At 62.9% G+C, this 57,671-nt stretch carries 45 protein-coding genes (1 of these 45 running past the window's edge); 25 read left to right on the plus strand and 20 right to left on the minus strand.

Translation table 11 applies throughout. The features are described from left to right. Nucleotides 1-317: 317 nt before the first annotated feature. The 5 genes from PLU72_13900 to PLU72_13920 are packed head-to-tail and all read right to left on the minus strand — an operon-like array spanning nucleotide 318 to nucleotide 5,072. Nucleotides 318-1,337, minus strand: coding sequence for an NAD(P)-dependent oxidoreductase (locus tag PLU72_13900; protein ID HOT29275.1), 1,020 nt, complete (start codon nucleotides 1,335-1,337; stop codon nucleotides 318-320). Next, nucleotides 1,334-2,584, minus strand: coding sequence for a pyridoxal phosphate-dependent aminotransferase family protein (locus tag PLU72_13905; protein ID HOT29276.1), 1,251 nt, complete (start codon nucleotides 2,582-2,584; stop codon nucleotides 1,334-1,336). The genes PLU72_13900 and PLU72_13905 overlap by 4 nt, the downstream gene beginning before the upstream one ends. A 54-nt stretch (nucleotides 2,585-2,638) precedes the next feature. Continuing rightward, nucleotides 2,639-3,499, minus strand: coding sequence for a polyketide synthase dehydratase domain-containing protein (locus tag PLU72_13910; GenBank protein HOT29277.1), 861 nt, complete (start codon nucleotides 3,497-3,499; stop codon nucleotides 2,639-2,641). 8 nt (nucleotides 3,500-3,507) lie between these two features. Further along, on the minus strand, nucleotides 3,508-3,765 hold the full coding sequence (locus tag PLU72_13915; GenBank protein ID HOT29278.1) for an acyl carrier protein: 258 nt from the start codon (nucleotides 3,763-3,765) through the stop codon (nucleotides 3,508-3,510). Nucleotides 3,766-3,818: 53 nt separating this feature from the next. Continuing rightward, nucleotides 3,819-5,072: a beta-ketoacyl synthase N-terminal-like domain-containing protein gene (locus tag PLU72_13920; protein HOT29279.1), complete on the minus strand. Its 1,254-nt coding sequence runs from the start codon at nucleotides 5,070-5,072 to the stop codon at nucleotides 3,819-3,821. Between the two features lie 119 nt (nucleotides 5,073-5,191). Here PLU72_13920 and PLU72_13925 point away from each other — a divergent pair, with 119 nt between their 5' ends. The 5 genes from PLU72_13925 to PLU72_13945 all read left to right on the plus strand — a co-directional run bounded on the left by PLU72_13925 (nucleotide 5,192) and on the right by PLU72_13945 (nucleotide 11,497). After that, a complete protein-coding gene (locus PLU72_13925; protein HOT29280.1) occupies nucleotides 5,192-6,421 on the plus strand; it encodes an NADH:flavin oxidoreductase in 1,230 nt (409 codons plus the stop codon). A gap of 6 nt (nucleotides 6,422-6,427) precedes the next feature. After that, nucleotides 6,428-8,707: an MMPL family transporter gene (locus PLU72_13930; GenBank protein ID HOT29281.1), complete on the plus strand. Its 2,280-nt coding sequence runs from the start codon at nucleotides 6,428-6,430 to the stop codon at nucleotides 8,705-8,707. A gap of 36 nt (nucleotides 8,708-8,743) precedes the next feature. Further along, nucleotides 8,744-9,793, plus strand: coding sequence for a thiamine-phosphate kinase (locus tag PLU72_13935; protein ID HOT29282.1), 1,050 nt, complete (start codon nucleotides 8,744-8,746; stop codon nucleotides 9,791-9,793). A 142-nt stretch (nucleotides 9,794-9,935) separates the two neighbouring features. Beyond that, nucleotides 9,936-11,060, plus strand: a complete 1,125-nt coding sequence (locus PLU72_13940; GenBank protein ID HOT29283.1) for an HD domain-containing protein — start codon at nucleotides 9,936-9,938, stop codon at nucleotides 11,058-11,060. A 23-nt stretch (nucleotides 11,061-11,083) separates the two neighbouring features. Beyond that, complete coding sequence (locus PLU72_13945; GenBank protein HOT29284.1) at nucleotides 11,084-11,497, plus strand: hypothetical protein; 414 nt, start codon at nucleotides 11,084-11,086, stop codon at nucleotides 11,495-11,497. A gap of 28 nt (nucleotides 11,498-11,525) precedes the next feature. Here the strand turns inward: PLU72_13945 and PLU72_13950 are convergent, their stop codons facing one another. Then, entirely contained in the window at nucleotides 11,526-12,407 is an 882-nt protein-coding gene (locus tag PLU72_13950) for a hypothetical protein (protein HOT29285.1), read from the minus strand. Between the two features lie 121 nt (nucleotides 12,408-12,528). Further along, nucleotides 12,529-13,221 (minus strand): rubrerythrin family protein, encoded by a 693-nt coding sequence (locus tag PLU72_13955; GenBank protein HOT29286.1) that lies wholly within the window; start codon nucleotides 13,219-13,221, stop codon nucleotides 12,529-12,531. A gap of 239 nt (nucleotides 13,222-13,460) precedes the next feature. Here PLU72_13955 and PLU72_13960 point away from each other — a divergent pair, with 239 nt between their 5' ends. From PLU72_13960 to PLU72_13980, 5 genes are all read left to right on the plus strand, one after another. Beyond that, nucleotides 13,461-13,898, plus strand: coding sequence for an Rrf2 family transcriptional regulator (locus PLU72_13960; protein HOT29287.1), 438 nt, complete (start codon nucleotides 13,461-13,463; stop codon nucleotides 13,896-13,898). Between the two features lie 21 nt (nucleotides 13,899-13,919). After that, nucleotides 13,920-14,678 (plus strand): 4Fe-4S binding protein, encoded by a 759-nt coding sequence (locus PLU72_13965; GenBank protein ID HOT29288.1) that lies wholly within the window; start codon nucleotides 13,920-13,922, stop codon nucleotides 14,676-14,678. 118 nt (nucleotides 14,679-14,796) lie between these two features. Continuing rightward, nucleotides 14,797-16,473 carry a hydroxylamine reductase gene (gene hcp, locus PLU72_13970; GenBank protein HOT29289.1) on the plus strand — a complete coding sequence of 559 codons (1,677 nt, stop codon included), beginning with the start codon at nucleotides 14,797-14,799 and terminating at the stop codon, nucleotides 16,471-16,473. Nucleotides 16,474-16,617: 144 nt separating this feature from the next. After that, complete coding sequence (locus tag PLU72_13975; protein HOT29290.1) at nucleotides 16,618-17,172, plus strand: 4Fe-4S binding protein; 555 nt, start codon at nucleotides 16,618-16,620, stop codon at nucleotides 17,170-17,172. Next, on the plus strand, nucleotides 17,169-18,152 hold the full coding sequence (locus PLU72_13980) for a hypothetical protein (protein HOT29291.1): 984 nt from the start codon (nucleotides 17,169-17,171) through the stop codon (nucleotides 18,150-18,152). The genes PLU72_13975 and PLU72_13980 overlap by 4 nt, the downstream gene beginning before the upstream one ends. Before the next feature lie 9 nt (nucleotides 18,153-18,161). Here PLU72_13980 and PLU72_13985 read toward each other — a convergent pair whose 3' ends face one another. Further along, on the minus strand, nucleotides 18,162-19,238 hold the full coding sequence (locus PLU72_13985; GenBank protein HOT29292.1) for a hypothetical protein: 1,077 nt from the start codon (nucleotides 19,236-19,238) through the stop codon (nucleotides 18,162-18,164). Between the two features lie 12 nt (nucleotides 19,239-19,250). Next, nucleotides 19,251-19,943, minus strand: coding sequence for a hypothetical protein (locus tag PLU72_13990; protein ID HOT29293.1), 693 nt, complete (start codon nucleotides 19,941-19,943; stop codon nucleotides 19,251-19,253). A gap of 443 nt (nucleotides 19,944-20,386) precedes the next feature. On the opposite strand from PLU72_13990, the gene PLU72_13995 reads away from it, so the two are divergent. The 3 genes from PLU72_13995 (at nucleotide 20,387) to PLU72_14005 (ending at nucleotide 24,114) form a co-directional block, all read left to right on the plus strand. Then, nucleotides 20,387-21,436, plus strand: coding sequence for a metallophosphoesterase (locus PLU72_13995; protein HOT29294.1), 1,050 nt, complete (start codon nucleotides 20,387-20,389; stop codon nucleotides 21,434-21,436). Between the two features lie 216 nt (nucleotides 21,437-21,652). Next, on the plus strand, nucleotides 21,653-23,197 hold the full coding sequence (locus PLU72_14000; protein HOT29295.1) for a response regulator: 1,545 nt from the start codon (nucleotides 21,653-21,655) through the stop codon (nucleotides 23,195-23,197). A 5-nt stretch (nucleotides 23,198-23,202) separates the two neighbouring features. Next, nucleotides 23,203-24,114 (plus strand): response regulator, encoded by a 912-nt coding sequence (locus PLU72_14005; protein ID HOT29296.1) that lies wholly within the window; start codon nucleotides 23,203-23,205, stop codon nucleotides 24,112-24,114. Between the two features lie 230 nt (nucleotides 24,115-24,344). Here PLU72_14005 and PLU72_14010 read toward each other — a convergent pair whose 3' ends face one another. Both PLU72_14010 and PLU72_14015 read right to left on the minus strand, forming a co-directional pair. Continuing rightward, on the minus strand, nucleotides 24,345-28,865 hold the full coding sequence (locus PLU72_14010; GenBank protein HOT29297.1) for a PAS domain S-box protein: 4,521 nt from the start codon (nucleotides 28,863-28,865) through the stop codon (nucleotides 24,345-24,347). Nucleotides 28,866-28,913: 48 nt separating this feature from the next. After that, complete coding sequence (locus tag PLU72_14015; protein ID HOT29298.1) at nucleotides 28,914-29,981, minus strand: adenylate/guanylate cyclase domain-containing protein; 1,068 nt, start codon at nucleotides 29,979-29,981, stop codon at nucleotides 28,914-28,916. 223 nt (nucleotides 29,982-30,204) lie between these two features. Between PLU72_14015 and PLU72_14020 the strand changes: the two genes are divergently transcribed. From PLU72_14020 to PLU72_14050, 7 genes are all read left to right on the plus strand, one after another. Beyond that, on the plus strand, nucleotides 30,205-31,056 hold the full coding sequence (locus PLU72_14020) for a substrate-binding domain-containing protein (protein ID HOT29299.1): 852 nt from the start codon (nucleotides 30,205-30,207) through the stop codon (nucleotides 31,054-31,056). A 3-nt stretch (nucleotides 31,057-31,059) separates the two neighbouring features. Beyond that, nucleotides 31,060-31,452, plus strand: a complete 393-nt coding sequence (locus PLU72_14025; protein HOT29300.1) for a hypothetical protein — start codon at nucleotides 31,060-31,062, stop codon at nucleotides 31,450-31,452. Further along, complete coding sequence (locus PLU72_14030; GenBank protein HOT29301.1) at nucleotides 31,449-33,374, plus strand: CHASE2 domain-containing protein; 1,926 nt, start codon at nucleotides 31,449-31,451, stop codon at nucleotides 33,372-33,374. The genes PLU72_14025 and PLU72_14030 overlap by 4 nt, the downstream gene beginning before the upstream one ends. 73 nt (nucleotides 33,375-33,447) lie before the next feature. Further along, nucleotides 33,448-34,080 (plus strand): FecR domain-containing protein, encoded by a 633-nt coding sequence (locus tag PLU72_14035; protein ID HOT29302.1) that lies wholly within the window; start codon nucleotides 33,448-33,450, stop codon nucleotides 34,078-34,080. Nucleotides 34,081-34,097: 17 nt separating this feature from the next. Continuing rightward, a complete protein-coding gene (locus tag PLU72_14040; protein ID HOT29303.1) occupies nucleotides 34,098-35,567 on the plus strand; it encodes a hypothetical protein in 1,470 nt (489 codons plus the stop codon). A gap of 58 nt (nucleotides 35,568-35,625) precedes the next feature. After that, the gene (locus PLU72_14045; GenBank protein HOT29304.1) at nucleotides 35,626-36,132 is read left to right on the plus strand and encodes a hypothetical protein; all 507 of its coding nucleotides are present in this window, start codon (nucleotides 35,626-35,628) and stop codon (nucleotides 36,130-36,132) included. Next, nucleotides 36,129-37,535, plus strand: a complete 1,407-nt coding sequence (locus PLU72_14050; GenBank protein HOT29305.1) for a hypothetical protein — start codon at nucleotides 36,129-36,131, stop codon at nucleotides 37,533-37,535. The genes PLU72_14045 and PLU72_14050 overlap by 4 nt, the downstream gene beginning before the upstream one ends. 69 nt (nucleotides 37,536-37,604) lie before the next feature. On the opposite strand, the gene PLU72_14055 is transcribed toward PLU72_14050, so the two are convergent. Beyond that, nucleotides 37,605-39,104, minus strand: a complete 1,500-nt coding sequence (locus PLU72_14055) for an MFS transporter (GenBank protein ID HOT29306.1) — start codon at nucleotides 39,102-39,104, stop codon at nucleotides 37,605-37,607. A gap of 331 nt (nucleotides 39,105-39,435) precedes the next feature. On the opposite strand from PLU72_14055, the gene PLU72_14060 reads away from it, so the two are divergent. Continuing rightward, complete coding sequence (locus PLU72_14060) at nucleotides 39,436-40,302, plus strand: DMT family transporter (GenBank protein ID HOT29307.1); 867 nt, start codon at nucleotides 39,436-39,438, stop codon at nucleotides 40,300-40,302. Nucleotides 40,303-40,438: 136 nt separating this feature from the next. Here the strand turns inward: PLU72_14060 and PLU72_14065 are convergent, their stop codons facing one another. Beyond that, a complete protein-coding gene (locus PLU72_14065; GenBank protein ID HOT29308.1) occupies nucleotides 40,439-41,083 on the minus strand; it encodes a hypothetical protein in 645 nt (214 codons plus the stop codon). Between the two features lie 203 nt (nucleotides 41,084-41,286). On the opposite strand from PLU72_14065, the gene PLU72_14070 reads away from it, so the two are divergent. Then, a complete protein-coding gene (locus tag PLU72_14070) occupies nucleotides 41,287-42,687 on the plus strand; it encodes a family 1 glycosylhydrolase (GenBank protein ID HOT29309.1) in 1,401 nt (466 codons plus the stop codon). A 254-nt stretch (nucleotides 42,688-42,941) separates the two neighbouring features. On the opposite strand, the gene ptsG is transcribed toward PLU72_14070, so the two are convergent. The 3 genes from ptsG to PLU72_14085 all read right to left on the minus strand — a co-directional run bounded on the left by ptsG (nucleotide 42,942) and on the right by PLU72_14085 (nucleotide 48,836). Continuing rightward, nucleotides 42,942-44,759, minus strand: coding sequence for a PTS glucose transporter subunit IIBC (gene ptsG, locus PLU72_14075; protein ID HOT29310.1), 1,818 nt, complete (start codon nucleotides 44,757-44,759; stop codon nucleotides 42,942-42,944). Between the two features lie 13 nt (nucleotides 44,760-44,772). After that, complete coding sequence (gene ptsP / locus PLU72_14080) at nucleotides 44,773-47,355, minus strand: phosphoenolpyruvate--protein phosphotransferase (protein ID HOT29311.1); 2,583 nt, start codon at nucleotides 47,353-47,355, stop codon at nucleotides 44,773-44,775. A 161-nt stretch (nucleotides 47,356-47,516) separates the two neighbouring features. Next, nucleotides 47,517-48,836 (minus strand): hypothetical protein, encoded by a 1,320-nt coding sequence (locus PLU72_14085; GenBank protein HOT29312.1) that lies wholly within the window; start codon nucleotides 48,834-48,836, stop codon nucleotides 47,517-47,519. A 290-nt stretch (nucleotides 48,837-49,126) separates the two neighbouring features. Between PLU72_14085 and PLU72_14090 the strand changes: the two genes are divergently transcribed. After that, nucleotides 49,127-49,927, plus strand: coding sequence for a hypothetical protein (locus PLU72_14090; GenBank protein ID HOT29313.1), 801 nt, complete (start codon nucleotides 49,127-49,129; stop codon nucleotides 49,925-49,927). Between the two features lie 145 nt (nucleotides 49,928-50,072). On the opposite strand, the gene PLU72_14095 is transcribed toward PLU72_14090, so the two are convergent. Continuing rightward, a complete protein-coding gene (locus PLU72_14095; GenBank protein ID HOT29314.1) occupies nucleotides 50,073-50,999 on the minus strand; it encodes a DMT family transporter in 927 nt (308 codons plus the stop codon). Nucleotides 51,000-51,151: 152 nt separating this feature from the next. Between PLU72_14095 and PLU72_14100 the strand changes: the two genes are divergently transcribed. After that, nucleotides 51,152-53,248 (plus strand): M3 family metallopeptidase, encoded by a 2,097-nt coding sequence (locus PLU72_14100; GenBank protein HOT29315.1) that lies wholly within the window; start codon nucleotides 51,152-51,154, stop codon nucleotides 53,246-53,248. 249 nt (nucleotides 53,249-53,497) lie between these two features. Continuing rightward, on the plus strand, nucleotides 53,498-54,106 hold the full coding sequence (locus PLU72_14105) for a 4Fe-4S single cluster domain-containing protein (protein HOT29316.1): 609 nt from the start codon (nucleotides 53,498-53,500) through the stop codon (nucleotides 54,104-54,106). Here the strand turns inward: PLU72_14105 and PLU72_14110 are convergent. The 3 genes from PLU72_14110 to PLU72_14120 form a co-directional block, all read right to left on the minus strand. Next, a complete protein-coding gene (locus PLU72_14110; protein ID HOT29317.1) occupies nucleotides 54,090-54,311 on the minus strand; it encodes a hypothetical protein in 222 nt (73 codons plus the stop codon). The genes PLU72_14105 and PLU72_14110 overlap by 17 nt on opposite strands. 645 nt (nucleotides 54,312-54,956) lie before the next feature. Next, on the minus strand, nucleotides 54,957-57,314 hold the full coding sequence (locus PLU72_14115) for a VIT domain-containing protein (protein ID HOT29318.1): 2,358 nt from the start codon (nucleotides 57,312-57,314) through the stop codon (nucleotides 54,957-54,959). A gap of 62 nt (nucleotides 57,315-57,376) precedes the next feature. Continuing rightward, nucleotides 57,377-57,671 carry the 3' portion of a MerR family transcriptional regulator gene (locus PLU72_14120; GenBank protein HOT29319.1) on the minus strand. Its footprint extends 122 nt past the window's final position, so 295 of the gene's 417 nt are visible here — the last part of the coding sequence; its start codon lies off the right edge, out of view; the stop codon is at nucleotides 57,377-57,379.

A 57,671-nucleotide genomic window follows, 5' to 3' on the forward strand; every position in this document is an offset into this window, starting at 1 on the left:
CGTGTCCACTTTTTCAAGTTGTCGTGAAAAGTACGCAAGATTCGGATGAACCATATTTTTGAGGGAGCCCCCGGAGCGGAGCCGAGGGCGTAGCGGTGGGGGCGGCGGGCGGGACGCACCGGGGCCGACTTGTAGGGCCGGAAAACTACCCTATTGAGCCCTGCAGAATGAAAACCAACCATTCGCCCTGAGGTATCGAATGGCGAGCATTGGCAGCAATGGTCGATTGCGGGTTCGTACTTCGATACCTCCGCACGAACGAAGCCAACAGCTTGCCCTGGATCAAGCAGCGGGCTCATTTGCGGCGAGGCCCGGCGTTACAGGAACCCGTTCATCCGCCACCAGCGGATCGTCTTGCGAATGCCGCGGTCGAGCGGGGTGAAGGCGATGGGGCCGAGATCGTCGAGCAGGGTCTTCACGTCGTAGACGTTCGAAGCGTAGAACATCTCGACCCGCGCCCGGGTGAACAGCGGCGGGGTGCGGATCCCCAGCAGCGTCCAGAGGGCTTCCAGCGCCAGTCCGAGCGGCATGAGGAGCCGTTTCGGCAGCAGGCGCGGCGCGGGCATTCCGAGATGCCGGCACCAGCGTTCCCAGTAGTCGCGCATGGTCGGCACCTCGGGGTTGCCGGCGTTGTAAACGGCCACCCCGGACGCCTGGTTTTCGGCGATCCGCAGGATGATCCGGGCGAGGTCCTCGACGAAGATGGTCTGGAAGAGGTTGCCGTCCCGCCCGGGCATCGCGGGGGTTCCGGCGAGCACGGTCTTGCAGTATTCCCAGGGGCCGGCGTGGAACTCGCGCGGGCCGTAGACCCAGACCGGGCGCACGACGGTCAGCCCGACCCGCCGGTTCTCGGCCCTCCGGATCAGCAGCTGCTCGGCGATGCATTTCGAGACGCGGTACGAGTTCATCGCCGAGGGGAACACCGTTTCCAGCGGGTACATCAGCCGGGGGCGCCGGGGCGCATCGACGGGCTTTGGGCGATCGCAATCCTCTTCGCCGAGGACGGCGTTGGTGCTGAGATGGATCATGCGGGCCCCGGGCGGCAGGGCTTCCAATACCGCGAGGCTCCCCTCGACATTGGCGCGGTGGAACTCGCGATACTCGCCCCAATCGGCCGCCAGCGCCGCGGCATGGACGACCAGGTCCTGGCCGGTGAGCGCGGCCGCGAGCGCCTCGCCGTCCGACAGTTCACCGCGAACGATGCGGGGGCCGTACCGGTCGATGAAGCGCGTGTTCGAGGTCGGCCGCAGGAAGGCGGTCACGCGATGGCGCTTCGAGAAGACCTTGACCAGATGGCTTCCGATGAACCCCGAGGCGCCGGTGATCAGGATGTTCATGAAAGGGCGTATTTCCGTTTCAGCGCGGCGAGAAGACCGAGCAGCCGGTCGAGGTCTTCCCTCGAGTGCTCCGACGAGACCGAAAGCCTGATCCGGGCGCGGCCGCGGGCGACGGCGGGGAAGGTCACGGGCGTGACGTAGACCCCCTGCTCGTGGAGTTCGCGGCAGATCGCCCGCAGAACATGCTCGTCGGAAATCAGGACCGGCACGATCGCGGTGGTCGAGCCGAGGGTGTCGAACCCGAGCGTTTTCAGCCCGGCGGAAAGATACTCGGTGTTCCGGCGCAGTTTCTCCCGGTGGTGCGATTCGGTCTCGAGAATATCGAAGACCGCGATCAGCCCCGCGACCGTCGGCGCGGGAATGCTGGTCGAGAAGATGTACGAGCGGGCGAAATGGCGGACATACTCGACGACCCGCGCCGAACCCGCGAGATAGCCGCCGATGCCGGCCGGCGCCTTGGACAGCGTGCCGATCGTCAGGTCGATCTGCCCGTCGAGGCCGTACATTTCGGCGGTTCCCCGGCCGTTGGGCCCGATGATCCCGAGCGCGTGGGCCTCGTCGATGAGGAGCCGGGCGCCGTATTTTCTGGCCAGGGCATGGAGCTCGGGCAGGGGGGCGATGTCGCCGTCCATGCTGAAGACGCCGTCGGTGACGATCAGCTTGCCCCTGAAATGCTTTCCGGCACGCTTGAGCAGGGACTCGAGATTCGCCAGGTCGTTGTGGAGGAAATACTTCAGGGTCCCGTCGCTCAGCTGCGCCCCGTCGACGAGCGAGGCATGGGCGTAGAGATCAGCCAGGATCACGTCGCGCGAGGTGACCAGGGCCTGGATGGTTCCGACGTTGGCCTGGTAGCCTGTCGGAAACACGCATGCCGCCTCGCATGTGTAAAACCGGGCGATCTTCTCTTCGAGCTCGAGATGAAGGTCGGTCGTGCCGCTCATCAGCGCGACCGATCCGGTCCCGTAGCCGTATTTTTCGGCGGCCGCGCGGGAGGCCTCGACGACTTTCGGGTGAGTCGAAAGTCCCAGGTAACTGTTGGAAGAAAAGAGCAGCATGTCTCGCGCCGCGCCGGTTTCGGGATCGAGCACGCGGGCGGTGCGTCCGGGCGGGCCGGCCAGGGCGCGGCGGTAGAAATACTGCCCGCCCTCGCGGATGGCCTGCAGTTGCGGGGCGAACCAGTCCGCCTTGGCGAACAGGTCGTCGCTTTCGGGCGGCGGTTCGAAGAGAGCTTCGGTCGTCTGGCTCATAGTATTTCTCACCCTTTAGAATTCAGATGGATACGAGGATCCGTGATCGGGATTTCAGGTTCGGCGGATGTTCGCCAGGAGCGTCCGGGCCTTTTCCGACAACGCCGCCCGGATCGCGCGGAACTCGACATTTCTCCAGAACATGTATGGGGTCGGCTTTTCCCCCGTTTCGACCATCACATCGATGTCGTATCGGCCGTCATCCAGGCGACGGGCCCGGACCAGGAGGCTGTCCCCCGCCCCGACATTCACAAAACGAGCGTACAAGCCGCATCCCCAGGGGACGATCGGTTCCGGCACGAGCGACATGGCATGCAGGGAGGCCGCCTGCAGTGCGAGATCGCCGGCGACGACCGCCCGCCGAGCCGTTGGGGAAAGCCGATCGGGAGCCGAAGGGACGGCTGCGAGCCCGGACAGGCGCACGAGCAGCGAGCCCGGCTCCGCCTTCCCGATCGTGAAATCGGCCTGGAAGGTCGGGCCGTGAAACAACAGGCCCGGGTAGAGGTCGGCACGGGGCAGCTTCAGGGAACCTTCCCCGAAGGCCGGGTTTCCGACATCCGCCCCAGGTTGGGAAATACCGGCGGACGGGCGGGCGGAGGGTTGAAGGAAACGGCCGCGAATGAACGCTGCCCCGACATCGTCGAGCAGTTCCACGATGCGAGCTCCCTCAGCCTCGCGCGAGCCGTCGACAGGACCCGAAACCGGCGCCGAATGCAGACGGGCGGTTTTCGGGCGATCCCGGCGCAGCATGAGCGGCTGTACGAGTTCGATTCGTTCGAGAGTCGCGAAATCCCCCGTTTCTTCAGCATCGAGCAGTTCCTCGACCAGGAGCGCGAAGGGAGCGAAGGGCGTGCCGTCGATCCGGTGGTCGGCGAGCAACGGCACGGCTTCGAGCGAAAACAGCCTGTCGGCCATGGGCCCTCTCAATCGGTGGGCAACGAGTCGAAGAAATCGGTCATCGCCTTGATCGAGGTGAAGGTCTTCAGCTTCGAATCGTCGATCATGAGATCGAGCCGATCCTCGAGCTGGTTCAGCATCTGGATCGCCTTCAGGCTGTCGAGACCGAGGGCGAAGAGGTTCTCCTCGTACTGGTGCGGCGCCACTTTGATCCTGGCCACGTCAAAGAGCGTTTCGGTGATCAGCGCGACCAGCTCCTCACGGGTGATGTCAGGCCGTTTCATCGGTTTCCTCCCTTTCGAACGATTCTCACTCTGTTCACTTCCCTGGCGACGATTTAAGGCGCCCTCCCGATCTCGGGCCGCTCGAAGACGACCGCCATGTGATTCCCGGCAAAGCCCGAATTGATGAAGAGGAAGCGGTTCATCCGCATGCCCGCGTAATCTGCCTTCCTGTAGTAGGCGTTGGCCTTCACCCGCTCGTCGCGCTCGAAGACGTTCCGCACCTCGGGAAGGTAGTGCGAATGCATGCAGCGCAGGCCGAGCACCCCCTCGCTGACCGCCTGGGTGCCGAAGGTCGTGCCGAGAAAACTCTTGAAGGCGAAGAGCGGGATGCGGTCGGCGGCGTCGCCGAAGACATCGCGGATCGCCTCGGTTTCGAAATGGTCGCAGTTCGGCGAGCCCGAGGCGGAACCGGCGATGAAATCGATCTCGCCGGGCTTCACCCCGGCGTCGGCAATGGCTTCCCTGATGGCGATGCGCAGGTCGTCGGGCGTCGGCTTGAGGAAGTCCGGCGAGCCGTTCGACATGCCGTATCCGCACATGCGGGCATACGATGGGCGGCCCGGCACCTCTTTTTCGAGGATGAAACAGGCGGCGGCCTCACCGACGACCATGCCGTCACGGGTCTTGCAGTAGGGCCGGCAGGCGGTGTTGGGCTCGTCGTTGCGGTGCGAGAGGACGCGAAGTTTGTTCCAGAGGTGGTAGGTTCCGGTTTCGAGGCAGACGTCGACGGCGCAGATGATGGCCCGGTCGACGACGCCGCGCTGGATGAGCGACTCCGCCTGAAGAACGGCGTTGAGACCGCTTGTGCACGAGGAACTGATGAGGAAGCACGGTCCCTTGGCGCCGAACAGGCTGGCCAGCCGTGACGGGATGTAACTGTTCATCCCGTGGATCAGCGAGGAGATCTTGTACTTCTCCTTCATGTAGTATTCCTTGACCAGCTCGGCGACGTACAGGAAATTCCCGAGGCTGCTGGCCACGATCACCGCGGTCCGCCACGGTTTCTCGCGGATCGCGTCGCGGATCCCGGCGTCGCGCAGGGCCTCGTCGACGACGTAGATCGCCGCTTTGACATAGTCCTGTTCGAGGTCTTCCTCGGACAGCAGAGGAACGATGTCAGGGGGCAGCCGGTCGGCCGGGATCGGTGAAATCAGGCCGGCAATGCAGGTTTTCACTTTCGGATGCAGGGGAAACCGGGTAATGCGCCGGATGCCGCTCTCGTGCGCCCGAAACTTCTCCTCGTTTTCGGCCGCCCCGATTCCCGCTGCGGAAACCAGGCCCAGGCCGGTGATCACGACTTTTTCCACGGATTGCCCTCTCTTTCCGGTCTCGAAATCACCCGTCTTCTCGATGGATTTTCAGGGCGATATCCGTTTCCAAATATACCAGCAATTTCTTCAAAGGATGGTGGTAGAATTATCCTCTCATGACAACGATCTTCGAGCCCTTCCGGTGCCGCCGCCTGCCCCTTCCCACCCGCATTCTCCGGGCGGCGACCTATGAAAACATGGCCGACCCGGCCGGGCGCGTCGGAGAACGCCACGCCGCGCTCTACGAGCGGCTGGCCCGGGGCGGGGCGGGAACCATCATCACCGGGTTCGCCTACGTCTCCCGGCAGGGACGCGCTCTCCAGCCGTTCCAGGCCGGCATCGCGGGCGAGGAGCATGTCGAGGCCTGGAAACCCGTCATCGAGCGGGTGAAACGGGCCGACCCCACCTGCCGGGTCGTCCTGCAGATCGCCCACACCGGCCGCCAGACCGGAAGCGCCGCGACGGGCCAGGCCGTCGTCGGGGCCGGGCCGGTGCGCTGCACCTATTTTCTGTCGCGGGTCCGCACGCTCACGACCGAGGAGACGGCCGCGCAGGCCCGGGTTTTCGGAGACGCCTGCGAGCGCGCCGCCCGCGCCGGGTTCGACGCCGTGCAGATCCATGCCGCCCACGGCTATCTCATTCACCAGTTTCTTTCGCCGTACACCAATCGTCGACGGGACCGGTACGGCGGCGACCGTTCGCTCTTCCTGAAGGAAGTCCTGTGCGAGGCCCGGTCGCGCACCGACATCCCGATCCTGCTCAAGATGAGCGGCGCCGAGGATCGTCCACGGGCCATCACTCCGGAGTTGACCGCCTCGTATATCCGTGAGATCGAGCCTCTCGGCATCGTCGATGCCATTGAGATCAGCTACGGAACCATGGAGATCGCCTTCAACATCATCCGCGGCGGGCATCCCCTCGAGCCCGTCCTGCGCTACAACAAGCTGTTCACCCGTTTCGGCGAAGTATTCTGCCGGATATTCAAACACCTCATTTTCCCCTGGTACAAACGCCGATTTTTGCCATACTCTCCGGTATACAACCTCGACAACGCGCTTGCCGTCAAGAAACTGGCCCAGTCGTCCATTCCCATTCTCGTGACCGGCGGGATCCGTACCGCCGTCCAGGTACGGGAGATCGTCGAAGAACGCGGTCTCGACGGCGTCACCCTCTGCCGACCGTTCATCCGCGAGCCGGAAATCGTCGCGAAGTTCCGCGCGGACCCGCAGGCCGTCTCGCTCTGCACCAACTGCAACCTCTGCACCGTTCATTGCGACAGCCCGTTTCCCCTGCGCTGTCATGCCGTGCCCGAACGCCGCGGATCGCCTGAAGGGCAGGCTACGTAACCGCTCATGAAGCTCGTCGAACGTCTGGCCGAGATTCTGCTCTGGCTTTCCGAGCGATGCTTCAAACCGCTGGCGGTGGTTTTCTGCCTGGTCTTCGCCTGGTACGGCCCGGCCCTGCTCCCCCTGCGCGTCAACAACACCCTCGCCACCCTGCTCGAAAAGGACACTCCCGAGGAGCGCACCGACCAGGCGATCAAGAAGACCTTCGGCGACCTCGACGAGATCATGATCCTGGCATACCACGACAGGGAGCTGTTCACGCCGGCGAATCTCCGCCTGATCGTCGAAACGACGGAGCGGATTTCCCGGGTGCCGGGCGTGCGGAACTGCTTCTCGCTCTCGAGCACCCCCTTCTTCCGCAACACCATGGAAAACGGCGAACTGGTTCTGCATTGCGCCCCCCTCGTCGAAAACGCGTCCTACACGGCAAGCGAATGCCAGCGGTTGAAGGCCGATGCCGTCAACAACCGGCTCTTCGTCAACAACATCATCTCCCCCGACGGCCGGACCGCCGCGTTCAACATCGTCTTCGAGCCCGATGTGGAGCCCTTCGCCAAGGAAAACATCGTCCGCGCGATCCGCTCGATCTACGAGGACATCGCCCGGGGGGCCACCGGGCGGTTCTATTTCACCGGCATGCACGTCTTCATGGAAACCACGGGGACGATCATGCAGATCGACATCACCGTGTTCGCCATCCTCTCGATGCTGTTCCTGTTCATCGCCCTGCTGGCCATCTTTCGCCGGCCCGCGATGGCCTTCGTCGGCATCGGTTCCGCGATCATCGCCAACGCGCTGCTGTTCCTGACCCTCCACTTCCTGGGCCGCACCCTGTCTATCGCCACGACCCCGGTCCCCGCGATCACCATGGGACTCGCGCTGGCCTATTCCCTGCATATTCTGGCGGCCAAGCACGAGGGCAACCTCGACCACCCCGACGAAACCAGGGAGATCTTCGTCGGATCGATCTTTTCGGCTCTCACCTCGATCATCGGGTTCGGCACTTCGTGTCTCAATGCCATTCCGACCCTGGTCGATTTCGGGATCTACGCCAGCATCGGCACCTTCTACGCATGGCTGACGGCTCTTTTCTTCACCTACCCCGTGATGCGCATGATTCGCCACCGTCCCCATCCCCGCTTCGCCCGCCGTTTCAAGTTCCTTCTCCGCCTGGCGACGGCGCGGTATCGCAGGGCGATCCTCGCGACCGCCGTCCTCTGCTTCTTCGCGGGATTCCTCATCCTGCGCATGGAAGTGCAGACCGACTATTATCAGTATTACCGCCAGTCCTCGCCGATGACCCGGGCGGTCGACTTCGTCAACCGCACCATCGGCGGGCAGTATCCGATCGTCGTCGAGCTGGACACCGGCGCGCCCGACGGGGTCTATCGCAAGGAAGTCCTGCAATGGCTCGAGGGGTTCAAGCGCCAGTGCGAAACCCTGACCGGGGTCAACAAGGTGATCACCTATCTCGATCTGCTCAACGAAGGGTACAAAGCCTACGTCGACGACCTGCCGGCCGGCTGGTACGACGATCCGGCCAAGGTTTCGCAGATCGCCATGATCGTGCAGGACGCCAACGTCGACCTCAACGGCTATTATCGCAGCGATAACGCCGACAAGACGCTGATCTTCGTCCGGACCAGCCACATCAACTCGGCCAATTTTCTCGCCATCGTGAACCGGATCAACGTCCTGGTGGCCGAGGCGCCCCTGCCCAATGCCAGGTTCAGGGTCGGCGGCACCTACCAGCGGTGCGTGAATTCCGCCAACAGCATGGCGCTTTCGCAGTTCCAGGGCACCTTCTGGGAAGTCCTGGTCCTCTTCACCATGGCCTTCTTCATCATCTGGTCGTTCCGGCTGACAGTGATCGCCTTTCTCGCCAACCTGCTGCCGATCTTCGCCGTCTACGGCATCCTGAGCAGCCTCGGCGAGACCCTGAACATGGGAACGACGACCATCGCCTCGATTTCGCTGAGCATCGGGCTGGACGACACGATCCACTTCGTCGTCCGCTACATGAGCGCCTACCAGAAGCTGCAGAACGTCTATCGCAGCACGCGCGAGGTCATCCGGTCCCTCGGCACCAAGATGATGCTGGCCTCGCTGATGATCAGCCTCGCGTTCTGCACCCTGGCCTTCAGCAACATCCTGCCGATCTTCCAGCTCGGCGTCTACACCGTGGTTTCCATGATTCTCTGCTTCCTGGCCAACATGTTCCTGGTTCCGGTCCTCATCACCATGAAAAAGAACCCGTCGTCGGCCGCCCCCACGGCGAACCGCTGACCCGCTCATTCCCGATCCCGCTTCGGAGGAGCCCGCATGCATCATCTCGACTCGATCGCCGAATTCGCCTTCATCAACCGGATGGCGCAGAACCTGACCCATCATCCCGACCAGGTCAACAAGCGCCACGAGGCCGACGCCGAGATCCTGCGGCGCCCGGACGGCACCTTCTTGGCCGCCACCGTCGATACGCTGTACGAGGAGTATCACCTCGGGCTGATCCGCAGCCCCCGCGTCCTCGGCTGGAACCTCATCTCCAACGCTCTCAGCGACCTCGCCGCCGTCGCCGCCCAGCCTCTCGGGGTGCTGCTCGCCCTGACCATCCCGCCGGACCAGGATCACGACTGGACCCGCGAACTGTTCGAAGGGATCAATGCCGCGATCACAGGCCATGGGACCTGGTGTCTCGGCGGAGACACCAGTTTCGGCAGTCCTCCCGGGTTCTCCTGCACCGCCCTGGGAACGATCACGCGTCCGACCCCGCTTCTCCGCACCGGCGCAGGTCCAGACGACCTGCTGTACGTCACCGGGCCGCTCGGGGCGGGAAACACGCTGGCCATCGCCCACCACGTCTCCCGCGAACTCTGGGAGTCCCGGGAGAAGCAGTGCCTGCCCCGAGCCAGGCTCTCCGAGATGCAGGTCCTTCACCCGTTCGCGAAATGCGCCATCGACACCAGCGATTCCCTGGTGCAAACCCTGTCGATCCTCGCATCGGTAAACCACGTGGGCATCGACATCTCGCCCACACCCGATCTGTATATTCCCGAAATGACGGAACTGACCTCGCGCATGAACTTTCCGCTCTGGCTGACCAACGTCCTCGGTCTCGGGGAATACGAGATCGTCCTGGCGGTCGGCCGAGACCGGGAAGCCGCGTTTCTGGCCGAAGCCGCGCGACACGCGATTCCCGTCAAGAAGCTCGGCGCCACCTCGCCCGATCCCGGCATCCGGATCCGAGACGGCGAGCGGGTCTTCCCCCTCGACATCCCCCACCTGCTGAACCTCTTCGGCAAGTGCTCCTCGCGGGAAGTCTACCTCGAAGCCCTGATCGAGTATGACCGCCGCCTGCGAAACCCATGCCCGTGAACGGGCCCCGCTTTTCCAGGGCTCGACGGCGCGCCTCATGAGAACCACGACACTCTCCAGGTCGATATCTCGCGCTATAGGTCGCCCGACGGAGAAGCTAAAGAGGAAAATCCGGCCCTGCACCGGGGCGGCGGAAAATGATATGCTGTCGTGCATGATGAAGAACCTGATGACGGACGAAAAACTGCGGGAGCGGCGCGTTCCCCGGGAAGAGGACCTGCGCGGGCCGTTTCTGCGCGACCAGACCGCGATCATCCACTCCCTGCCGTTCCGGCGGCTCAAGCACAAGACGCAGGTGTTCTCGGCGCCCGAGAACGATCATATCTGCACGCGTATGGAACACGTCATGCACGTCGCGACGATCGCCGTCTCGATCGTGCGCGGCCTCAACCGCCTCGGCTGGCAACTGAACGAGGAGGCGGCGTTTGCGATCGGCATCGGCCACGACCTCGGCCACCCGCCCTTCGGCCACGTCGGCGAGCACGCCCTCGACGCGATTCTCGGTCGGCACGGTTCGTCGTTCATGCACGAAATAAACGGGCTCCGCGTCGTCGACGTCCTCGCGAACGACGGACGGGGCCTCAATCTCACCTTCGCCGTCCGCGACGGCATCGTCTGCCACAACGGCGAAAAGTTCGAACCCAGCCTCGTTCCCGCCGACACGCCGAACATTCCCGAGCACGTTCTCGACCGGAACGCCCGGCCCTCGACCTGGGAAGGCTGCATCGTCCGATTTTCCGACAAGATCGCCTACCTCGGCCGAGATATAGAAGATGCTATAGATGCAAACCTGATCTCAGAGCAGGATGTCCCCGACCTCGTGCGTCGCGAACTCGGCAACCGGAACGGCGAGATCATCAACACGCTGGTCGTCGACCTGATCACCGCCTCGAGCGACAGCGGGGCCATTCGTTTCTCTCCCGAACGATTCGCGATCATCAACGAACTGCGCCGGTTCAACTACGAACGCATCTATTTTCATCCGAAGCTGAGAGAATACGGCGCCTACATCGACGAGATCGTGGGCCGTCTGTTCGGGCATCTGCACGGACTCGCAACCCGGTTCGGTGCCGAGTATGCGCGCTACGCGGCGTCCCCGCTCCCGCTCGACCGGATGTTCGGCCATTATCTCGAACGGATGGAACAGGCGTATCAACGCGAATCGGCCGGCCCAGAGCGCATGGCCGCCGATTACCTCTCGGGGATGACCGACGAGTTCGCCCTCTCCTCGCTCAGGCAGATCACGTTCCCTCCACCGATCTGTTGAACATGGCGGAGCACCCGGCCAGCATGACGAATCCAGCGCGCAGATATTATATAGTAATGTGTATATTGTTTCTGGCCGTCTTTTCGTTTCCGACGCCGGCCGGTGCGCTGCCGCAACTGCCGCTCTCGATCGTGGAACGGATAGCCCCCGTATTCGATCTTCCGGCCGCCGAGTATGGGGGAAAGCGCGTCGGGTATCAATATACGGCGATCAGGATTTTTTCCTTCTCCCTGTTCATCATCGACAGCCAGCTCGTTTTGTATGACGATGACAAGACCGAGGACCTCTCGGGCCCGGAGCTCGAAAAGATCGAAAAAACGTATGGCAACATGACCAGCAACATCCCGCTGTGGCTGAGGTACCGGAACTCGTTCCTGATCCTGGTTTATATCTGCGTCTTTGTTTTCGTCCTCAAACGGCATTTCGCCGAGGAATAGCCTCTTGCCCTGGTGCCGACGTGGTTTGTCACTTTTTCTCTGACGAAGACGACGGAGATGCAACCAGCCCCGCGGAAGATATAGCAGAAAGGATATCTGCCATTGCCGTATCGGGAATAGACGCGACATCGGAACGGCCGACGGTATATTTCTGCATGCGAAGAACGATGCGTTCCCAGGCTTCCCGGGATCTGGAGGCTCCGCCAAGCGTGCGCTCACGATCGTGGCATCCGATGCAGTACAGGTCGATCGCATCCGCCCGGCTGACCGTCATGGCAGCTGGTTCCGAGGCTCCAGCCGCCGGAGTCACCGATACGACGGCGGTTGCGAGAATGGCAGCCAGCGCGGCGCGCGTATCTTCCCTGCCCCGAGCGCCGGCCCAGGCCATGGGCTCGACAATCTCGATCCAGCGCGGGATTTTTCTTCTGCCGAGCCCATCCACGGCGGTCTCGCGGTCATGGCAGGAGATGCATTCCCTGTTGAAGGCCGCCTGGTCGGGGCGTTCGACGACCTCGCCCGGCGTGAGAGACTGCCAGGCCCGAGCCGCCTGCAAATACGGCAGGATCATTCCGGCCGCGGCCATCGGAAAAAGCACGGCGAGCGCGTATCCGATGGGGTTCATCCGCTTCGGGGAAACGAGGACGTTCCTGCGAGCCAGGAATTTCATCGCGAACAGCACGAAGGCCAGCGCGCCGAACAGCGCATGCCCCCATGACGCTGTTCTCATCGGCACCTGATAATTGGAGAGGCGATCGATCATTCCGATCAGAAGGATCACGGCGGGAACGACGACAAGGCGCCCACCCCAGCGATGAAGCGGACTTGCCGGCCGCCACAGTTTTATCGCGCCGAGACAGAGCGCGCATGCTCCAACGATCCCGCCCACCCATACCCCGATATGAGGCACCATCCGTCATCCTCCCTGTAACGCCCGCCATGATTCATCAGCAGGCAGCGAATATTTCGCTCCAGTCATGATAAACGGCGTGGAAATGCCCAAAAGCATCTCCACGCCGTCAGAAATCAGTCCGTCAGTTCACCTTCTCGAATTTTTCTTTCGGGGACATGCAGACGGGGCATTTGTCGGCCGGAGCCTGTCCGGTGGTATAACCGCAGACGAGGCAGACGAAGAAGTCTTTCTTGCCGGCCTTCATGGCATCGAGATCCTTGAGAGCCTCGGCATACATCCTGGCATGGTCGCCCTCGACTTTGGCGGCGCCGCCGAACAGAACGACCGCCATGTCCTGCTTCTCGGTTTCGGCGGTTGCCTTGAACTCCGGATACATCTTCTCGGTTTCGTGGGTCTCACCGGCAATCGCGGCCTCGAGATTTTCCTTCGTGGTCTTCACGACCGGCGTCTCGAGCTTGGGCTCGGCCTTGCCGCCCTGCTTCTCGATCTCGGCCTTGAGATTCGCGGCATGAACGCCTTCCGCTTTCGCGGCTGCGCGGAACAGGCTGCCGACGCCGAGATATCCTTCCTCGTCGGCCTTCTTCGCGAACTCCGTATATTTCGCCTGGGCGTTCGATTCGCCGTTGAACGCCGTCAGCATGTTCTCAAGGGTATTCCCCGCAACCTGTGCTGCAACCGGGGCCGCGGGAGTCGGTTCCGCCGGAGCGATGACGACGTCAGGCGTCGCAGCGGCGTCAGGAGACGCGTTCTGGGCAAACAACGCACCCGTCATCAGAAGGGAAACCGCAAAAAGGGAAACCACGATACGTTTCATGTTCCTCACTCCCCGATTGAATTTTGTACAGGGATAGTAACGTCTTCCCATTGTATAGTCAATACTACAACCACATCCGTCCGCCGTCATTCACGATACAACCAGACGAATGCCTGAATGACGCCCCACCACGCCAACTCGTTTGTGCCGATGTTGGTGAAAAAGAAAAAATTCCCGTTGACATCATTCGATTATTTTAGTATTCTAATACCAGAATAAAGCAATAAAGGATGTGCGCGATGGCCGAGATTGTGAAATTTTCTGATGCGGTGAACCTGGGGTTCCATTCCATGATCTACCTCTCCATGCATCAGGACCAGGAGATCCCCCTCCATGACATCGCCGTCGCCCTGCGCGTCTCGGAAGCGCATCTTTCGAAGGTTCTTCAGCGTCTGCGCAAGGTCGGGCTGGTTCTCGCCAGCCGCGGGCCGGCCGGCGGCTACCGCCTCGCCCTGAAGCCCTCCGACATCACGTTCGCCCGCATTTTCGAAGCCATCGAAGGGCCCATCACTCCACAGTATTGTCTCTTCGGCAGCCCCGTCTGCATGAATTCGTTCTGCAACATGGGCAGCTTCATCGGTCACATCAATACGGAAGTGAAAACCTTCCTCGAAAAGACCACCCTCGCCGACCTTCCCGTCACCGGTTTCCAGTCCCCGAAACCGCGCGCCGCCTGACACGGCGAAAGGAGTTATCGCATGAAACGCAAGATCATCAGCATCGACGAATCGAAGTGCAACGGTTGCGGCCTCTGCATCCCGGGGTGTCACGAAGGCGCCCTCCAGATCGTGGACGGGAAGGCGAAGCTCGTCGCCGACGTGTATTGCGACGGTCTTGGCGCCTGCCTCGGCGAGTGCCCACAGGGCGCCCTCTCGATCGAGGAGCGCGAGGCGGTCGAGTTCGACCAGAAGCTCGTCGACCATCGTCTGGCGGCGCTCAAGGCCCAGAAGGGCGGCGGTTGCCCCTCACAGAGTCACGGACACCACCACGGCGGCGGCTGCCCGGGAAGCGCGATGCGCCAGATGAATCGCCCCACGCCGGCTGCATCTGCCGCGATGGCAAGCGGTTCGGCCCAGTCCCAGCTCGGCCAGTGGCCCGTCCAGCTGATGCTCGTCCCTCCCGCGGCGCCTTTCCTGCTCGAAGCCGACATCCTCCTCTGTGCCGACTGCGTTCCGTTCGCCCTGGCCGATTTTCACACACGGTATCTGGCCGGCCGGGCGGTTCTCGTCGGCTGCCCCAAGCTCGACGACAGCGATCATTACCTGAACAAGCTGATCGAGATGTTCAAGACCTCGCGCCCGAAACGCGTCACCGTGGTCCGCATGGAAGTGCCCTGCTGCGGCGGCCTGGCCTGGCTGGCCGAGGAAGCCCGCCGGGCGGCCGGACTTGATTTCCCGCTCGAAGTGCATACCATAGGAATTCAGGGGGGCGTCATACAGAAACAAAACGTCTCCTGATTTTTGAGAGGGTTTCACCGGCTTTTTCCTTCTTTCCGCGCGCGACGACGCGACGTTGCTTTCTATTACTTGTGCAATATATTCTTAATTCTATTTTCAGGAGGATACAATCATGGGTATGTTCTGCTATCAGTGTGAACAGACGGCACAGGGCAAAGGCTGCATGATGGCCGGCGTCTGCGGCAAGGACGCAACCACGGCCGCGCTGCAGGATCTGCTGCTCGCCGTGACCAAGGGCACCGCCATGTATGCCCATCGGGCCCGCATGCTGGGCTCCGTTGACGCCGGCATCGACCGGAACGTCATCGAGAATCTCTTCACGACCGTCACCAATGTGAACTTCGATCCCAACCGTCTCTCCGCCCTCATCCAGGCCGCCGTCGAAAAGCGAGTCGCCGCGAAGAAACTCTATGAAGCGGCCTGCTCCAAGGCCGGCAGACAGCCCGAGACCCTGAACGGCTTCGCCACGCTCGCTCCCGCCCCGGACATCCCCGGCATGGTCGCCCAGGCCGCCCAAGTGGGCATCGAGCACCGCAAGAAGCTCTACGGCGAAGACATCACCGGCCTGATGGAACTGCTGACCTACGGTCTCAAGGGCATGGCCGCCTACGCCGACCACGCCGCGATTCTCGGCAAGGAAGACGCAGCCGTGAACGCGTTCTTCCACGATGCGCTCGACCTGCTGACCCACGAGAAGCAGACGGTGGACGAGTTGTTCGCCTACAACATGAAGGCCGGCGAAGTGAACCTGAAAATCATGGGCCTGCTCGACGCCGGCAACACCGAGACCTACGGGCACCCCGAGCCGACCAGCATGCGCATCTCCGCGGTCAAGGGCAAGTGCATCCTCGTCTCCGGCCACGATCTGAAAGACCTCTACGCCCTGCTCGAGCAGACCGAGGGGAAGGGCATCAACATCTACACCCACGGCGAGATGCTGCCCTGCAACGCATACCCGAAGCTGAAGAAGTTCAAGCACCTCGTCGGCAACTACGGCGGCGCCTGGCAGGATCAGGCCAAGGAGTTCGAGGCGTTCCCCGGCGCAATCCTGATGACCACCAACTGCATCCAGAAACCCCGCGACACCTACAAGGGCCGCATCTTCACCTGCGGGCTGGTCGCCTGGCCCGGCGTGAAGCACATCGCCGATCGCAACTTCGCCCCGGTCATCGAGGCCGCCCTCGCCGCCCCCGGCTTCACCGCCGACGAGCCCGAGAAGCGGATCATGATGGGCTTCGCCCGTAACGCCGTGCTCGGCGTGGCCGACAAGGTCATCGACGCCGTGAAGGCCGGCGCCATCAAGCACTTCTTCCTCATCGGCGGCTGCGACGGCGCGAAGAGCGGCCGAAACTACTACACCGATTTCGCCCAAGCCGTGCCGAAGGACTGCGTGATCCTGACCCTCGCCTGCGGCAAATACCGCTTCAACAAGCTGGAATACGGCGACATCGGCGGCATTCCGCGCCTGCTCGACATGGGCCAGTGCAACGACGCCTACTCGGCCATCCAGGTCGCCGTGGCGCTCTCCAAGGCCTTCAACACCGACGTGAACAGCCTACCTCTCTCGATGGTGCTCTCCTGGTACGAGCAGAAGGCCGTCTGCATCCTGCTCACCCTGCTCTCGCTCGGCATCAAGAACATCCGCCTCGGGCCGTCCCTGCCGGCGTTCGTCACTCCGGCCGTCCTCAACGTGCTCGTGGAGAAGTTCAGCATCAAGCCCACCACCACCGCCGAAGCCGACCTCAAGGCCATCCTGCCCAACCACCAGATCAAGGTCGCGGCAGCCGACGCCTGATCGATTCGTTCGCTGACGGCCGGCCCCGCGGGGCCGGCCGTTTTTCTCCCGTCACGACACCATATATCTTACACTATGTATTTTCCCGTCTCGACACATGTCTGCAAAGGCGCCACCGGAACATGTCCGCACGCACTGGGCGGCATGGAGACCCTGATCGCCGGAATCGATCGCGTTCTCGCCTCCTTCGGCGTCGGCTCGCCGGACAATGCCGGAACACCGGCCGCAGCGGCTCATCTTCGTTTTTCCATCGGCATCGCCGCTTGCCCGAACGCCTGCTCCCGCCCCCAGATCATGGACGTCGGGGTCATCCGGGCCGGGTATCCCTCGATTTCGGCCGATCACTGCGCGGGTTGCGGCGCGTGCGTTTCGGTCTGCCGGGAAAGTTGCCTGGCCCTCCGTGATGGCCGCGTCGCCTGTGCCTTCGCAACCTGCGTCGGGTGCGGCGCGTGCCGGAAGGCCTGTCCCGTCGAAGCGATCGCCCCGGGAAGAGAAGGTTTCCGCGTCCTGGTCGGAGGTCGGCTGGGGCGTCATCCCCGCCTTGCGACGGAACTTCCCGGGCTCTTCACGGCGGAACAGGCCTGCGACCGGCTCGCCGTCTGCCTGAAGGCTTTTGCCGACGCCCGGCGCCCCGGCCTGCGTCTCGCTGCCCTGCTGGACGGCGAGAGTTCCGGCCTGAGCCGGAGTCTCGGCCTGTGACGCCGAATCTCACGAAGCGGGCTTCTGCCGCGGTGTTTCTCGGCATCACGGCGATTCTCGCGTTCGCATCATGGAAAGCGCGGTTCCCGCTGCTGCTGGCCGACCGGTTTCTGCCGGGCTCGGGCGTCGTGGAAATCCTGTTGCTGGGTGGGTATGGAGCCTGGATTTTCGGCCTGCTCGATGATCCCCGCCGGGCCCCCGTCATTCGAAAACGCATCTGGAGGCTTTTTTCGGCCGTCTTTTTTCTCCAGCTCGCGCTGGGCCTGGCCGGCTTCGAGCGGTTTCTCATGACCGGCGCCCTTCACCTGCCCATTCCGGCACTCATCGTCGCGGGCCCGCTGTATCGCGGCGAAGGGCTGTTCATGCCCATCCTCTACGGCGCGACGCTTCTGCTGGCCGGAAGCGCCTGGTGCAGCCATCTCTGCTACATCGGCGCATGGGACCACGCCTGCGCGACGTCGAAGAACCGCCCCCCCACGGGTATTTCCGCCAGGCTCCCCTGGCTTCGGGCGCTCACGCTCGCGGGAACGGTCGCCATGGGGATCGGGTTCCGCCGTTTCGGTGTCGGATGTGATACGGCAATTGCGATGGCGGCAGCGTTCGGCCTGGGCGGCGTCGCCGTGATGCTCCTGTTCTCCCGGAGCAAAGGCGTGATGATGCATTGCACCGCATACTGTCCCATCGGGTTTTTGAGTACCACGCTCGGCAAGCTGAACCCGTTCCGGCTCCGCATCGCCCCTTCGTGCGATGTCTGCGGAGCCTGTTCGCGGTCGTGCCGGTACGGCGCGCTCCAGCCGGAACACCTGGCCCGGCAAACCCCGGGCCAGACCTGCACCTTATGCGGAGATTGCCTCGGGGCGTGTGCCCGAGGCAACCTGGGGTATGCATTTCCGGGGCTCGGTCAGACCGCCGCCCGGAGGCTGTTTCTCGCGGTGATCGTCATTCTCCACGCCGTCTTTCTCGGCGTGGCGAGGATCTGACGAGCGGCTTCATTCGAAATACGCAGCCGGGTCGATGCCAGCCTCGCGCAGGGCGACAAGCCGCGCATCCGCGCTTCCGGAAGATTCGATCGCGGGCTCGGCCATTGCGAGCACGGGCTCGGCGGCAGGGGCGGTTCCGGTGATCTCGCGAACGAAGCGGGGCGAGAGGCAGGGATTTTCACCGCCCTCGGAAGGCACGTCGGCGACCGGAATCCAGACGAAGTCGGGATGATTCCAGAGGCTGCGGGGGTCCCAGAAACCGCCGACGACTTCGCCGCGGTCGTTCAGGTTCAATATATAGTGATATGTTTGCGTGAACGTCTCGGTCCCGACGAATTCGGGCTTCACGCCGTCGGTCACGAAGTGGACGGTCGTGGTAACCCAGACGCGGTTATGAAAGAACCAGACCGGGGCCCATTCGGTCTCGTAGCCGCAGATCGGGAAGTTCCAGACCGACTTCGACCAGCTCGTGTCGGCCACGATGCCGCGGCCGCGCTTCTTGATGTTTTCGACGAGCAGGCGATGAAACAGGTCGGGCCGGATGTCCTGCGTCGCGAGGGTGACGTCGTTCTGGCGGTTGCCGTAGAAGAGGGTGCGTACGTCCATGCACATCTCACTCAACAAGGCCTTCTGGTCGGCGACGGTGAAGGCGATGCCGTTCAGCGTGCGGTTTCGGCGCGGTTCCGGCTCCATGATCGAGGCGGCGGCCCAGCCGTTGCAATGCCCCCACCAGGAGGGGGCGGTCGGATTGTAATGGTTTTTCTGTTCCCAGGCCTGGGCGCCGGGATTTTTGCCGGTGCGGCTCATCACGTACCGGTCGTAGCGCTGCATCGGCGACTCGGCGTGGCCGGCCCAGCCCTTCACGAGCTTGCCTTCCGCGCGCGACCACCAGTAGCCCGACCAGGGCATCTTCTTCAGAAACGCCGAGTCGGAGCCTCGGCTCGAGAGGCGTACGCTGCCCAGCTCCTGCGCGCCGGCGGAGCGGACCGCGAACAGCAGGGCGAATACGATGAGAAGCCAGCCGACGACGCCTATCAGCAGAGACCGGCGCACGTTTTCATTGATGAACGGATATTTACGCATCATGGTGATCATCCCTCACTTTCCTACCGTGACGAGGGTGTATTTCACGTCACGACCGGTCATCGACCGCGCCCAGGGCTCGCCCGCAACCCACTCCTGAACGAGTTTTCCGCGGGAATCGCCGGAATCGAGCGTCACGCGGTATCCCTGCTCCGTTTTCGCCCAGGACTGGGTCGTGGCATCGACGAACGTGATGCCGTCGACGTCGGTTGCAGCCTCGCCGGCGACGGCCGCGTCGCGCTCACGGGCGTCATCATCGGAAGCCTCGGCGAGCGGGAACATCGGCAGGTCGTAGGGGATCGCCGACTCGCCGCTGAAGAGCGGGGAGATACGCCCGCCGTCGAACATGCGCTCATGGGCCTGAGGCTTGCCTCCAACCGGAGTCACGTCGACGACGCGAACCGGGCGAAGATCCTGCTTCGAGAGGCAGAGAATGGCCTGCATTCCGGCCGAGTGTTTCGCGGCCGACGAGACGTGAACGACGAAGCAGGCGACGCCATCGATCTCCTTCTCGTTCTTCACCTCGAACAGCCATCGGACCGGGCTCGTCCAAGCCGTTCCCTGGGGATCCTGGCGGAGGCGGCTCGCCTCGACCGCCCAGGAACTCCCGACCTGCCACACCGGCATGAACCCTTCATCCGCGCAAGCGGACAGGATGCCGGCAAGGAGAAAGACCGCCGTCAGCAGCGGCCGTCTGATCGATTCCATCATCATCTTCCTCTACCTCCATTCCAAACGCTGGAAAGACTCAAGCAATTTTCATTCCACCCATGTTCGTTTGGCGAATGAAGCCTGTGATGCCGAATTCAGAAGACAGCGCCCAAAGGCCCGGTCATTTTTTCAGCACGGGAGGACAAATTCCGATCATGAATTCTGAATCATCTCGGATCCTCTGCCATGCTCGAAGACGCGGGCATTTTTACCCTGCCGCGCCACAAGGCATGTTCCGAAACCAGCGATGGATCATCGTAATCATGCGCACGGGCGAGTTTCAAACCCGCCCCTACGTTCCCTGGGAGGGGGGCGCACGTCATCGTCGATCGCCATTTCGGCGAATTTGCGGGGGGCGCGAGTGGTCGAAACTCGCCAATTTGGGGAAAATCGCGTATCATGGCGAATACGACACTCAGACACATGGAGGCATGGAAGGAATGTATAGAAATCGTTATATATCTATTCTCGCGGCGCTTTTCCTCGTCTTCGCCGTTGTCGGCGCCGATGCGCGCGACTGGCAGCGCGACCCGGCCAGCATCGTGATTCCGCATGCCCCGCGCGTCGTCGCGGTCGGCGACATCCACGGCGCGTTCAAGCAGCTCGCGGACACCCTCGAGACGGCGGGCATGGCGAAGCGCGTGGCCCCGACCGGGTTTGATCTGACCTGGACGGGCGGCACATCGGTCCTCGTCTTCACGGGCGACCTGACCGACCGCGGCGAGAACACGAAACAGGTGTATGACGCGGTGATGAGCCTCGAACGCCAGGCAGACGCTGCCGGCGGCCACGTGTTCGCGATGTTCGGGAACCACGAGGCGCTGCTGCTCAACGGCACCGTCGAGAAATGGGCCAAGACCCTGACCTCGCACAAGCAGAAGTGGTATCAGAACACGCTCGACTCGTTCACGAAGGCCGGCCTCGACTTTCATCAGGCAATCTCCCCGGAAGGCGTCTACGGCTCCTGGATCCGCCGCCGGCCGCTATTCGCGGTCATCAACGGGTATCTGTTCATCCACGGCGGTCTCCAGGCCGAGCCGCAGGGTCTCACCGCAATCGCGACCCGTTTCCGCATCGACATGGAGAAAGACGATTTCAACGCCGGCATCTTCATGGACGAAAAGGGGCCCCTCTGGAACCGCGACTGGTGGAATGATGCGACGCTGATCGAGAACAGCCTCCAGATCATGGGAGTCCGCGGCGTGATCTTCGGCCACACCGTCGGCGCCATGGGCACCGAGGGCGTCATCAACACCAAGGGCACCGAACTGATCGGCATCGACGTCGGCATGTCCCCGGCCTACGCCAAGAGCCAGGGCGGAGCCCTCGTCATGACCGCGACCGCAGACGGCGGCATCTCGGCGGAGGCCGTCTATCCAGACAAACCTTCGGCGAAGCTTTTCTCGATCGCCGGAACCGGCCGCCTCCCTCGCCGCCCGGCCCTCCGCCCCGCCAACGAACAGTTGCCGCGCACCGGCACGGACAACTGACCTCACTCGACTCCGCGTTCGAAAGCCCCGCCCCACCGGCGGGGTTTTTGACGTTTCATGGATCATTTTCCGACAATGGTGTATGATTGAGGGAGAGAGAGATCATTCACCGAGGGGAAACAGCCGCCCGGGCGTTGCAGATTTCGCATGGCAGGCAGTGAATTCCGACTGCCGGCACGTGCGCATCATCCGAGGCGCTCCCCGCAGGAGGATCCCGTGGACACGGAAACGGACAACAAGAAGACCATCCTGATCGTCGACGATATTCCGGACAATATCGAAGTGCTCCGGGGCACCCTCTTCCCGCAATACCGCATCAAGGCCGCCACGTCCGGCGCGAAAGCCCTGGCGATCGCATCCGGCGACGAACCGCCCGATCTCATCCTGCTCGACATCATGATGCCCGGCATGGACGGCTACGAGGTCTGCTCGATCCTGAAGGGCCAGGAGAAGACCAAGAGCATCCCCGTCATCTTCGTCACCGCGAAGGACGACCCGATAGACGAGGAAAAAGGCCTCAAGATCGGTGCGGTAGATTATATAACGAAGCCAATCAATCCGAGAATCATCGAGGCGCGCATCGCCACGCATCTTGCGCTTCGCCAGGCCATGATCGACCTCGAGCGCCAGAACGAGCTCCTGATCGAAAACGTCAGGCTCCGTGAGCAGGTCGACCGGATCATGCGCCATGACCTGAAAACCCCGCTGACCGTCTTTCTGAGCATCCCCAGCCTTCTGAAACAGCGCACCGACCTTCCCCCCGACGTCATCGAAACGATCGGCATGATGGAGAAGTCGGGATATCGGATGCTGGATATGATCAACAGATCCATGGACCTCTTCCGCATGGAGTCGGGAACGTACGAGTGCCACCCGGTCCCCGTGGATGTGGCAAAAATCGTGAGGCAGATAACGTTCGAACTCGGGGAAACCGCGAACGGAAAATCCGTTCTCTTCAGGCTCGAATCCGACGGGCGCGAGGTGGGTGACGACGAGGAGATCCTGATTTCGGGCGAGGCCAGCCTGTTCTATTCCATGCTGGCGAATCTCATCAAGAACGCGTTCGAGGCATCTCCCGCCGGGGGCACGGTGACCGTGAGCCTCGTCGTGAAACCGATTCCCTGCATACGCATCCATAACGCGGGAACCATCCCGTCGGAGATTCGCGGCACGTTCCTTCAGAAATACGTGACGCACGGGAAGAAGGGCGGCACCGGCCTCGGGTGCTACTCGGCCCGTCTCATGGCGGAAACGATGGGGGGAACGGTGACGTTCGCCTCCTCCGAACAGGACGGCACGGCAATCACCGTCGCGTTTCCCGGTTCCGCCGCCGGTCATGAAGAATCGATGCCGGTGTCGACCGGCGACCTGCGGGTTCTCGCCGTCAACGCGAACTTGCTGGTCCTGTATTCCATCCGCGACCTTCTGCGCAGCCTCGGCCTGCACCAGATCCAGCTGGAAAAAAGCGCTGAAGAGGCGCGCAACTTCCTTTCGAAGAGCCAGCCCGTTCAACTGGTCATCCTCGACTGGTCGGTCCCGGGAAACGAGGCCGGAAGATTTCTCTCCTGGCTTCGGGCAGAGAAAAACCACCGGACCGTCCCCCTCATCATCATCACCTCGGAACCGGCAGCCCTCCGCGGGAAAACGGCAGGTCTCGAGGAAAGCGACGAACTGCTCGGCAAACCCTTCTCGGCCGTCCAGCTTCAAACGCAGGTCGAGCGCGTTTTCGGGCGCATGAGACAACTCGTTCGCAGGAAATGACCGTCATGAACCAGCAAACCCGGCGGATGAAAGTTCTGGTCGTGGAGGACGACGAGATCTCGCGGACAATCGTGACCACGGTCACCGGCGAAGCCGGCTACGAAGTCATGGAAGCCTGCAACGGCGTCGAGGCCCTGAGCCTGTTCGAGTCCTTCCAGCCGGATTTGGTGTTTTCGGACATTTCGATGCCCGAGATGGACGGTCTTCAGCTCCTGGAGAAAATCCGGAAAAAGTCTCACGACGTCATCGTCATCATGACGACGGGCCACGGAACGGCAGAATACACGCTCAAAGCGCTCCAGCTGCACGCAAACGATTACCTGGTCAAGCCGATCCCCGCCCGCAATATCCTGACGGCCCTCGCAAAATACGAGGATGTCGTGGCCAGTCGCTCGATCGAGCGCGAGGTCCTCGGGCTCATCCTCCATCGTCAGTTGACGATGCGCATGGGCAACCGGCCGGAGATCGCCGCAAAAGTCGCGGACCGGCTGCTCCTGGAAACGGAGGGGCGGATTCCGCTCGCGGAACGGCTCGGCATCCGCCTCGGCCTCGTAGAAATTATTCTTAACGCTATAGAACATGGCAACCTGGCGATCACCTATGAGGAAAAGACCCGGGCGCTGAGCGCCGGCCCGGACGGATTTCTCGAACTGGTCGAGCGTCGCATGGAAAGCGCCCCCTACAAGGACCGCAGCGTGCTCATCCGTTTCCTGATGGACGGGGACCGGTGCGAATGGACGATCACGGACGAGGGCGACGGGTTCGACTGGACGAAGATCCCCGACCCGAACGATCCGCAGAACCTTCTGGCCATGCACGGACGCGGGCTCCTGATGACGCGGCTCAACTTCGACGAGGTCGTTTACGAAGGCAGGGGGAACCAGGTCACGCTGCGGAAACGCATTTCACACCCCTGAGCCTCCCCTCGCGAGTCATGCAGAATGAAAACCAGCCGTGATTTTTTCTCCACGGGCTGCTATTGATTCCTGCAGAATGAAAGCCACCCGTTCGCCCTGAGCCTGTCGAAGGGCGAAATGAGGAATCATCGGCAAGTGGCTGTTCGTGCTTCGACAGGCTCAGCACGAACGGCATCGAGTATGCGAGTATACGGGATGAGTGTCGTGTTCCTTTTGCGACGAGTAGCAATTCACGTTCTTCGGGCCAGGCGCGCCTCGAGCGCGCAGTCGAGTATCGCCAGGGCCTTGTCGAAGTCATACGCCCGGATCGCCTCGGCCATGCCGGGATATTCATTCGGAAATGCCGTGGAAAGCAGGTCTTTCCGCTCGTCGAGCAGGGCGAAGACGGTCACGTCGGAGTCCTGGAGCAGCACCCGGAGGCGCCCGCATACGTCTCGGAGGGCCGCGTCGTCGACCGGAATCCGTTCCTCTTCGCGGGCCGGCCGGCTCTCTTTGACGGCTTCCAGCGCCGACACCACGGTTGCCAGTTCGGCCGCCGTCTCTTCGAGCAGGGCATCGACGGTCTCGCTCGCCTCGTCCGACGCGCACGCGCGCTCGAGTTTCTCCGCCAGGGTCTGAACGCCGATGGCGCCTATGTTCCCGGCGGTTCCCTTCAGCGTGTGGGCGCACCGGATCACGTCCGCCCTGTCGCCCCTCCTGCGTGCACGCTCGAACTCGTCCCTGAAATTCCTGTTCGCCTCGCGAAAGCGAATCAAGAGTGACCGATATAGCGTGGCATTGCCCATGCTCGTGGCGATGCCGCGGCGCGTATCGACGCCTTCGAGCGACGGCAGTTCCGCGGCACCGTCCGTCCGGGACGGGACGCGCGCGATCACGTGAGCTCCCGATTTCGGCGTGATCCACCTTGCCAGAACCCCGAACATCGAGGCGACGATCAGCGGCTTGGCGATATGGTCGTTCATGCCGGCCTCGAGCACCTTCTCCCGGTCGCCGACCATCGCGTTCGCCGTCATCGCAATGATCGGCAGGTCACGAAACGCCGGCATTCTGCGAATTTCACGGGTCGCCTCGTAGCCGTCCATCACCGGCATCTGGCAGTCCATCAGGATGCCGTCGAACTGGTCGTCTTTCGCCAGGATATCGAGGGCTTCGCGGCCGGTTTCGGCGATGACGGTCTCCATGCCGGCCTGGCCGAGCAGTTCGACCGCAAGCTCCTGGTTCATCGCGTTGTCCTCCACCAGGAGAATCCGGGCTCCGTTCAGCTTCGCCATGTTGCCCGAGAGCGATTCGCTCCATTCCTTGGAGCGGCCTTCGACGGTCGAGGCCCGGCGGCCGAGAACGTCTCCGATCGAGTTCAGCAGGAGCGACGGCGTCACGGGCTTGCTCATGACCCTGAGCGACGCCACTCCGGCGCGCTCGGCGTCGGCCCGGACGTCTTCCCGCCCGTAGGAGGTCACCATGATCACGACGGGCGACTTGGCTGACCGGGAGGTCCTGATCCGCCGGGCGCATTCGACCCCGCTCATGCCTGGCATCATCCAATCCATCAGGATGAGGTCGTATGACCGGCCGTCGGCCGCGAGCCGATCGATCATCTCGATCGCCTGGAAGCCGTTCTCGGCGGCATCGACGTCAAGGTGCAATCCCGCGGCGATCGCCGACAGGATCTCCCTGGCGCTGGCATTGTCGTCGACGACGAGCACGCGCAGCCCGGCCAGTTCCTCGGCCGTGAGCGCGGTCCGGCTGCGCTGGTTCTCCTGTAGGCCGAGCCGGGCCGTGAAATGGAAGGTCGACCCTCTGCCCGGCTGGCTTTCGACCCAGATGCGCCCGTGCATCATCTCGACGAGATGCCGCGAAATGGCCAGGCCCAGGCCGGAGCCGCCGTATTTGCGTGTCGTCGAAGCGTCCGCCTGGTTGAACGATTGGAACAGTTTCGCCTGCTGTTCCGGGGTCATGCCGATGCCCGTGTCCCGCACCCAGAAATGGAACTCGGCGGTTCGCCCGTCGACCGGTTTCGAGTCGACGCCGATGATGATCTCGCCCCGATCGGTGAACTTCACCGCGTTGTAGCCGAGATTGAGGAGCACCTGGCTCAGCCGCAGAGGATCGCCGACGAGCGCATTCGGAACGTCCGGACTGGTGTCGAAAAGGAACTCGATCCTCTTCCCCTCGGCCTTGACGTCTATAAGACTGGCTATATTGTCAAACACGTCGTCGAGCCAGAAGTCCGTCGTCTCCATGGAGAGCTTGCCGGCCTCGATCTTCGAGAAGTCGAGAATGTCGTTGATGATGCCCATCAGATTCTCGGCGGCGCGATGCACCTTCTCGATGTAATTCCGCTGACGCGCGTCGAGGCTGGTCTGGAGGGCGAGCCGGGACATGCCAAGGATCGCGTTCATCGGGGTCCGGATCTCATGCGACATGTTCGCGAGGAAGTTCGACTTCGCCTCCGTGGCCGCCTCCGCCATCTCCTTGGCCGCCGACAGGGCCTCTTCGACCTTTTTCTGCGGGTCGAGGTCCATGTGTATGCCGACCAACCGCTTGCCCCGGCCGTTCACATCGCGCTCGACGCATCTGGCGATATTCAAGACCCATTTCCAAGCGCCGCTTTTCGTCTTCATGCGCAGTTCGCAGCGGTATTCCGGGGTCTTTCCGGCCAAGTGGTCCTGGCTGGCCTGCCAGACGCGGTCGAAGTCATCGGGATGGACGAGCGCTTTCCAGCGCCGGGAACCGCTTCCGCCAAGGGCCGTCACCTCGTCGGGCGTGTATCCGAGCATTTCGGCCCAGATGTCGTTGATGATCATTTCATCGGTGTCGACACGCAGGTCCCAGAGGCCCAGCCTGGCGCCCTTCAGGGCCATGTCGAGCCGCTCGCGGCTTTCCATCAGTTCCTGTTCGACCGTCATCTGATCCGTGATGTCCTGGGCGACGCCGTACATGTCGGTCGGCCTGCCGACGCTGTCCCGAACGAGAAAGCCGAGCGCGTGAATCCACACGATCTTGCCGTCGACGGGGCGCCTGTATTTATAGATGGCGTCATATTTCGGGTACCGCCCCTCGATCGCCCCCTTGAAATTTCTGTTCGCTTTTCTGGCCAGATCAGGGTCGGCGGCTTCGACGTTCGCGAGCCACTCTCTCTCGAGATGATACCGGAATCCCGGGTTCGGAACGTCTCCGTAGATCTTCACGGCCCGTTCCGAAGAGTTGTAATACCCGGAGCCGTCGAGCGGAACGTGCCAGTATCCCGACTTCGTCAGTTCGAGCGCGTTGTCGGCAAGGAAGTTCGCCCGGGCGATTTGCTCGCGGGCTTCATTCCGGGCGGCCAGATCCCGCTGGCTCGTGATGACGGCGGCCTTTCCCTCGAGGAATACCGGCACCAGCGTAACTTCGCAGGGGAACAGATGCCCGTCGAGCCGTCGGTGCAACCAGTCGAATCGCACCATCTTCCTGGTTTCCAGGGCCTTGAGCACGTAATCCCTGCTCGCGTCGCTCGAGAGCCGCCCGTCGGGCTGGTTTTCGGGAGACAACGGAGGCCGGCCGGCATTCATGCCGAGGAGCTGTTCCGGAGCGTCGACTCCGAACATGACCGCCGCTGCAGGGTTCGCCTGGATGATTCCATCCTCGAGAGTGAAGACTTCCAGGGCGTCATGGGAATGCGTGAAGAACGCCCATGCTCGCTCCTCCGCGACTTTTCGTTTGGTGATGTCACGAAACGTCACCACCGCCCCGAACCGTTTGCCGAACCGGAAGATCGGAGACGACGCATAATCGACGGGGAAGGAGGTCCCGTCTTTTCTCCAGAAGACTTCCGTATCCCCGCGGAAAGCCTCATCTCGATATAATGTTTTATATATCATGCATTCTTCATTTGGATACGCCGTTCCGTCCGCATGAGAATGATGAAGCAGTTCGTGGGAGTTTCTGCCCGTCACCTCCTCGAGACGGTCATACCCCGTCAGCCTGAGAAACGCAGGGTTCGCGAAGGTGATGTTTCCCTTCTCGTCGATGACGAAGACGCCGTCGGCCGTGTGCTCGAGCAGGAGGCGATTGCGCTCCTCGCTTTTGCGGAGCTGCTTCGTGCGTTCCCTCACCAGGGATTCGAGCCTGCTTCGGGAATCGCGAAGCTCCCGTTCGTCCTCCTCGTGCCGTTTCAAGAGCCGGGATTTTTGGAGATTCACATACGCCGTCTGCGAGAGGAGGTTCGCCGTCACCGAGACGGCCGCCGCAACCTCGCCCAGCCGTTCCACTGACATGATCGGGATCTTCTGCAACGCCGCGCGGTAGGCTTCGGGATCGGCGCCGATCGTTTTTCCGTACGCGAGCAGCTGCTCGTCGCTCGTTTCCGGCGCCCGCACCTGACCGATGCGCCAGACCGCGAGGTGCTTGCCGCCGACCGAGATGCTGATCCCCGCCTCGAGTTTGCCGCAGGCGGGACACGCGACGATCGGCCGTTCCGGGCTGAATCGGCCGAGCTGCCGTTCGGCTGCCCGGCAGTTGGCCAGGCCGATCTCGGTTTTCCGGATGATCTCGGCGCACAGATGGGAAAACCCGCTCGGACGGGTTATGGGCGTTCCGTCCGGAAGCGTGATGATCGAAGCCAGTCCCATGGCCGCGGCGAACGAGTCCTGCATCCGCTGGATTTCCGCGAGATCGAACAACTCCTCGAACCGGAGATTTTCTATATCTTTTTCTATACTTTTACCGGGAACCGTCATATGGGACGGTCGGGGGATAATGTTTCGTCTGGACATGGAGCCTCCGGCCCTCTCGTTCGCGTGTCGAAGCGGAAGCGCGTCGGATCAGGAGACGGTCAGCTCAAAGAGCCTGACGACGCCTTTTCCATCGAGTTCGATCGATCCGCGGGGCGAGAAGGCATACGCATCTTTCACCAATTCCCAAGTGGCGTCCGAAACGACCAGCGTCATCGGTTCGGCTGCCTTTTGAACCCGTGACGCAATACTGACACCGTCGCCGAAAATGTCGTACAGGTAGCGGTTGCGACCGACAATGCCGCCGACGACGACGCCGGTATGCAAACCGATGCGGACTCTCCAGCGTTTCCCATGTTCCCGGTCGTACAGAGCGAGAAATTTCAGGAAGTCCCGGGCGACGCGGACCATGATATCCGCGTGTTCGGAATTCCGGGCGGGCATGCCGCAGACGGCGAGGTAGGTGTCGCCGCTGGTCTTGATCCGTTCGGCGCCATGGCCGGCGACGATGCTGTCGAACGTGGCGAAGATGTCCGTCAATTCGGTGATGAGCTGACCGGGCAGGGTCGCCTCATCACTGAAGCCGGGTTCGATCAGCTCGGCGAACATGATGGTCACGGGGTCGAACATTTCCGGCGCGCTGAAGCCGTGGATCTTGATATCCTGGATGATCTTCCGCGGCAGGATATTCTCGAGAAGCCGCTCGACTTTCCGCTGCTCGCGCTGAAGGAGAAGGTGCGTATGCACGCGTGCCCTGACGACCGCCGGATGGAACGGCTTGGTGATGTAATCCGCCGCGCCCAGTTCGAACCCCTCGATCTCGTTGGCCGCCTCGTTCCTGCCGGTGATGAAGATGACGGGAATGTGGGCCGTCTCGGGGTCGGCCTTCAGGGCCCGGCACACCTCGAGGCCGTCCATCTCGGGCATCATGATATCGAGCAGGATGAGATCAGGCTGGGGCTTCCGCCTTGCGATCTCAAGCGCCTTGCGTCCTTTCACGGCCGCCTTGATCTGGTATTCGCGCTCGAGAAGGTTGCGTATGATCTCGATATTCTCGGGAGCATCGTCGACGGCGAGAATGCACTGTTTCTCACCGGAGTCGGCGAGTCCCTCATGAGCCAGGGATGGTATGCCCCGGGTCGTCTCTGGATCCGTCATCTCAATAGCCTCTTCATATACCGCGGCCTCGGAGGACCGTGTCCTCGCAGCCGGATGTTTGTCATATCATAGTATCCCGCCTCCTCTCATCCGTGCAAGGTTTCAGCTTTCACCCGGGATGCGACAGCGTATGACGCGGCGCATATACCGTAGCTTGCAGGTTCCTGTAGATATGAGTATAGTATCAACCGCCAGACACGTCATTTTTCCGGAGGAGCTCCTCATGCAACGGATCCCCCGTCCGCTCTTTCTCCTTCTCTCCACGGTCGTCTGCCTGTTCGTCACCGGGGCTTCGTTCGCGATCGACGCCCCCGCCGCTCCGGCGAAAGGCGGCTCGCTCATTCTCGCGACGACTACGTCGACGCAGGCCACCGGTCTTCTCGACGTGCTGCTGGCGAAATGTGTCGAAGCGACCGGCATATCGGTCAAGGCGGTCGCCGTCGGCACGGGGCGAGCTTTCGAACTCGCGAAGAACGGGGATGCCGACGTGGTGATGGTCCACGCGCGCGCCCTCGAGGACGCCTTCGTCGCGGAGGGCTACGGGGTTCATGCATATGATTTGATGTATAACGACTTCATCATCGTCGGTCCTGCATCGGACTCGGCCCTGGCGAAAACGGCCCCGTCCGCTGCGACGGCGTTCGGCCGCATCGCGAGCGGGTCTGCGAAGTTCATCTCGCGCGGAGACTCATCGGGAACGCACGAGCGGGAACTGGAGATCTGGAAGGATCTCGGGTGCGCCCCGGCGGGCTCCTGGTATGTCGAGGCCGGCCAGGGCATGGCCGAAACGCTGAAGATGGCCGACGAGATGCAGGCCTACACGCTGACCGACCGCGCCACCTGGCTTTCGATCCGATCGAAGCTCACCCTGGCGGTCGCCTACGCGAAACCTGAAGAGTTGAAGAACGCCTACGGCGTCATCGCGGTGAACAACGCGAAGGTCGCCTCTGCGAAAACAGACCTGGCCAAAGTCTTCATCGACTGGTTGGTCGGGCCGCAGGGCCAGGAGGTCATCAAAAACTTCAAAGTCGACGGGGAAGAGCTCTTCCACCTTTCCGTCGGAAAGCGCAACTGAGCCATGAAAGCACGCACCCTCGCCCTTACGGCATGGTGTCTCCCGTTCGCGCACGCATGGGGCGCAGAGCCGACGGCCGCTCCGGCCCTTCTGAAGCGCCCCCTGCCCGCGTCGGTAATCGGCTCCCTGGTACGCGCGAACCACGGCGGGGCGACCTTTTACGAACAGGATTACGTGAGCGAGAGCGAGATCGCCGAGATCACCGACTGGCTGAACGCCCCCGACACGGCGACCGGCAGTTTCCGCATCGACCCGGCGAAAAACCGCGTCATTCTCGCCTGGCAGCGTGACGGTCAGCCCCTCACACCTGCCGATGGCCTCATCCAGCTCGTGGTCGAGTATGACCAGTTCGCCGGCCGCTTCTCCCACCGGAGCGACCGCATCGAGATCGAGTGAACTCCACCACGCCGACCCCGAACGGAAACGGGGAAGAGGTCACCTGGCCCCGGCTCGAGTCGCTTCTTGGGCGGAAGCGGCTGGTATCGTGGATCGCGGCGGCGGCGGCGGTCCTGCTCGTCGTTGCGGGCTTTCCCGATCTCGGAGCGGGATTTGACCGGGCTGCGCTGGATCTGGTCACGCGGCTCGCCACGCCCTGGCGGGCGCCGCATCCTGACCTGGTCATCGTCGGGATCGACACCGAGACCCTTGCCGCGATTCCAGATCGATGGCCCTGGCCCCGAGACCGGTATGCGCGGCTCCTCACGGCCATCGGGGGGGCGGGACCGCGTGCGATCGTGTTCGACATCCTGCTGCAGCACCCCGAACCGGCTGACGGCGGAGCCGGCGATCGCGTGCTGGCCGAGACGCTGCGCCGGCTGGGAAATGTCCATCTCATCTCGCTGCTTGAGCAGCAGGAGACCGAGTTCGAACGGCGGAAGCGGCATTTCCGCAGCGCTCCCCTCTTTCGGCAGGCCGCGGCAGGTGAAGGCTTCGTCTGGGCCTGGGTCGATCCGGACGGGATCGTTCGCTCCTTCGTTCTCCGCGACGAGCAGATGGAGCTGAACAGCTGTGCGTTGTCGATGGCCCGTCTCCTGGGCTCCGAACCAATCTCACTGCCCCAGCCCGATGAGGAAGGCCGCTCCCGTGGCCTGATCGCCTTTGCCGGCCGCGGTGGCGTCGCCCCGACGCTCTCGGCGCTGGATTTCCTCGAAGGCCGCATCCCGGCCGGGGCGCTCGCCGGGAAAACGGTGTTCCTGGGCGTCACGGCGCCGATCCTCCATGATTTCCACCGCACCTGCCACGGACTGATGGCGGGAACGCGCCTGCTGTCCGCCTGCACCGACACGCTGGCGCAGCATCGCCTGATTCTCCGGCACGAGGGCCGCGGCTGGCGACTGGTGCTGGTCCTTCTCGGTTTCCTGGCCGGCGCCGGCCTCATCCGGGCCCGGCCAGCCCGTCCCTGGGTGGCCCTTGCCGCCGGCACCATCCTCGGCGGCCTCGGCTGGGCGGTCGTGCTGTTCGCCGCGGGCCATGCCCTGCCGCCGTTCCCTCTGCTGGCCGGGCTTCTGGTGGCCGGACTGTCCAGCATCGCCCTGTTGCGCCTCGTGCAGCTCCTCTCGCTGCAGACCCTCCAGGCCGAAGCGGCAGCGGCAGGCCAGGTCCAGCGGCAGCTGTTTCCCCCACCCGTCTGGAATAGCGGCGAGTATATCAGTTTCGGCTGCTGCCAGCCGTGCAGCGCGGCTGGCGGGGATTACTTCGACGTAATCCCGGTCGGCGAAGAGGAGACCGTGTTTCTGGTCAACGACGTCGCCGGCCACGGGATTGGGGCGGCGATGGTCGCCTCGATGCTCAAGGCTGCAATTACCACGCTGCAGGACCGGGAATCGTTTTCCCTCGGCCAGGCGGTGGACCGGCTGAACGCGCTGCTGTTCCGGCTGTTCCACGGCCGGAAGATGGTGACCGGTGTCTTCTGCCGGCTCGAACACCGGACACACCGGCTCACCCTGATTTCGGCCGGGCATGTTGCAAGCATGATCGTCCGCGCCGGCGGCGCGGTTGAGGAGCTCGGAAAGCCCGGACTGCCCCTTGGTGTACGGGCAACCACGCGTGTCATACCGGTTGAAATGGAATTTCTTCCCGGGGACACCCTGGTGTTGTATACTGATGGGGTGGTCGAGATGATCGACCGCCAGGGAACCCCGCTGGGCTACCCCGCCTGGAAGGAGCTGCTCGCAGCCCGGGCGCCTCTCGTTCCGGATACCGAGACGGTCGGGGAGCTTCTGGCGAAGGTGCGGGCGCACGGGCAGGGGCTCGAGGCGGGCGATGACGTGACGCTGCTCCTGCTCCACCGGCAGGCGGCCCCTGCCGTGACCGTATGAGAGAACGATGGAAAAACGGAGGATTGAGATGTTCGGGCCAAAGTATACACATAAGCATATATCGTTGTTTATATTGTCTAATCTGCATTCCGGCTTTCGTGCGATCCTTGCCGTCTGTTTTCTGGCCTCGATCCTGATTGCTGCGGGATGTGGCGGAGGTGGCGGGACTTCCCCCGTTGCATCGCTGAAAGCGGTTCAGGGTAAGGTCGAAATCCGCCCTGTCGGCGCATCGACGTTCGCCGCCGCGGCTGCCGCTCAGCCGCTTGTCGCCGGCAGTGCCGTCCGGACGGGCGAGGACGGACAGGCCCAGATCCAGTATGCCGATGGAACCGACGTGGCCATCCAACCCGAAACCTTTTATGAGATCAAGTCTCAGAACTCGCTCGGCCGTCAGGAGTCGGGTTCGGCGCGGTATCGCGTCACGCCCCAGAAGAGCTCCGTCGGCGTCGAGACGCCGCACGGCGTCACCGCCGTTCTGGGCACCGTGTTCCGCCTCGACGTCACGGCCCAGCAGACCGTGGTGACCCTGCAGGAAGGCAAGGTGCGGTTCACCGCCGCCGCCGGCGGTTCGGTCGATTTGGCGCCGGGCCAGCAGGTGACGGCTCCCGCGGGAGCCGCTCCGGGCAAGCCCGCCGAGCTCGATCCCTTCACGCTGGAATCCCTGTTCAACCCTGGCAGCAAAGCTCCCGCTATCAATCAGCGCTGACACCCGGGAGGAAACGCATGATCGCCTCCGGCCCGCACTCCCCCCGTCGCGGGGTGGCTCTTCCCATCGCGTTCCTGGCCCTGATTCTGGTCATCGGCATGGTCACCTCGATCTCGACGATGAACCAGGGGCTCAAGAGCCAGGTGTTCCATTCCAGCAACAATCAATGGTCGTTCCTGCTTGCCTATTCGGCCATGTCCAGACTCGTGGCAAAGATCCATGCCGGCGCCTGGGCACAGCGCCCCTTTGCCTCCGCGCCCTACCGGGAAACCGGGGTTCCGCTGCAAGGGGGGACGTATGACCTGTTCGTCGAGAACACTCCCGGCCACCCGTTTCAGGCCGACATCTACGTCAAAACCTCGCTGGCCGGCACATCGCGGCTGTATTTCTGGCGCATCACCTTCAACGACGATCTGCTCGACGTCTCGAATCGGATCATCGTTGAGTTTTTCAAGGCGGGTGAACCGGGCGATTTCCCTGCGACTGCAGGCCCTTCACGCTTCTCGAAGCTCGTCGATGATCTGCTGACCGAGCGGGCGGCGAACCAGAAAAAATCCGACGAGATGGCCGTGACGCTCGGCCCGGTGACGACCGTGAAACAGGCATTGGAGCAGCTCGGGGGCCGGCAGCCGCCTCCCTTTACGAAGAGTTATCCATCAACCCCCGGCGACACCCTTTTCCCCAACAGGCCGGCGCCCACCTTCCCCGTCGTGGCTCCGCCCACCAACGGCGAGGTGCCCACCAGCCCCGGTCCCGGTCCCTCGACTCCCCTTCCGGGCGCCCCATCTTTCCCGACGATGCCCACATCCCCCATTCCCACGGACGCTGCGATGTTCGATCTGAACAATCAGGTCAAGACGATCAAGGATACGGCGAAGCTCGCGAACGAGAAATACAACTCGGGGAAGGACGTTGCCGACCAGGGAACGGGAGGCAACTGGGCAGAAGCCAATCCGATCCTGAATGAAGCCGAGGAAGCGCGCTACAAGGCCATGGCCGGGATGAACGAGCTGGTGTCGCTAGCCAGCACCAACCTTCTGAACGCCCCAAGTGCAGAGGCGGCACGCGCAACCGAAGAAATGGTCTCCTCCACGATGATCACGGCGTATCAGGACATCGTTTCTGGCGTTTCCCGTGCCTTCGAGGATTTCGGCAAGAGCAAGGAGATCACGGCAGGTCTGACGACATCGGCAGCCGCCCAGGAGCTCCTCGACGGTTGGGTCGGGACGCTGGAGGGACTCACCAAGTCCCAGCAGGCCACGAACGAGCTGATGGACAAAATCGACACGTTTTCCAAGACCCCCGAGGTCGCCAAGGCTCAGGCAGATGCGGAAAAGGCTCTGCAGGACGTGGTGGATTCGGTGAAACAGGCCATCGAGGACGCCAAGGCGAAGCTCGCGGAGCTGAAAGCCAAGGAAGAGGCTGAAAAAAAAGCCAAAGAAGAGGCTGAAGCTGCCGCAAACGGCGGCTCGCAAGGGGGAAGCTGACGTGGTGAACGACATCTCTTCGGCTCTTCCTCGACGTGGTTCGCGGAACAGTGCCGGCGTGACGATGATCGAGCTGCTGGTCGCGATCGGCATCGTCGTGTCGGTCTCGACGATCGGCATGCGGTTCATGCAGTCGGTAGGCAAGTCGCAGAAGGCAATGTCGGCCCAGACCAACCTGCAGATGGAGGCCCGGCGCGTCTTCGACAAAGCCGTCGAGCAGATCCGGGAAGGAACGGAACTGGTCCGGCCATATACCGGCGAGACGCTTTCCTACCTGATTTTCAAGGATATCGTGAACTGCACGACCATCCTGTATCTCGAGCCGAACAATCCTGCATCGGAGAAGCTGAACCGACGCGTATTCAAGCTTCTTTCGTATCGCACGAACTATACCGGCACATATGATTCCCGGAACGAGAAGGTGCTTCTCGACTCGGTTCGCGGGATGACCTTCACAAGTCTCTCGCCAAACAGTGTCCAGGTCAACGCAACCGTCCTCCATGAGCAAGACGAGTTCCAGTTTCTTGCTCATATCGGCCTGATGAACCTGGGAGGGCTCGAATGAAGCGTCTGCCCCGCCACGCCGTGACCCTCGTCGAGATTCTGGTCGGTCTCGGGATCCTGGCCGTGATCGGAACCATGCTGGTTTCCACGCTGCGTTCCGGCCGGAAGGAGATCCAGTTCTCTTCAGATCATCTGAACGCGATCATTCTCTCGCAGAAAGTATTCGAGGATCTGATCGAGGAGATGGCGATGAACCCCTACGGTCTCGAAACTCTTGGCGTGGAGGGCACGTCGCCCGTTCCCCAGGAGATCACAGACGGGCGCTCGGTGTTCTTCTCCTATATCGAGGATCGCAGGGAGCCCTGGGGCTTCATCGACCCGGTCGCCGACGGTTCTATAGGACCTCAGATGAAACCGCTCTATGACGACATCAAAAAGTTCAAGTTCGGCCTGTCGGGAAACAGGATCGCCCCACCGGGAAACGGCGAAGACAGCAACCTCGTCATGTGCAGGCTGGGCTTCTCCTGGCAGACCCAGACGGGAAAGGGCGAGTTCGAATCGACCTGCCAGCTGTTTTCCCCGGCCGAGGAAAAGAAAGCCGATCTGGCCGCTGCCGTCGACGAGCCGGCGCTCGACGCCCGCATTCCCGCCGAGGTGTATAGCCGGCCGGGCAAGACGATTCCGGAACTGGCGACGGAGATCGGGGAAAACGTCGAGACGATCCGGGCGCTCGGCCGAATCGCCCTCCTGACGCAGGATTTCGTCGACTCCGAGGGGTTCCGGCGCCAGAAGGAGAAGATCGCCGAAGCAAAGCAGCGGCTGAGCCTGACACCCGCCACGAGCCTGGACACCCAGTATGAATACCGGCTCACCCTCGCGCGCCTTTGGTATGATCTTGCCAAGCGGTGTTTCCAGGTCGTCGCGTATCTGGTGCCCGCCTTCAACGAGTTGAAGCAGCAGGGCCGTTTCACGGCCGGGACGGGAAGCGGCTTCGATCCGATGGCGCTTCAGGGCCAGCTGCAATCGTATCGGATCATCTACGAGCATTTCGCGGGCAGCCTGATCCAGTCGCGTTACTATTATTACAGCCTGCTCGAAAGCGATCTGAGCCAGTACAAAGGGGGCAAACGCCAGCTTCAGACGCTACAGAAGCTGATGGACATTTATCGGGTCGTCGCCATCCTGCCCACGCGGCCGCAAGGCGCCCAGGAATACCGGAGTTTCCTGGAGCGGATGAAAACGCTGGGCCGGGGCCGCAATCCTTTTCTCGTGCGGCTTGTGGACCAGGAACTGGTGTTCGTGCAGTCCCCCTCGCAGTGGTATGACCGGCTCCCCAACCTGAAACGGATTGCCGCCATCCTCCAGGATCAGATTCCCGGCATTCTCGGATTCATCCGCGAAAAAAGCAATGCCGCCGTCACCGGCAATTCTCCGGCCAGTTCGACCGCATCCACCGGGAGCTGACCGGCTTCACCCCACGATCACATCCCTCGGAGGCTCCCATTTGTCTGAGATGGTTCGGGGGACATCGGCTCATGAGGCTTCGGGCTTCTTGCCTCCGTGGTGGGCGCCGGCTTCGATCCAGTTGCGGGAGAGGATCAGGCCGACCGGTGAGATGCAGGCGATGACGCCGTAGATCAGCCACATCGTGCTCGAATCGTGGATGACGAGCAGTTTCATCCATTCATTCAACGGCGCCTCGGCCCAGCTGCCGAGGAAAAAGGTGCCGATCGACTGCGGAATGCCGAAGAAGCTGTAGATGCCGTTCATGTCGGGCGGAGCCGGCACGAACCAGCTCAGCATGAATCCGGAGTATAGGCCGGTGGTGAACTTCGCCAGGAACCAGGGGATGCCGGCCAGGCCCATGTAAGCGCCGACTTTTCCCTCGGGCGCAAGATCCGCGACATATTCCAGGAACCGCGACGACCACAGCGCCTCGCCAAGCGAGAATAGAAGCACGTAGAGAATGAGCATGGTCAGGTCGGGGCCGGGCACGAGAATGAACGTCGTGGCGGCAGACACGGCCGAGCCGATGATCATCATCGTGATGACGCTGACCTCGCGGGTGAGCGCGGCGATGAGCGGCACGAAGATGACGATGATCGTCGGGTTGAGCGCGTTGATCCATTCGAACTTGGCGCCGACCTCGGTCGGGAAACAGCGGAACACGTAGTCGGGCATCGTCAGGAACTGGTGCGCAAACAGCGTCCGAACCGGCAGGAGAATGAAAATGAAGAACATGAACCTGGCGTCGAGGAAGGGAAGCTCCATCAGCTTGTCCTTCCAGGTCTTCGGCGCCTCGTCGGCGGCCGGCTTCGGCGGCTCGGCCTTCGCGTTCGGATCCCGCCAGCGACACTGTTCGTCGACCGAGCGGGTGAACATGGCCAGGTGCGCCAGGGTGACGAGGCCGGTGATGGTCACGCAGACCCAGAACACGCCGTCGATCCCCCAGCCGAGGCCGTTGAGACCGCCGAGGAAATGCTCGTCGGTGCGCACGAACGGCGAGATGAACCCTTCGGCCATGATGCCGAGGTTCATGATCGCATAGAGCAAACTATACCCGATCGTCGCCGTGCGCGGGTCGGTGTATTCCTTCGTTCCAGCATACAGCGCCGGCTGCAGCACGCCGGAGCCGAACGCCATCAGCAGCAACCCCAGCCAGGCGAGGCTCCATCCCGCGTAGGACTCGCCGCCGTACGGCGCGATGACCGTGAACACACGACCGGCCAGCAGCATCAGCAGCGAAAGCGTCAGGGCGTTGCGCACCCCGAGCCTGTCGGAGATGAAACCGCCGCCGAACATGAACAGCGTAACCAGCCCGGTGAAAGCCGAGACGCTGATCCCGACCATGGCATCCGGCATGCCGAGGCGGGTGCCGAGGAAGCGCGTCAGCAGGGTCAGAATGCCGAAATACGCGATCCCGTCGGCGAAGTTCACCAGGTTGACGAGCCAGAACACCTTCGATGCCCCGAAGAGAATCTTCAGGGACTCCATCAAGGTCAGTTTTTCATTGTCATTCGCAGTCGCTTCCATCCGTCTCTCCGTTCTCTGATTCGATGCGCGGCAGCGTCGTCTCGGGCGGCGCCCCTCACAAACTGTCCGCGAAAGTTTACTCCAATTCCCCCGATTTGTCTTGCACCGTCTGTCGTTCACCGGGGCAAGACCATCCGTTGCCAACCCTCTGAGCCACGACGCACGGCGAGTTCACCGCAGGCGCAGAGTCTGGTTTTCATCTGCCCTGCACCTGCGTCATCTGCGCATTGGTTCCGTCAGCTTCCGGCCGAAATTTCTCGGCGCGCATTGACACCGCACCCTACGGCATGGTTCCCTTCGGCGCATGACAGAATCCGGTGGAATGACGGGAATGGAGCGAAAGGCGCTGTTCGGCGCCGTTGCGACCCAGTTGATCACGGGCAGCACCTACCTGTTCGCCAAGCTCGCCCTGAACGAGTTCGCTCCGATGGCGCTCGGCTGTCTCAGGTTCTCGATCACCGCCGGCGTGTTCACGCTGCTGCTGGGCTGGAAAAAAGTGCTGACGCTCCCCCGCCCCGCCGACCGAGGCCTGTTCCTGGCCCTCGCCGCGCTTGCCGTGCCGCTGAACCAGGCGCTGTTCCTGACCGGCCAGAAATATGCCCCCTCGAGTCACGGCGCCCTCATGTACGCGTTGACGCCCCTGATGGTGCTGGTTCTCTCCGGCATCTTTCTCGGGGAAAGAGCCACCTGGCCGAAACTCGCCGGTGTCGCGCTCGGCTTCACGGGGGTCGCGACGGTGCTTCTCGATCGGCTGGCAGGCGTTTCCGGGGAAACGCTGTTCGGAGACGCGCTGCTGTTCCTGGCTGTGGTCACATGGGCCGTCTTCACGATTCTCAGCAAGAAAGCGCTCACCCGCTACACGCCGCTGGAGGTGACCGGAACGGCCCTGACGCTCGGCGCTGTCCTGTTTCTGCCGGTCGGAGGCTACGCGCTCGCCGTCCAGGACTGGGCGGCGGTGACACCGACCGGGATCGGTTCCGTTCTATATCTTTCGTTATTGACGTCGGTCGTTGCCTATCTCGTCTGGGCTTGGGCTCTTCGGATTCTGGAGGCCGGCAAGGTCGCCGTCGTATCGAACCTGCAGCCGGTCATCGCCGTCGTTCTCGGCTGGGCGTTCCTCGGGGAACCGGTCACGGCGCATTTCATCGCCGGCACCGCGCTCGTTGTCTCCGGCGTGTTCCTGACCCAGCGCGGCTGAAGCATGTCCCGTTCAGGAGAACCGCCGCCCTGGGTGGGGGCGGCGGCCTGAAGGGAGGAGGTTGAGGTTTCTGCTATTTCAGGCAGGACCGGATCCGACATCCTGGTGCGGTTCCGCTCCTGTTGTCAGACGCGTATCAGGAGAGAGCTTTTCCGATTTCCCGGATCAGGTCCCGGACGGCTTCCTGGGATTCCTGGTAGATCTGGTAGTTCTGGTTGTCGGTTTCTTCCCAGACAGGCATGATATGCATGCCCTCATCCGAACCGCCGGGGAACGGGAAACCCGCACCGCCGAGCGAATCCGGGTCGAACTGCATGTTGGCCAGCCACAGGGAGACGATCGCCCCGCGCAGCTTCCCATATTTCGCGAGCAGGGCGTCTTTGTCCTTCGGTTCTGCGCCGGTCTTGATCAGCGCTTCGAGGTTCGCCAGGCGGGCCTGCATGACGCTGCTCTTCGCGACGAACGAACTCCAGATCAGTCTCGTGTCCCTGCGCCGCACGGCGGAAGCGCGAAACATGGCGATCTCACCGTCGGCCGCGAGCACGCTGTCAAACACCTTCGGGGTCAGGATCGTCGCATCGGCGATCGTTTCGATCTTCGCCGCATCGACGAGGCCGATGACTTCCTCGAACGCCGACCGGAGGCCGTTCCAGTTCACGCCTCCGTCCGACAGGATCACGCGACCGTGGGTTCGTGCGGCAAGCGTCTCCGGCGTCGCAGCGAAGACCGCGCTCCCCACCAGAGCCACGACCATCAACGCAACCTGTGCCATGCGAATCATCGTTTTTCTCCTGGAACCGCGATTTTTCAGGAAACACGTCGCAACTTGCGTACCATCACCGCACCCCACGTGAAACGCTGAAATATCGGTGCTTTCGCGCATTGTTTTGCGCCCGAGTGCCGATTTTTCCGCGTTTTCTGTCACGTTTTCGGCACAGGCACCTGGGGAGGTTCGTTTCATCAAAGGCATGGTAAGCTTGGATCATGCGATACTTGTTTCCGGAGGACTTCATCTGGGGGGCGGCGACGGCGGCCCTGCAGGTCGAGGGGGCGACGGCGGAGGACGGGCGGGGCGACTCGGTCTGGGACGTCTTCTGTCGCGAGCACTCCGAGCGAATTTTCGGGCGTGCGACGCCCGAAACGGCCTGCGACCAATATCGCCGGTTCGCCGAAGACGTGCGGCTGATGCGCGAATTCGGGATCAGGGGATACAGGTTCTCGATTTCCTGGCCGAGGCTGTTTCCGGGCGGGGACGGCCCGCTGAACGAACGCGGAGCGGCGTATTACCACCGGCTGATCGATGCGCTGCTCGAAGCCGGCATTCAGCCGCACGTCACGCTCTTCCATTGGGATCTTCCCCAGCCTCTCGGGGCGGCGGGGAACTGGGAATCGATGCGCACCGTCGCCGCGTTCGAATCGTATGCGGCGACCTGTTTCCGGTTGTTCGGCGACCGCGTAAAGCGCTGGGCCACGCTCAACGAACCGGGTTGGATGACGCTGAACGGCTGGGTCACGGGCCTGCATCCGCCCGGAAGGAAAGACTTTCGCGCAGCCATCCAGGTCGCGACAAACCTGATGATCGCGAACGCCCGCGTCTACGAACGATTTCATGCCGACGGCCGGGACGGCGAATCGGGTATAGCGCTGAATATGTCACCCGTCATGCCCGCAACGCAGGATCCCGCGGATGTCAGGGCGGCGGAACTGGCCGACGCGGTTCTGAACCGCTGGTTCAGCGATCCGCCCATGCACGGCAGGTTCCCGCAGGCCGCCGTTTCCCTGTATGAACGCCACGGGCTGATGCCGGTGATCGCTCCGGACGATCTGAAACGGCTTTCGCGACCTTCGGCGGACTTTCTCGGCATCAATTACTATTATCCGCACCACGCCTCGGCCGACGCGCCCGAGACCGATTTCCATCTCAACATCTCGGGCAATCGACAGGAGACCTGCACCTACGCGATCGAAGGGCTGTTCCGGTTCGTTCCGCCGGCGCAGGGCCGCGCGACCGACTGGGGCTGGGAGATCGCGCCCGAGGTTCTCGGCGACCTGCTGATCGCGCTGCATCGGGAACGGCCGGGCCTGCCGCTCGACGTGACCGAGAACGGGATCGGCATGCCCGACGCGCCCGGCCCCGACGGCATCATCGACGACCAGCCCCGCATCGGATTCATCCGCGACCATCTCGCCGCCGTCCATCGCGCCCGAGCCGCCGGCGCCAACGTGCGCGGCTACTACGTCTGGTCGCTGCTCGACAACTTCTCCTGGCTCAACGGGTATAAAAAGCGCTACGGCTTGTTTTACGTCGACCGCGCCACCTGTGACCGCACGCCGAAGAACAGCGCGTTCTGGTACCGCGACGTTTCGAGGAATCACGGCTTCTGAAAGGACGATCCCCCGCCGGCGCCCGATCGGGCCGGCGGGGGATTTCGCCTCTTGATACGATCGTTTATTGAGTCCCGCATATCAAATACCAGCTTCGTCTTTCCGTTCGTGCTGAGCTTGTCAAAGCACGAACAGCCACTTGCAGATGATTCCTCATTTCGCCCTTTGACAGCCTCAGGGCGAACGGGTGGCTTTCATTCTGCAGGAATCAATATCGCAGACGCCGTGAAGGATGTTCCGAACGCTACAGCCGGTCACTTTGCCGCCCCCGCGGCGGCGGCCAGCAGGGCCTGGAGTTCGACGGCATACTGATCGGCGTTCAGGCCGACCAGCAGGTGCAACACGTCACCGGACACGCGCATCGTGGCGTGGACGCCCGAATCCCGCAGGGCATCGTCTGCAACATGTTTCGCGTCTCCGAGCGTGACGCGGAGTCTCGTCGCGGCGCAGGCTTCGATCCGCTTCACGTTGGAAGCGCCGCCCAGAGCGGCAAGCATGGCACGGGCCTTTTCCGGAGCGTTCGGATCGCGCTTTCGCGAGAGGTCGGCGGCGGTCGGCCGCGTCGCGGCAGCGGCCTGCGGGAGTTCGTCCGGTTTCAGTTCGGCTTCGTCGCCGGCCGACTCGAGATACTCCTTCATATCGGTCATCAGGTTTTCCGATCGGGTGCCGAAAATAGCCTGGATGCCGCTTCCGGCCGTGACGACACCCGCGGCGCCCAAAATTTTCAGCCGTTCGGGACTCGCTTTCGCCAGGTCGTTCACCTCGACGCGCAGCCGCGTGATGCAGGAATCGAGGCTTTTGATGTTGCTCTTTCCGCCGAAGGCGAGAACGATCTGACGGGCGAAATCGTGCGCGATCTCGACGGCGGCGCCGCCGGCGACGCGGCTGTCGGCCGCCTCTTCCGGTTCGCGGCCGGGCGTCTTGAGGTCGAACGTCAGGATGAACCACCGGAAGAGGAAGAAGTAGATGAGGGCCCAGCACGGCCCGACGACGAACATCCAGAGGGCTTTCGTCGACTGCGGGAACAGCACGATGTAATCGATCAGTCCGTGGGAGAAGGTCATGCCGTGCTTGATTCCGAGGGTGATGCAAAGGGCGAACGCGCCGGCCGCCATGACCGCGTGCAGGCCGTACAGCAGGGGCGCGACGAAGATGAACGAGAACTCGATCGGCTCGGTGATGCCGGTCAGGAAGGACGTCAGCGCGGCCGACATCATGATGCCGCCCACCCTCGCCTGGTGCTCCTTCCGGGCGCAGAACCACATCGCGATCGCGGCGGCGGGCAGGCCCCACATCTTGAACAGGTAGCCGCCGGCCATGTTGCCGGCCGTCGGATCGCCCGCGACGTACCGCTGGATTTCGCCGTGGATCGCCGTTTTCGTGACAGGGTCGATGTATTCGCCGACCTCGAAGAAGAACGGGACGTTCCAGACGTGGTGCAGCCCGAACGGGATCAGCGCCCGCTCGACGACGCCGTAGATCGCGAACGCCATCGTCGGGTTGCCGCTCGCCGCCCATTTCGAGAAGACGCCGATCAGTTTTCCGATGGGGGGCCAGACGAAGCTGAGCACGATTCCCAGCAGGATCGCGGCGCCGGCCGTCAGGATCGGCACCAGCCGCTTACCGGCGAAAAAGCCGAGATACGGCGGCAGCTGCACCTTGTAGAACCGGTTGAACAGCCAGCCGGCGATGCCGCCGATCAGGATGCCGCCGAACACGCCCGTCTCGATGCTGGGCATGCCCATGACGAGCCTCGTGTCGACGCCCAGGACGCCTGCCATGACGCCCATCGTGGCCGTCATGACGACGAAGCCCACGGTGCCGGCGAGGGCCCCGACGCCGTCGTTGTTGGTGAAGCCGAGCGCGACGCCGATCGCGAAGATCAGCGCCAGATTGCCGAAGATCGAGTCGCCGGCCTTCGCCATCAGGGCGGAAACCGTCGGAGGAATGAAGCCGAACTTCGCGCTGCCGATGCCCAGCAGGAGGCCGGCGACGGGAAGCACGGCGACCGGGAGCATGAGGGCTTTCCCGACCTTCTGGAGAGAGGCGAAGGCGTTATTCAATATATTCATCGGTATTTTCTCCTCAGGCTCCGGCCACGGCCGATGCGGCGAGTTCGCGGACGGCGGCGGGACTGTCGAGCGTCAGCGCCTTTTCGGCGAGGCTCCGGCAGTCGGACATCGCCAGCCTGCGCACCAGGGCCTTGATCGAGGGGATCGCGGGCACGCTCACGCTCAGTTTGTCGACGCCGAGGCCCAGCAGGATCGGGACCGCCCGGGCGTCGCCGGCGAGGCCGCCGCAGACGCTGACGGGCCGCTGGTGGTCACGGGCGGCACGGACGGTCAGTGCGATCAACTGGAGAACGGCCGGATGCAGACCATCGACCTGGGAAGCCAGTTTCGGGTGTCCCCGGTCCATCGCCAATGTATATTGGGTCAAATCGTTCGTGCCGATCGAGAAGAACGCGGCCTCGTGCGCGAACCGTTCGGCAAGCAGCGCGGCGCTGGGCACCTCGACCATGATGCCGGCCGGAACCGGCGAGACGCCGAGCGCCTTCGCCTCCTCCTCGAGGATGTCCCGGGCGGCCCGGAACTCGGCGAGGCTCGCGATCATCGGAAACATCACCTGGACGGCCGCGCCGCCGGATGCCGCGGCGCGCAGAACGGCTCGCAGCTGGGGGCGCATGATGTCGGGGCGGTCCAGCGCGACACGCAGGCCCCGGATGCCGAGGAACGGGTTTTCCTCGCGCGGAAGCGGAAGATAGGAAAGAGGCTTGTCGCCGCCGACGTCCAGGGTGCGGATCGTCAGCGTGCGGCCCTGTCCGAGGGTTTGGGCCATGGCCGTGTAGGCGGCGGTCTGCTCGTCTTCGGTCGGCGGCACGGCCCGGTCGAGGAAGAGGAATTCCGACCGGAGGAGGCCGACGCCTTCGCCGCCGAGTTTCACCGACTGGTCGGCATCGGCCTGGCCGCCGATGTTCGCCACGACGGCGATCTTGCTGCCGTCGCGCGTGAGGGCGGGCTCGGCGGCGGCGGCGAACTCGGCGCGGCGCCGTTCCTCGGCCGCTTTCTGCTCGCCCCGGACCTTCTCGATCTCGGCCGCGGGCGGATTCAGCCGCAGGATGCCATTCGAGCCGTCGAGAACCGCCGGAAGATCATCCGCGACGTCGAGCACCCGGGGTTCGATCGCGGCGATGGCCGGCAGGCCGAGGGATCGGGCGAGGATGGCCACATGCGAGGTTGCGCCGCCGGCCACGGTGGCGAACCCGAGAACCTTTCCGCGGTCGAGCGCCGCCGTATCGGACGGGGTGAGGTCTTCCGCGACGAGGATCGTCTCGGGCGGGAACTCCCGCTTTTCCTCGCCGACCCCGAGCAGGATGCGGAGCACGCGGCGTCCGACGTCGCGCAGGTCGTTCGCGCGCGCCGCCAGCAGCTCGTTGCTCATGGCGGCGAGCCGGTCGGCCTGGACCGTGATGGCGGCATCCCATGCGGCCGCGGCGCTTTTTCCCTTCGCGATGGCGCTTTCGGTCAGATCGAGCACGTCGGGATCGTCCATCAGTTCCTGGTGGGCCGCAAATATGGCGGCTTTTCCGGCGTCGGCCGCGGCGGCGAGCCTGTCATGGAGCGCTCCGGTCTGCTGTTTCGCCTGTTCGAGCGCCTGGCCCAGCTTCCTGCGCTCGATTTCGGGAGTTTCCGCCGTTTCCGGGACGTGAAGATCGGTGCGGACGAGTTTTCTGATGCGTCCGACAGCCAGCCCCGGCGAGGCGGAAACGCCCGTCAGGCGGTTCGGGTCACCGGAAACGAGAGCGGCCGGTCTCGATTCCGGCGTTGGCGCCGTGACGGCTCCGGGCGGAAGAGCCCGGGCCGCCTGCGCGGCCCTGCCGCCGCCCTCCCCCAGTCCGTCGCGCACAGCTGGCAGGATAGCCGCCAGCGCAGCTTCGGCATCAGGGCCCTTCGCGGTCAGGTAAATCTTGTCGCCACATCGCACGTCGAGACCCATGATCGCGACAAGGCTTCGGGCGTTCGCGGCAGCCGTTCCCCGGTGCAGCCTGATCTCGGATTTATACCGGCGGGCCAGGCCGGCGAGAACCGCGGCGGGCCTGGCGTGGAGGCCTGTCGGGTTCGGAACGACGACCGCTTCCGACGTGAGGGTCTTCGCGAGGTCCGGCTCCGCTTCGGGAGCTCCGGCGGCCGGTTCCGCGAGATGTATTTCGAGCACGATATCCCTGCCTGACGAAACGGATCCGGTCGCCGGCTTCATCGATGCGACCCGCTCTGGCGTCGTGACGAGCACCTGGGTCAGGAGGCTCGCGGCGCGCCTGGCGACGAGGTCGGGATCGAACTCGATCAAGGGCTGGCCGATCTTGATCGCTTCGCCGGCCCTGACGAGGGGCTTGAACCCGTCCCCCTTGAGATGGACCGTATCGATGCCGATATGCATCATGATTTCGAGGCCCGCCGCCGGGGAAAACGTGATCGCGTGACCGCAGGAATGAACCTGCGTGACGGTTCCGTCGCAGGGTGCTTTCAAAACCGGATCGACCGGGTCGATCGATATGCCATCACCTACGATTTTCTGTGCAAACACGGGATCGGGCACCAGTTCAATCGGCACCAGGATTCCCGACAGCGGCGCTTTCAGCACGAGCGTTTGCGGCTGATTCCTCGTCATCTCTTCCTCCGATGGCCCCCGCCTCGTCGCAGGGGTGTTCCGCCACTATACCACCGGCCGGGCACACATGCGAAACTCCCCGCAAACCGCCGCCGGAAACAAAGGAAGCGCACCCGCGATGGGTGCGCTTGAAGGGGTTGAAGCAGACAGGGGATGGGGGACTACGATTTCCGGAGGTTCTTCGTTCCGAGGCTGAGAAGGAATCCGAGGCCGAGGCTGACGAACGAACCGATCATCAGGAGAGACGCCCAGGTCGTCGTCGAGAGGGTACGACCATAGTCATAGATATTGCCGGCGGCCGACTTGATGCCGAGACCGAAATACCTGACCGCGACGAGGCCGAGAAAGCCGACGCAGAAAAGGTTCCGCCTGGTGAATGCGACGACGAGGTGGGCGCCGAACACGAGATACCAGTTGATGGTCGAGAGACCGCCGCCGATCTCGTCCGTCCTGGCGGTGAAGAGTGCGAACAGCGTCAGGCCGATCAGCACCGTGGCGTCGTAGGTGTTGATCGAGTACATCTTTGCGATCTGCGTGCGGAAGAAACTTTGGAAGAAAAAAACGCCGGCGAGCAGATACGGCAGATAGACGAAGGTCAGGTTGCCGATCGCCGGGTTTCCGGCGGTCGCGTCGGCCATCACGTTCTTTTCGAGCTGGAACGGCAGGATCGCGAAGGGGAACAGCAGGAGCGCCCAGGAAAACGTCGTCGCGTCGCCGACATACGGGTTGGGCTCGGCTTCCTCGAGACTGCTGTTGCGCCAGTTGGCGACGATGACCGGGAGCTGGATCGCGGCCGCGACGAGCCAGATCATGTACACGTCCACCTGGCCGGAAAACGGCATTCCCGGATTGCCGCTTCCCGTCGAATCCATGACTGAGTATATATAATTAGGAGAATAATATATCATGCCGAACGCCATGAGCGGATAGACGAGACGTTCCCAGCGCACCTTGATCTCGAGCCAGGTGAGAACGGCCCAGACCTTGGCCGCACCGAGAACAAGATAGAACGTGGAAAGGGTGAAGCCCCATGACCGGTCCATCACCGCGATGCGCACCTGGTAGAACGTGAGATCGGCCAGGAACACCATGACGAAGACGAGCAGCAGTTTGCCGTGCCGGCTGTTCGTGCCGGTCCGGAGCAGGTAGATCGCCATGGCCACCAGGACGATCTCGTAGACGTTCTGCACGCCGAAGAAACCGGCGACGGTCCCGACGCCGACCGCGTTTTCCGACGCCGCGCCGTTGACCAGATACAATCCCGCGATCATCAGCAGCACGCTCACCAGGTAGAGCGGGTTGGCGTCGATGATCAGGCGCATCCAGCCGCCGTCTTCACCTCCGTCTCCCGCATGTCCGGAAGGCGGCACGCCGTCCGTGTTCTCCGGGCGCACGTCCCCGGCGTCGCGTGAACGTTCCGGCTTCTGCGCGGCATCCGTCTGCTGCATCGGCAACTCCTGATTCGACGTGTTCTCTGTCATACCCCGCCTCCAATCGCCGCGATTTTTGATTCGATGCCGTTGCTTCGGCGCAACCGACATGCCAGCCCGTACACGGGATGTCGCACGTCACGGCGGCATCCCGAAAACTCGCGTTCAGAGCGCATTTCCCGCCACATTCACCGTTCGTCCGGCCCGGTCTCGAGCTCCGGATGCGTCATTTCTGTCCAGCGTCGAGGCGTCGGGAATGACGCAGGTCGAGGAGGTTTGGAAATGCGACGTTTTCATGTATGATGCTGACGATAGACACACACCGGATCGAGGAGGTTCTTGTGAGACACATCATCACCGCTTCCCTTCTGCTGCTTCTGCTGCTGGCCTTGTCGTCCGTCGTTCCGTCGCACGCCGCGCCGCCCCCCGTTCCCGCCGAAGCCGAGGCGGAATGGGAGGTCGAAAAGATCGTTCTGCACCGCGACAACGGCAAAGGGGAAGCCGGCGACGAGACATCCTGGTTTTATCCTTCCGACCACGTGCACCATGTTCTGGTGCGGTTCAAGTCGCTCAAGGTGGGCCTTCTGAAGCCGGTCGCGAAGTTCATCTCGGTGAACACCGCCGCCGGCCGCGACCTGGTCATCGCCGAGTCCCCATCGGAAACGGCCCTCGTCGGGAACGAGTACAAGGGGTCGCTGACGCTCGAGCGCGATTTCCCCGTCGGATACTACCGGTTCGAACTCGCAATCAACGGCAAACCCGTCGCGGCGACAAACTACTGCGTCATGGACAAGCCGGCTGATTTCAAAATCTACGATTATTCCCTCCACCTCCCCGATACAGACGGAGAACTTGGCGAGGAAGTGAAGGGGTTTACGACGGCAAACCGGCATCTGTATCTGAGCGTGCGGACATCGGGAATCGTGCCGGGCACCCGGCTGAAATGGATCTGGCGCGCTCTCGAAACGGAAAAAGGCCCCGGCGAGATCACCTCCGCCGAAGGGCTTCTGCAGGAGGTCGGGATCTTCAACCTCAGCCCCGATCTCAGACTGGAAAACCCGCTTCCGGTCGGTTCCTACAGTCTCGAAATGTATCTCGACGGCACCCCGATCGCATCTTTCCCCTTCGGCGTAGAAAAATAGCTTTTACAATAGAATAAACATCGCTGCATATTCGCAGGCGCGTTGGCTGCCTGGTTATTGAGTTCTGCAGAACAAAAGCCATTTTCTCCTTCCCGTTCGTGCCGAGCCTGTCAAAGCACGTGAAGCTCTCGCCCCTTCGATAGACTCAGGGCGAACGGGTGGTTTCGGGGTCGGCCGCCGGGCTTCTTTTCAGGAGAGGTCCGAACTGAGCCAGGAGGCACCCCGCGAGCATCAGCGCGCAGCCGGCCGTCGCGCGCCAGGACATGATTTCCCCGAGCAGCACCCGGCCCGTCCAGGCGGCGAACACGGCTTCGAGGCTCAGGATGATCGCGGCATGCGCCGGCAGGGCGTCTTTCTGCGCGATGACCTGGAGCGTATACCCGACGCCCACCGAGATCAGTCCGCCGTAGGCGATCGGCACGACTCCTCCCGACAGGCCGGTGAGGGTGACGGATTCGCGCCAGAAGGCCGTCGCCAGGCTGAGAATTCCGCAGACGATGAACTGGCCGATCGAGAAGGATATCGGCTCGAGCCGAGCCGCATACCAGCCGACCAGCAGAACGTGACCGGCCCAGAAGACTGCCCCGATCAGCTCCAGCAGGTCGCCGAACGCGATCGTGAACGCTTCGGTGACGCTCAGCAGGAACAGGCCGACGGCCGCCAGCACCACGCCAAACCAGGTCCACGCGTCCGGCCGATGGTGCGCGAACAAGCCGAACAGCGGCACGAACACCACGTACAACCCCGTGATGAACCCGGCTTTTCCGGCCGTCGTCCAGACGAGGCCGACCTGCTGAAGCGAGGCGCCGGCGAACAGGAAAACCCCGGCGATACAGCAAGCCCTGACATACCGCGACATCCCGAGATCGACCCCGGCGCCTTCAGCCCGGGCGACGTTCCGTTGGTGTCGGGCAAGCGGCAGAAGCGCGAGCGCGCCGAGCAGGAACCGCACGCCGTTGAACGTGAACGGTCCGACGCTGTTCATGCCGACGCGCTGTGCGACGAACGCCGCGCCCCAGACCAGGGCCGTCAGCAGCAGCATCGCATCAGCTTTCCAGATTTTCGTATTCATCCGCTCCTCCGCGTGCCGTAGTATCCGACGCCAGCCCCAGATTTGCAACCGTCCGCCGGAAGAAACCGCACGGGCGGGTGCATCGGCCGCATGGGCGTGATACGATGAACGCCGCAAAAATCACCCATGTATGGGAAATGAAGGAGTCAGGCATGTTGATACGCTCTCTGCTCACCGTTCTGGCCGTCGTCTGCTGCGCCGGCCTGGCTTTCGCCGAACAGTCCAGGGCCGCCCAGCCCGTCCAGGGTTGCAAGGTCCAGCTCGCGGACGTCGAGGGGATGCCCTTCGCCCCCCGGTTCGATTTCACGAAGGAAGAAGTCGCGAAGGTCGCCTCCGACTCGCGCAAGGAGCTCGACGCGCGCCTCGAGGAGATCGTGAAGATCCCCGCCGGCAAACGCACGTTCGACAACACCGTGAAGGCGTTCGAAGCGGCCCTGTCGGATTTCGGCGACGTCATCACCCTTCCGATCTTCATGTCGTATGTCTCGAAGGATGCCGCGGTGCGCGAAGCGGCAGCGGCGCTCGAAGAGGAATCGAGCAAATACACCGTCGAGATCATGACCCGGCGCGACCTGTACAACGCCGTCAACGAGTTCGCGCAGACAAAGCCGCAGCTTTCCGATGAAGATCAGTTTCTGCTCGACCGCATCATGCTCGGGTTCAAGCGCAACGGTCTCATGCTGTCCGAAGCCGACCTCGCGACATACAAGGAGCTGAAGCAGCAGCTCGTCGCGACCGAGCTCAAGTTCGAGAAGAACATCCGCGACTGGAAGGACCAGCTCGAGGTCACGAAGGAAGAGCTCGAAGGCCTTCCCGAGGATTTCATCGCTGGCCTCGCCACCACGACCGACGGCAGGTTCGTCGTGACCCTCAATTACCCCGACTACTTCCCGATGATGGACAACGCGAAGAACGACGACGTCCGTCGCCGGCTCGAGTTCAAGTTCAACAACCGCTGCGCCGACACCAACGTGCAGCTGCTCGAAGAGGGCCTCCGGCTCCGCCAGCAGCTCGCCGAACTGCTCGGATACAAGAACCACGCCGAATATCAGCTCGACGACCGCATGGCGAAGAAGCCCGAAACGGTCACCGAGTTCCTCGACCGCCTGCACGGCAAGCTGCTTCCCAAGGCGAAAGCCGAGCTGCGAGACCGCCTCGCCCTTCGTGCGAAAGAAGCCGGCATCCGCACCACCGAGCCCCTGATGGGCTGGCAGTGGCGCTACTGGAACAACCAGTACAGCAAGATGGTGCTCAACATCGACAAGGAAGCGATGAAGCAGTATTTCCCGCTCGAGACCGTCATGAACGGCATGCTCGCCATCTACGCCGAAGTCTTCGACGTGATCATGGAAAAAGCGGCCCTTCCCGTCTGGAACGAGGAAGTGATGTCCTACGTCGTGAAGGAGAAGAACGGCGAGGTCATCGGGTATCTCTACATCGACCTGTTCCCGCGCGACGGGAAATACAAGCATCAGGCCTGCTTCGGCCTGGTCGGCGGCCGCGAGCTGCCGGGCGGCGTCTATCAGAAGCCGGCTTGCGCCATCGTCGGCAACTTCAACCGGCCCGCGGCCGGCCAGCCCTCGCTGCTGACCCACGACGACGTCGAGACGATGTTCCACGAGTTCGGTCACGTCACCCACAATATCTTCACGAAGGCCCGCTACGGCATGTTCTCGGGAACCGCCGTCGCGCGCGACTTCGTCGAGGTGCCCTCGACCATCCTCGAGAACTGGGCCTGGAACAAGGACGTGCTCAAGCGCATCTCCGGCCACTGGAAGAACCCGTCCGAGAAGCTGCCCGACGCGATGATCGACCGCCTCATCAAGAGCCGCACCTTCGACACCGGCCTCGTGAACGTGCGCCAGATCTTCCTCACGAAGTTCGATATGGCCTGCCATACGACCGATCTGAAAAACACCACGATCACCTACGGCCGGCTCCAGCGCAAGTACATGCTGACGCCCAAGAGCGTCGGAACGCATCCGCAGGCCAGCTTTGGCCACCTGATGGGCGGCTATGACGCCGGATACTACGGGTATCTCTGGGCCCGCGCCATCTCGGCCGACATCTTCACCGAGTTCGAGAAGAACGGCGTGTTCGACGGCGCCACCGGGAAGAAGTATCGCGACCTGATCCTCGCCCCCGGCCGCACCGCCGACCAGAACGTGCAGATCCAGGCATTCCTCGGCCGGGCCTTCAACGAGGATGCCCTGCTTCGCCAGTTCGGCCTCGAAACCGTTTCGAAGTAATCCTCCCGCCCCGTTTCACCACCGGGTCCGCCTCACGGGCGGGCCCGGTTTTCTTTCCCAGGAATACGAAGATGGTGCACAGAAATCATTCCCGGGTCAATCCAGGACATCGTTATTGCGTTGCACCGGGCGGGTTTCAAACCCGCCCCTATAGTTGCATCGCTCTTTTTATCTAATGGTGAAAGAGTCTCGGCGGCGGGATTTTTCTGGAGTCTTCGGCGGGAAAATCTGAGGTATCATCTTTGTATGATGAAACTGCGGGTTCATTCGTTCATCGGCCGGACGGCCGTCGAGGGGCCGGGGGAGCGGGCCTGCATCTGGGTGCAGGGCTGCCCGATCCGGTGCGCAGGCTGTTTCAACCCGGAGACGTGGCCGTTCGAAGGCGGCTCGGAGATGACCGTCGACGACCTGTTCGAGAGGGTGTCACGCGAGAATGATATAGAAGGCATTACATTTCTCGGCGGCGAGCCGTTCGCGCAGGCGGCCCCTCTCGCGGAACTGGCGGAACGGCTGCGCGAAAAAGGCCTCTCCGTCGTCACGTTCACGGGGTATACGCTCGAACGGATCCGCGCCGCGGGCGACGCCGCTTGGGACCGCCTGCTCGCGGCGACCGACCTGCTGATCGACGGGCCGTTTGTCGAGGCGCAGGCCGATCAGAGCCGTCCCTGGGTTGGATCGTCGAACAAGCGGTTCGTCTTCCTGACCGGGCGGTACCGCCATCTCGAGGCCGTTCTGAACCAGATTCCGAACGGCCTGGAGCTCCGGATCTCGCCGGTGGGCGGCGTCACCATCAACGGCATGGAGACCTCCGAGGCTCTCGAAGAGATCAGAAAGACCCTCGTCACTTCACGTCGTTAATCCACTTCGAAACGCGTTCCGGCGTGTTTTTGACATACTCGCCGAAGCGGTCCCAGTGGGTGGTGAACACGGTCCGCTTCATCGGCATCCCGCGCTCCATGAAATCTTCCTGCGTGATTTCGAGCGTTCCGCTCTTGAAGAAAACATAGGCGAACAGCCCGAACAGAACGGCGATGATCATCACCGGCTTGAAAAACGCATGCATGACCTCTCTCCTGCTGTCTCGAATCTCGACACAAGTATACCTCAACTCGCCAGGCGCCACGCTTCTCATTCAACAATCCGGCAGCAACGAATGAGCGACGGAGGCGCAGAGCAGCACGTGTCCTCAGCGGTTCCGCGCCTCAGCGGTGAATCATACGATTGCCAACGGAACAGAGCACAAAGAACTCAGTTCCTACTCCTCTCACAAGTATTGAGTCCTGCATATCAATAACCAGCTTCGTGTCCTCGTTCGTGCTGAGCTTGTCGAAGCACGAAAGCTCTCGCCCTTCGACAAGCTCAGGGCGAACGGCTGTATCATGTCAGGTCGCATAAAATATATTTCATACGCGATAGTTATCGCCTAACATATGAGACAAGCATTATTACTCCTCTCACAAGTAACACGACAATCACTTGCATGCTCGATACCGTTCGTGCTGAGCCTGTCGAAGCACAAATGCTCGCGCCCTTCGACAGGTTCAGGGCGAACGGGGGGATCATGTCGATGCGGATACAATATATATTTTACGTGATACTTGTCGCCCAACATATGAGACGCTGGTATTTCCCAGAGAAGCAGGAGGCTCTCTGTGATTCAGCGATTGCCAGGAAGGGATGTGCCTGCGACAAGGCAGGGCAAGGCGAGTCAAGACCCGAGTTTTCCGGAAATCCAGGCGAAGAGGTCGGCGCCGGCTGGGCCGGCGACCTGAGTTCCGGCCAGCAGGGCTTCGGCCTTGCGGACGCCGATGCACCAGAGGTCTTCCTCGGCAGCGGCTTTCTTACGCAGGAGATGAACCGCGAGAACCGTCGCAAGCACCTTCGCAGCATCGACACCCCCGGGAACGTTCAACTCGCGCGCCCATTTTTTCAGTTCGTCGAGCGATCGGCCGGCCAACTCAGCGAGGGCGTTTTCCAGAATGAACCAGCCTTCCGCCTGTTGCAGCATGAGAATATTTATTGATTTTATAGTATCAATAATTTCTTTTTGCGCTTCACCGCCGACAGGGAAGGAGGCGCGCCTGGCCTTTCGGGTTTTGCCGCCGGAATCCTCCGTCGCTTCGTCGAACGCGGCGGACATGTTTGCGCAGCAGGTGTCGACCATCGAATTCATGAGCGTGGCAGGCTGCACAAGGTAAGAACAGACGATGCCCTTCATGCCCGCGGCCATGCCGAATCCAGGGATTGCATGACCGCCATGCCAGCCGCTGGTGATCTGGACCGGCACGCGTCGCAGTTCCGTCTGTCCCGTGGCCCTGGCGTCGGCCGCGCGCTCCTCGACGGCGACGAAACTGGTGCCGCTGCAGAGAAGGCCGTATTCGCAGGAGATCTCGATCGCCTTTTTCAGCCACGATTCCTGAACACCGCGCTTCTGGCGTGAGCCGCCCCTGGGAACGTCATGCGTCTCTTCGAGCTCGAGAATGGCCTGACGCGCCCACCAGAGGGCGGCAATCCCGCCTTCTTCGGGCTTCGAGCGACGGATCTCGGCCGACCAGGCGACTTCACCGGTCTTCGTTTTTCCGCGCACCGTCACCCTGGTGCCGTCGGGCGGCGTCTGGCCCTTTTTGAAACGGGCGGCAACCAGCAGGGATTCGCCGGCGAACACGGCCGGCACATCGCGCGGCGCGGGTTCGGCCCCCGAAACGCCCCAGTCGATGACCAGATCGGTCGCGACCGGAGCCGCCACCCTCGCGAACTGGCGCAGAACCTTCGGTTCGATGCGCTCGCCGGGGTGGATGAACTCGGCAGCACCGCCGCCACGGCGGGCGATACCCCTGACCAGATACTCGCTGGAACCGGCCCCGATGCCGAACGCGAACACCCTGCACCGGTTGCGGAGACGGCCGGCCCAGGCAAGCACCTCGTCTTCGTTGCTGACCGCACCGTCGGTCATGACGAGAAGACTGAACGACTCGTTGCCGGTCATCTTCTCGATCTTCTTCAGCGCTTCCAAAATCTCCGTGCCGCCGAGATCGGCTTCGATGCCGCGAACCTGCTCGACAGCGGCGTCGAGACTGGCCTGGCTGAACACGACCGGCTCACCGGTCATCGGCCGGCAGTCGCTTCCGAAACGGACGATCTGGAACCGGTCACCCGGCTGGAGCGCCCGCAGACACAGCTCGACCGCCCGCCTGGCCTGAACGATCGATTCCCCGCACATGGAACCGGAACAGTCGACGAGAAAGACGGCCGTCTTCCGCTCCTGCGCCGCGACTGGCCGCCCTTCGGGAACGCACTCGACCAGGAGGTGCTCACGGCCGTTCCGTTCGGCGGCGAGCGCGCTCATGGCGAGGACCTGGGCGGTCTCGATCAGAATGACCAGGTCGCGATCGAGGGAGGTCGTCTGCTGGCCGAACGCGATGCGGGCCGTGGCGCCGTCGATCTCGGCGCGAAGGGGATGCGAGGGCGATTCGACGACCTTGACGGCCGACGGCATGACGGCCTCGAGATCGAGCGAGAGGCCGTAGGGAACCTTTGCCGCGTATGGCGGCGTGGTGCGTTCTATTTCGGCCAGCGCCTCGGCGGAAAGATGCCCCGGCGCGTACCGGGGAGTGATGGTGGTCGGAATCATCACCCGCACGCCGCGCGGCTCTGAGGCCGCGAGCTGGATGAACCGCAGCTCGACCTGGACCTCCTGGCCCGGGAGGAGATTGCCGACGCTGACCTGGAAAACGTTCGGCCGCTCCTGGTCGAGAAGGAACGCCCCGTCGCCCTCGGCCATCGCCTCGTCGTACGTTTCGAACGCCTTCTCGCGCTCTTCGACGGAACCCGCGATCAGGCGGTCGCCGATACGGATCGAGAATCCGCACACAGCGGCCTCTTCGGGCAGGGGAAACAGATACGTCGCCTCGATGGCGTTCTTTTCGATGTTGCGGAACCGCTGCGTCAGGCACCACTCGCCCACCCGCCCCTGCAGGCGCCCCGAAAGCCGGCAGCCGATCAGGGGAACCGCCTCTCCGCTCTTGCCGATGACTCCCCGGTCACTCTCCTGCTGGTGCGTGGTCATGGTGATTTCTCCTCTTCTTCAGCCGCGCGAACGGCATTTCGGCCGGCACGTGCCGGCGCGGATCACGTGTTCCGCGTAGAACGGTCGAGTTCCGGAAAGATGCTCCGGATGGCGTGCTGCAGACGCTCGTATCTCGATGCCGTCATGCGGCAGACACCGGCCTGCAGGTGAATTTCGCACCCCGGCGCCATGAGGAAGCGCATCCAGGGCTCGGCGGCCATCAGCGGCACGGCGGCGTCGCGAACCGCGGTTTCCCCCTTCCCTTCGGAGAGGCGGGCCGCGATATCTCTCAGGGCAAGGCCCCCTTCCTGAAGGGCGCGAATCTCGGCGAGGCGTTTTATATGTTCATCGGTATAG

The organism is Candidatus Ozemobacteraceae bacterium (assembly GCA_035373905.1).
Classification (GTDB): domain Bacteria; phylum Muiribacteriota; class Ozemobacteria; order Ozemobacterales; family Ozemobacteraceae; genus MWAR01.

Bases quoted from the DNA above. Each gene is read 5' to 3' on its own strand.
- PLU72_14115 (HOT29318.1), bottom strand. From the start codon at position 57,314: ATGACCACGCACCAGCAGGAGAGTGACCGGGGAGTCATCGGCAAGAGC.
- hcp (HOT29289.1), top strand. From the start codon at position 14,797: ATGTTCTGCTATCAGTGTGAACAGACGGCACAGGGCAAAGGCTGCATG.
- PLU72_13960 (HOT29287.1), top strand. From the start codon at position 13,461: ATGGCCGAGATTGTGAAATTTTCTGATGCGGTGAACCTGGGGTTCCAT.
- PLU72_14110 (HOT29317.1), bottom strand. From the start codon at position 54,311: ATGCATGCGTTTTTCAAGCCGGTGATGATCATCGCCGTTCTGTTCGGG.
- PLU72_14065 (HOT29308.1), bottom strand. From the start codon at position 41,083: ATGATTCGCATGGCACAGGTTGCGTTGATGGTCGTGGCTCTGGTGGGG.
- PLU72_14070 (HOT29309.1), top strand. From the start codon at position 41,287: ATGCGATACTTGTTTCCGGAGGACTTCATCTGGGGGGCGGCGACGGCG.
- PLU72_14105 (HOT29316.1), top strand. From the start codon at position 53,498: ATGAAACTGCGGGTTCATTCGTTCATCGGCCGGACGGCCGTCGAGGGG.
- PLU72_14040 (HOT29303.1), top strand. From the start codon at position 34,098: ATGATCGCCTCCGGCCCGCACTCCCCCCGTCGCGGGGTGGCTCTTCCC.
- PLU72_13935 (HOT29282.1), top strand. From the start codon at position 8,744: ATGCATCATCTCGACTCGATCGCCGAATTCGCCTTCATCAACCGGATG.
- PLU72_13930 (HOT29281.1), top strand. From the start codon at position 6,428: ATGAAGCTCGTCGAACGTCTGGCCGAGATTCTGCTCTGGCTTTCCGAG.
- PLU72_13955 (HOT29286.1), bottom strand. From the start codon at position 13,221: ATGAAACGTATCGTGGTTTCCCTTTTTGCGGTTTCCCTTCTGATGACG.
- PLU72_14085 (HOT29312.1), bottom strand. From the start codon at position 48,836: ATGACAGAGAACACGTCGAATCAGGAGTTGCCGATGCAGCAGACGGAT.
- ptsG (HOT29310.1), bottom strand. From the start codon at position 44,759: ATGAATATATTGAATAACGCCTTCGCCTCTCTCCAGAAGGTCGGGAAA.
- PLU72_13900 (HOT29275.1), bottom strand. From the start codon at position 1,337: ATGAACATCCTGATCACCGGCGCCTCGGGGTTCATCGGAAGCCATCTG.
- PLU72_14015 (HOT29298.1), bottom strand. From the start codon at position 29,981: ATGACGGATCCAGAGACGACCCGGGGCATACCATCCCTGGCTCATGAG.
- PLU72_14060 (HOT29307.1), top strand. From the start codon at position 39,436: ATGGAGCGAAAGGCGCTGTTCGGCGCCGTTGCGACCCAGTTGATCACG.
- PLU72_13950 (HOT29285.1), bottom strand. From the start codon at position 12,407: ATGGTGCCTCATATCGGGGTATGGGTGGGCGGGATCGTTGGAGCATGC.
- PLU72_13940 (HOT29283.1), top strand. From the start codon at position 9,936: ATGCTGTCGTGCATGATGAAGAACCTGATGACGGACGAAAAACTGCGG.
- PLU72_14020 (HOT29299.1), top strand. From the start codon at position 30,205: ATGCAACGGATCCCCCGTCCGCTCTTTCTCCTTCTCTCCACGGTCGTC.
- PLU72_14055 (HOT29306.1), bottom strand. From the start codon at position 39,104: ATGGAAGCGACTGCGAATGACAATGAAAAACTGACCTTGATGGAGTCC.
- PLU72_13985 (HOT29292.1), bottom strand. From the start codon at position 19,238: ATGATGCGTAAATATCCGTTCATCAATGAAAACGTGCGCCGGTCTCTG.
- PLU72_14005 (HOT29296.1), top strand. From the start codon at position 23,203: ATGAACCAGCAAACCCGGCGGATGAAAGTTCTGGTCGTGGAGGACGAC.
- PLU72_13975 (HOT29290.1), top strand. From the start codon at position 16,618: ATGGAGACCCTGATCGCCGGAATCGATCGCGTTCTCGCCTCCTTCGGC.
- PLU72_13915 (HOT29278.1), bottom strand. From the start codon at position 3,765: ATGAAACGGCCTGACATCACCCGTGAGGAGCTGGTCGCGCTGATCACC.
- PLU72_13905 (HOT29276.1), bottom strand. From the start codon at position 2,584: ATGAGCCAGACGACCGAAGCTCTCTTCGAACCGCCGCCCGAAAGCGAC.
- PLU72_14025 (HOT29300.1), top strand. From the start codon at position 31,060: ATGAAAGCACGCACCCTCGCCCTTACGGCATGGTGTCTCCCGTTCGCG.
- PLU72_13965 (HOT29288.1), top strand. From the start codon at position 13,920: ATGAAACGCAAGATCATCAGCATCGACGAATCGAAGTGCAACGGTTGC.
- PLU72_14010 (HOT29297.1), bottom strand. From the start codon at position 28,865: ATGTCCAGACGAAACATTATCCCCCGACCGTCCCATATGACGGTTCCC.
- PLU72_13995 (HOT29294.1), top strand. From the start codon at position 20,387: ATGTATAGAAATCGTTATATATCTATTCTCGCGGCGCTTTTCCTCGTC.
- PLU72_14100 (HOT29315.1), top strand. From the start codon at position 51,152: ATGTTGATACGCTCTCTGCTCACCGTTCTGGCCGTCGTCTGCTGCGCC.
- PLU72_13990 (HOT29293.1), bottom strand. From the start codon at position 19,943: ATGGAATCGATCAGACGGCCGCTGCTGACGGCGGTCTTTCTCCTTGCC.
- ptsP (HOT29311.1), bottom strand. From the start codon at position 47,355: ATGACGAGGAATCAGCCGCAAACGCTCGTGCTGAAAGCGCCGCTGTCG.
- PLU72_13945 (HOT29284.1), top strand. From the start codon at position 11,084: ATGACGAATCCAGCGCGCAGATATTATATAGTAATGTGTATATTGTTT.
- PLU72_14095 (HOT29314.1), bottom strand. From the start codon at position 50,999: ATGAATACGAAAATCTGGAAAGCTGATGCGATGCTGCTGCTGACGGCC.
- PLU72_14050 (HOT29305.1), top strand. From the start codon at position 36,129: ATGAAGCGTCTGCCCCGCCACGCCGTGACCCTCGTCGAGATTCTGGTC.
- PLU72_13925 (HOT29280.1), top strand. From the start codon at position 5,192: ATGACAACGATCTTCGAGCCCTTCCGGTGCCGCCGCCTGCCCCTTCCC.
- PLU72_13910 (HOT29277.1), bottom strand. From the start codon at position 3,499: ATGGCCGACAGGCTGTTTTCGCTCGAAGCCGTGCCGTTGCTCGCCGAC.